61 protein-coding genes and 2 pseudogenes (2 of these 63 running past the window's edge) are annotated in these 54,318 nt (G+C 62.5%); 21 read left to right on the top strand and 42 right to left on the bottom strand.

The features are described from left to right. The 6 genes from ACFTSA_RS13860 to ACFTSA_RS13835 form a co-directional block, all read right to left on the bottom strand. Positions 1–341: the 5' portion of a maleylacetate reductase gene (locus ACFTSA_RS13860; protein ID WP_377951989.1), read on the bottom strand. The gene continues 715 nt to the left of window position 1, outside the view; only the first 341 of its 1,056 coding nucleotides appear in the window; the start codon lies at positions 339–341; the stop codon falls past the left edge of the window. Beyond that, complete coding sequence (locus tag ACFTSA_RS13855) at positions 338–1,285, bottom strand: dioxygenase (protein ID WP_377951987.1); 948 nt, start codon at positions 1,283–1,285, stop codon at positions 338–340. The genes ACFTSA_RS13860 and ACFTSA_RS13855 overlap by 4 nt, the downstream gene beginning before the upstream one ends. A gap of 45 nt (positions 1,286–1,330) precedes the next feature. Then, entirely contained in the window at positions 1,331–2,065 is a 735-nt protein-coding gene (locus ACFTSA_RS13850; protein ID WP_377923018.1) for an SDR family NAD(P)-dependent oxidoreductase, read from the bottom strand. A gap of 35 nt (positions 2,066–2,100) precedes the next feature. Beyond that, on the bottom strand, positions 2,101–3,144 hold the full coding sequence (locus ACFTSA_RS13845; protein ID WP_377951985.1) for an ABC transporter permease: 1,044 nt from the start codon (positions 3,142–3,144) through the stop codon (positions 2,101–2,103). A 62-nt stretch (positions 3,145–3,206) separates the two neighbouring features. Next, positions 3,207–4,736 carry a sugar ABC transporter ATP-binding protein gene (locus ACFTSA_RS13840; protein WP_377951983.1) on the bottom strand — a complete coding sequence of 510 codons (1,530 nt, stop codon included), beginning with the start codon at positions 4,734–4,736 and terminating at the stop codon, positions 3,207–3,209. 57 nt (positions 4,737–4,793) lie between these two features. After that, a complete protein-coding gene (locus ACFTSA_RS13835) occupies positions 4,794–5,852 on the bottom strand; it encodes a sugar ABC transporter substrate-binding protein (protein WP_377951981.1) in 1,059 nt (352 codons plus the stop codon). A 402-nt stretch (positions 5,853–6,254) separates the two neighbouring features. Here ACFTSA_RS13835 and ACFTSA_RS13830 point away from each other — a divergent pair, with 402 nt between their 5' ends. Beyond that, positions 6,255–7,010: a helix-turn-helix domain-containing protein gene (locus ACFTSA_RS13830; protein ID WP_377922888.1), complete on the top strand. Its 756-nt coding sequence runs from the start codon at positions 6,255–6,257 to the stop codon at positions 7,008–7,010. A gap of 191 nt (positions 7,011–7,201) precedes the next feature. Here the strand turns inward: ACFTSA_RS13830 and ACFTSA_RS13825 are convergent, their stop codons facing one another. From ACFTSA_RS13825 to ACFTSA_RS13795, 7 genes are read right to left on the bottom strand one after another with little or no spacing between them, the layout of a single operon-like run. Continuing rightward, the gene (locus tag ACFTSA_RS13825; RefSeq protein ID WP_377951979.1) at positions 7,202–7,639 is read right to left on the bottom strand and encodes a nuclear transport factor 2 family protein; all 438 of its coding nucleotides are present in this window, start codon (positions 7,637–7,639) and stop codon (positions 7,202–7,204) included. A gap of 31 nt (positions 7,640–7,670) precedes the next feature. Then, the gene (locus tag ACFTSA_RS13820; protein ID WP_377951978.1) at positions 7,671–8,471 is read right to left on the bottom strand and encodes an SDR family NAD(P)-dependent oxidoreductase; all 801 of its coding nucleotides are present in this window, start codon (positions 8,469–8,471) and stop codon (positions 7,671–7,673) included. Between the two features lie 38 nt (positions 8,472–8,509). Then, positions 8,510–9,310, bottom strand: a complete 801-nt coding sequence (locus ACFTSA_RS13815; protein ID WP_377922917.1) for an SDR family NAD(P)-dependent oxidoreductase — start codon at positions 9,308–9,310, stop codon at positions 8,510–8,512. Between the two features lie 12 nt (positions 9,311–9,322). Further along, complete coding sequence (locus tag ACFTSA_RS13810) at positions 9,323–10,339, bottom strand: sugar ABC transporter substrate-binding protein (RefSeq protein ID WP_377951977.1); 1,017 nt, start codon at positions 10,337–10,339, stop codon at positions 9,323–9,325. 9 nt (positions 10,340–10,348) lie between these two features. Beyond that, on the bottom strand, positions 10,349–11,341 hold the full coding sequence (locus ACFTSA_RS13805) for an ABC transporter permease (protein ID WP_377951976.1): 993 nt from the start codon (positions 11,339–11,341) through the stop codon (positions 10,349–10,351). A gap of 4 nt (positions 11,342–11,345) precedes the next feature. After that, positions 11,346–12,359, bottom strand: coding sequence for an ABC transporter permease (locus tag ACFTSA_RS13800; RefSeq protein ID WP_377951975.1), 1,014 nt, complete (start codon positions 12,357–12,359; stop codon positions 11,346–11,348). Beyond that, positions 12,356–14,089: a sugar ABC transporter ATP-binding protein gene (locus ACFTSA_RS13795; protein WP_377951974.1), complete on the bottom strand. Its 1,734-nt coding sequence runs from the start codon at positions 14,087–14,089 to the stop codon at positions 12,356–12,358. Before ACFTSA_RS13795 ends, ACFTSA_RS13800 begins: the two co-directional genes overlap by 4 nt. 179 nt (positions 14,090–14,268) lie before the next feature. Between ACFTSA_RS13795 and ACFTSA_RS13790 the strand changes: the two genes are divergently transcribed. From ACFTSA_RS13790 to ACFTSA_RS13770, 5 genes are read left to right on the top strand one after another with little or no spacing between them, the layout of a single operon-like run. Then, positions 14,269–14,682: a nuclear transport factor 2 family protein gene (locus ACFTSA_RS13790; RefSeq protein ID WP_377951971.1), complete on the top strand. Its 414-nt coding sequence runs from the start codon at positions 14,269–14,271 to the stop codon at positions 14,680–14,682. Between the two features lie 15 nt (positions 14,683–14,697). Next, positions 14,698–15,927 (top strand): thiolase family protein, encoded by a 1,230-nt coding sequence (locus tag ACFTSA_RS13785; RefSeq protein WP_377951969.1) that lies wholly within the window; start codon positions 14,698–14,700, stop codon positions 15,925–15,927. Between the two features lie 4 nt (positions 15,928–15,931). Further along, a complete protein-coding gene (locus ACFTSA_RS13780) occupies positions 15,932–16,639 on the top strand; it encodes a 3-oxoacid CoA-transferase subunit A (RefSeq protein ID WP_377951968.1) in 708 nt (235 codons plus the stop codon). A gap of 1 nt (position 16,640) precedes the next feature. After that, positions 16,641–17,324, top strand: a complete 684-nt coding sequence (locus tag ACFTSA_RS13775; RefSeq protein WP_377951967.1) for a 3-oxoacid CoA-transferase subunit B — start codon at positions 16,641–16,643, stop codon at positions 17,322–17,324. 41 nt (positions 17,325–17,365) lie between these two features. Then, positions 17,366–18,178, top strand: coding sequence for an IclR family transcriptional regulator C-terminal domain-containing protein (locus ACFTSA_RS13770; protein WP_377951966.1), 813 nt, complete (start codon positions 17,366–17,368; stop codon positions 18,176–18,178). Positions 18,179–18,321: 143 nt separating this feature from the next. Here ACFTSA_RS13770 and ACFTSA_RS13765 read toward each other — a convergent pair whose 3' ends face one another. From ACFTSA_RS13765 to ACFTSA_RS13710, 12 genes are all read right to left on the bottom strand, one after another. Then, positions 18,322–18,882: a recombinase family protein gene (locus tag ACFTSA_RS13765; protein ID WP_377951964.1), complete on the bottom strand. Its 561-nt coding sequence runs from the start codon at positions 18,880–18,882 to the stop codon at positions 18,322–18,324. A 489-nt stretch (positions 18,883–19,371) separates the two neighbouring features. Then, positions 19,372–21,879 (bottom strand): VWA domain-containing protein, encoded by a 2,508-nt coding sequence (locus ACFTSA_RS13760; RefSeq protein WP_377951963.1) that lies wholly within the window; start codon positions 21,877–21,879, stop codon positions 19,372–19,374. Positions 21,880–21,987: 108 nt separating this feature from the next. Next, the gene (locus tag ACFTSA_RS13755) at positions 21,988–22,224 is read right to left on the bottom strand and encodes a hypothetical protein (protein WP_377923049.1); all 237 of its coding nucleotides are present in this window, start codon (positions 22,222–22,224) and stop codon (positions 21,988–21,990) included. 23 nt (positions 22,225–22,247) lie between these two features. Further along, on the bottom strand, positions 22,248–22,841 hold the full coding sequence (locus ACFTSA_RS13750; RefSeq protein ID WP_377951962.1) for a hypothetical protein: 594 nt from the start codon (positions 22,839–22,841) through the stop codon (positions 22,248–22,250). A 164-nt stretch (positions 22,842–23,005) separates the two neighbouring features. Beyond that, positions 23,006–23,341, bottom strand: coding sequence for a hypothetical protein (locus tag ACFTSA_RS13745; protein ID WP_377951960.1), 336 nt, complete (start codon positions 23,339–23,341; stop codon positions 23,006–23,008). Positions 23,342–23,373: 32 nt separating this feature from the next. After that, a complete protein-coding gene (locus tag ACFTSA_RS13740; protein ID WP_377951958.1) occupies positions 23,374–23,541 on the bottom strand; it encodes a hypothetical protein in 168 nt (55 codons plus the stop codon). Positions 23,542–23,558: 17 nt separating this feature from the next. After that, complete coding sequence (locus tag ACFTSA_RS13735) at positions 23,559–24,308, bottom strand: hypothetical protein (RefSeq protein WP_377951957.1); 750 nt, start codon at positions 24,306–24,308, stop codon at positions 23,559–23,561. A 12-nt stretch (positions 24,309–24,320) separates the two neighbouring features. Beyond that, a complete protein-coding gene (locus ACFTSA_RS13730) occupies positions 24,321–24,587 on the bottom strand; it encodes a hypothetical protein (protein WP_377922880.1) in 267 nt (88 codons plus the stop codon). A gap of 471 nt (positions 24,588–25,058) precedes the next feature. Further along, positions 25,059–26,621 carry a cutinase family protein gene (locus ACFTSA_RS13725; protein ID WP_377951955.1) on the bottom strand — a complete coding sequence of 521 codons (1,563 nt, stop codon included), beginning with the start codon at positions 26,619–26,621 and terminating at the stop codon, positions 25,059–25,061. Positions 26,622–26,772: 151 nt separating this feature from the next. Beyond that, a complete protein-coding gene (locus ACFTSA_RS13720; protein WP_377951954.1) occupies positions 26,773–27,771 on the bottom strand; it encodes a hypothetical protein in 999 nt (332 codons plus the stop codon). Beyond that, the gene (locus tag ACFTSA_RS13715) at positions 27,768–28,964 is read right to left on the bottom strand and encodes a sensor histidine kinase (protein WP_377951953.1); all 1,197 of its coding nucleotides are present in this window, start codon (positions 28,962–28,964) and stop codon (positions 27,768–27,770) included. Before ACFTSA_RS13715 ends, ACFTSA_RS13720 begins: the two co-directional genes overlap by 4 nt. Positions 28,965–28,966: 2 nt before the next feature. After that, entirely contained in the window at positions 28,967–29,704 is a 738-nt protein-coding gene (locus ACFTSA_RS13710) for a LuxR C-terminal-related transcriptional regulator (RefSeq protein ID WP_377951952.1), read from the bottom strand. A 241-nt stretch (positions 29,705–29,945) separates the two neighbouring features. Here ACFTSA_RS13710 and ACFTSA_RS13705 point away from each other — a divergent pair, with 241 nt between their 5' ends. The 6 genes from ACFTSA_RS13705 (at position 29,946) to ACFTSA_RS13680 (ending at position 34,106) form a co-directional block, all read left to right on the top strand. Further along, entirely contained in the window at positions 29,946–30,257 is a 312-nt protein-coding gene (locus ACFTSA_RS13705) for a hypothetical protein (RefSeq protein WP_377951951.1), read from the top strand. Between the two features lie 132 nt (positions 30,258–30,389). After that, complete coding sequence (locus ACFTSA_RS13700) at positions 30,390–30,770, top strand: hypothetical protein (protein ID WP_377922837.1); 381 nt, start codon at positions 30,390–30,392, stop codon at positions 30,768–30,770. A 73-nt stretch (positions 30,771–30,843) separates the two neighbouring features. Next, the gene (locus ACFTSA_RS13695; RefSeq protein WP_377922838.1) at positions 30,844–31,695 is read left to right on the top strand and encodes a hypothetical protein; all 852 of its coding nucleotides are present in this window, start codon (positions 30,844–30,846) and stop codon (positions 31,693–31,695) included. 211 nt (positions 31,696–31,906) lie between these two features. Then, the gene (locus ACFTSA_RS13690) at positions 31,907–32,365 is read left to right on the top strand and encodes a DUF4870 domain-containing protein (RefSeq protein WP_377922839.1); all 459 of its coding nucleotides are present in this window, start codon (positions 31,907–31,909) and stop codon (positions 32,363–32,365) included. Between the two features lie 229 nt (positions 32,366–32,594). Next, a complete protein-coding gene (locus tag ACFTSA_RS13685) occupies positions 32,595–32,921 on the top strand; it encodes a DUF4190 domain-containing protein (RefSeq protein ID WP_377951949.1) in 327 nt (108 codons plus the stop codon). A gap of 3 nt (positions 32,922–32,924) precedes the next feature. Further along, entirely contained in the window at positions 32,925–34,106 is a 1,182-nt protein-coding gene (locus tag ACFTSA_RS13680) for a DUF4190 domain-containing protein (protein WP_377951948.1), read from the top strand. Between the two features lie 348 nt (positions 34,107–34,454). Here the strand turns inward: ACFTSA_RS13680 and ACFTSA_RS13675 are convergent, their stop codons facing one another. Both ACFTSA_RS13675 and ACFTSA_RS13670 read right to left on the bottom strand, forming a co-directional pair. Further along, positions 34,455–35,159, bottom strand: coding sequence for a tectonin domain-containing protein (locus ACFTSA_RS13675; RefSeq protein ID WP_377952052.1), 705 nt, complete (start codon positions 35,157–35,159; stop codon positions 34,455–34,457). Between the two features lie 230 nt (positions 35,160–35,389). Then, a complete protein-coding gene (locus ACFTSA_RS13670) occupies positions 35,390–35,920 on the bottom strand; it encodes a hypothetical protein (protein ID WP_377951946.1) in 531 nt (176 codons plus the stop codon). A gap of 248 nt (positions 35,921–36,168) precedes the next feature. Between ACFTSA_RS13670 and ACFTSA_RS13665 the strand changes: the two are divergent. Continuing rightward, a pseudogene (locus ACFTSA_RS13665) lies at positions 36,169–37,457 on the top strand (IS3 family transposase). A gap of 188 nt (positions 37,458–37,645) precedes the next feature. Here ACFTSA_RS13665 and ACFTSA_RS13660 read toward each other — a convergent pair. Together ACFTSA_RS13660 and ACFTSA_RS13655 are read right to left on the bottom strand one after the other, a co-directional pair. Then, positions 37,646–37,831, bottom strand: a pseudogene (locus ACFTSA_RS13660) (IS5/IS1182 family transposase); the annotation flags it as partial. Positions 37,832–37,932: 101 nt separating this feature from the next. Next, the gene (locus tag ACFTSA_RS13655; RefSeq protein ID WP_377951945.1) at positions 37,933–38,178 is read right to left on the bottom strand and encodes a hypothetical protein; all 246 of its coding nucleotides are present in this window, start codon (positions 38,176–38,178) and stop codon (positions 37,933–37,935) included. A gap of 486 nt (positions 38,179–38,664) precedes the next feature. Here ACFTSA_RS13655 and ACFTSA_RS13650 point away from each other — a divergent pair, with 486 nt between their 5' ends. Beyond that, positions 38,665–39,477 (top strand): LuxR C-terminal-related transcriptional regulator, encoded by an 813-nt coding sequence (locus ACFTSA_RS13650; protein ID WP_377951943.1) that lies wholly within the window; start codon positions 38,665–38,667, stop codon positions 39,475–39,477. A 361-nt stretch (positions 39,478–39,838) separates the two neighbouring features. On the opposite strand, the gene ACFTSA_RS13645 is transcribed toward ACFTSA_RS13650, so the two are convergent. Further along, on the bottom strand, positions 39,839–40,894 hold the full coding sequence (locus ACFTSA_RS13645) for a hypothetical protein (RefSeq protein ID WP_377951940.1): 1,056 nt from the start codon (positions 40,892–40,894) through the stop codon (positions 39,839–39,841). 209 nt (positions 40,895–41,103) lie between these two features. Between ACFTSA_RS13645 and ACFTSA_RS13640 the strand changes: the two genes are divergently transcribed. Beyond that, positions 41,104–41,685: a hypothetical protein gene (locus ACFTSA_RS13640; protein WP_377951939.1), complete on the top strand. Its 582-nt coding sequence runs from the start codon at positions 41,104–41,106 to the stop codon at positions 41,683–41,685. A 63-nt stretch (positions 41,686–41,748) separates the two neighbouring features. Here the strand turns inward: ACFTSA_RS13640 and ACFTSA_RS13635 are convergent, their stop codons facing one another. Continuing rightward, the gene (locus ACFTSA_RS13635) at positions 41,749–42,273 is read right to left on the bottom strand and encodes a hypothetical protein (RefSeq protein ID WP_377951937.1); all 525 of its coding nucleotides are present in this window, start codon (positions 42,271–42,273) and stop codon (positions 41,749–41,751) included. A 124-nt stretch (positions 42,274–42,397) separates the two neighbouring features. Here ACFTSA_RS13635 and ACFTSA_RS13630 point away from each other — a divergent pair, with 124 nt between their 5' ends. After that, a complete protein-coding gene (locus ACFTSA_RS13630) occupies positions 42,398–43,366 on the top strand; it encodes an IS481 family transposase (protein ID WP_377951935.1) in 969 nt (322 codons plus the stop codon). 26 nt (positions 43,367–43,392) lie between these two features. Here ACFTSA_RS13630 and ACFTSA_RS13625 read toward each other — a convergent pair whose 3' ends face one another. The 3 genes from ACFTSA_RS13625 to ACFTSA_RS13615 form a co-directional block, all read right to left on the bottom strand. After that, positions 43,393–43,824, bottom strand: a complete 432-nt coding sequence (locus ACFTSA_RS13625) for a GNAT family N-acetyltransferase (protein ID WP_377951934.1) — start codon at positions 43,822–43,824, stop codon at positions 43,393–43,395. 156 nt (positions 43,825–43,980) lie between these two features. Next, complete coding sequence (locus ACFTSA_RS13620) at positions 43,981–44,604, bottom strand: class I SAM-dependent DNA methyltransferase (protein WP_377952051.1); 624 nt, start codon at positions 44,602–44,604, stop codon at positions 43,981–43,983. Positions 44,605–44,638: 34 nt separating this feature from the next. Beyond that, complete coding sequence (locus ACFTSA_RS13615; RefSeq protein WP_377952050.1) at positions 44,639–45,037, bottom strand: DUF4259 domain-containing protein; 399 nt, start codon at positions 45,035–45,037, stop codon at positions 44,639–44,641. Positions 45,038–45,193: 156 nt separating this feature from the next. Here ACFTSA_RS13615 and ACFTSA_RS13610 point away from each other — a divergent pair, with 156 nt between their 5' ends. Then, complete coding sequence (locus ACFTSA_RS13610) at positions 45,194–45,739, top strand: hypothetical protein (RefSeq protein WP_377951932.1); 546 nt, start codon at positions 45,194–45,196, stop codon at positions 45,737–45,739. 23 nt (positions 45,740–45,762) lie between these two features. Beyond that, complete coding sequence (locus ACFTSA_RS13605) at positions 45,763–46,089, top strand: hypothetical protein (protein WP_377951930.1); 327 nt, start codon at positions 45,763–45,765, stop codon at positions 46,087–46,089. 57 nt (positions 46,090–46,146) lie between these two features. On the opposite strand, the gene ACFTSA_RS13600 is transcribed toward ACFTSA_RS13605, so the two are convergent. The 3 genes from ACFTSA_RS13600 to ACFTSA_RS13590 form a co-directional block, all read right to left on the bottom strand. Further along, entirely contained in the window at positions 46,147–46,692 is a 546-nt protein-coding gene (locus ACFTSA_RS13600) for a hypothetical protein (RefSeq protein ID WP_377951928.1), read from the bottom strand. 96 nt (positions 46,693–46,788) lie between these two features. Further along, complete coding sequence (locus ACFTSA_RS13595) at positions 46,789–47,073, bottom strand: hypothetical protein (protein ID WP_377951926.1); 285 nt, start codon at positions 47,071–47,073, stop codon at positions 46,789–46,791. Between the two features lie 52 nt (positions 47,074–47,125). After that, on the bottom strand, positions 47,126–47,383 hold the full coding sequence (locus ACFTSA_RS13590; protein ID WP_377951924.1) for a helix-turn-helix domain-containing protein: 258 nt from the start codon (positions 47,381–47,383) through the stop codon (positions 47,126–47,128). Between the two features lie 570 nt (positions 47,384–47,953). Between ACFTSA_RS13590 and ACFTSA_RS13585 the strand changes: the two genes are divergently transcribed. Next, complete coding sequence (locus ACFTSA_RS13585) at positions 47,954–48,553, top strand: hypothetical protein (RefSeq protein ID WP_377951922.1); 600 nt, start codon at positions 47,954–47,956, stop codon at positions 48,551–48,553. A 71-nt stretch (positions 48,554–48,624) separates the two neighbouring features. Here ACFTSA_RS13585 and ACFTSA_RS13580 read toward each other — a convergent pair whose 3' ends face one another. The 4 genes from ACFTSA_RS13580 to ACFTSA_RS13565 all read right to left on the bottom strand — a co-directional run bounded on the left by ACFTSA_RS13580 (position 48,625) and on the right by ACFTSA_RS13565 (position 50,629). Next, on the bottom strand, positions 48,625–49,134 hold the full coding sequence (locus ACFTSA_RS13580; RefSeq protein ID WP_377951921.1) for a DUF805 domain-containing protein: 510 nt from the start codon (positions 49,132–49,134) through the stop codon (positions 48,625–48,627). Positions 49,135–49,238: 104 nt separating this feature from the next. Beyond that, positions 49,239–49,646, bottom strand: a complete 408-nt coding sequence (locus ACFTSA_RS13575) for a hypothetical protein (RefSeq protein ID WP_377951919.1) — start codon at positions 49,644–49,646, stop codon at positions 49,239–49,241. A 57-nt stretch (positions 49,647–49,703) separates the two neighbouring features. Continuing rightward, the gene (locus tag ACFTSA_RS13570; RefSeq protein ID WP_377951917.1) at positions 49,704–50,273 is read right to left on the bottom strand and encodes a hypothetical protein; all 570 of its coding nucleotides are present in this window, start codon (positions 50,271–50,273) and stop codon (positions 49,704–49,706) included. 11 nt (positions 50,274–50,284) lie between these two features. Continuing rightward, a complete protein-coding gene (locus ACFTSA_RS13565) occupies positions 50,285–50,629 on the bottom strand; it encodes a hypothetical protein (protein WP_377951915.1) in 345 nt (114 codons plus the stop codon). A gap of 425 nt (positions 50,630–51,054) precedes the next feature. Between ACFTSA_RS13565 and ACFTSA_RS13560 the strand changes: the two genes are divergently transcribed. Then, positions 51,055–51,642, top strand: coding sequence for an HdeD family acid-resistance protein (locus ACFTSA_RS13560; protein ID WP_377951913.1), 588 nt, complete (start codon positions 51,055–51,057; stop codon positions 51,640–51,642). A gap of 182 nt (positions 51,643–51,824) precedes the next feature. Here ACFTSA_RS13560 and ACFTSA_RS13555 read toward each other — a convergent pair whose 3' ends face one another. Next, positions 51,825–53,381: a CoA transferase gene (locus tag ACFTSA_RS13555; protein ID WP_377951911.1), complete on the bottom strand. Its 1,557-nt coding sequence runs from the start codon at positions 53,379–53,381 to the stop codon at positions 51,825–51,827. 809 nt (positions 53,382–54,190) lie between these two features. Here ACFTSA_RS13555 and ACFTSA_RS13550 point away from each other — a divergent pair. After that, on the top strand, positions 54,191–54,318 hold the 5' portion of the coding sequence (locus ACFTSA_RS13550; protein WP_377923001.1) for a helicase associated domain-containing protein. Its footprint extends 547 nt past the window's final position; only the first 128 of its 675 coding nucleotides appear in the window; it begins with the start codon at positions 54,191–54,193; its stop codon lies beyond the right edge, outside the window.

The raw sequence follows: 54,318 nt of genomic DNA, 5'->3' as shown, positions 1-54,318 counted from the left end.
GCGATAATGGGCTGGCCGAACTCAAGAGCGATGGCTTTGCCCAATCCCGTCGTCGAACCGCCGCCGACAGCGACGTACCCGTCGGCCTGGGCGGCTGCGGCTACTTCACGCGCCTTGTGGGCAGATTCGATGGGCACGTGCATTTCAGCTTCTGCATGCACGCCGGCGCTGAGTTCGCCCAACTGGGCGGAAACCTTTTCGGCGAGGTCTGCCTGGAACGGGGTGGCCAGGACCAGGACGCGCTTGAGGCCAAGTTTGACGACCTCATCGTTGAGGGAGGCAAGGGAGCCCGCTCCGAATCGGACGCGCATCGGCAGTGCCTGGTACTGAAAATCCTTCATCTGGTGTTCTCCTGTGCTTCGATAATTCGTGCAGTGGACGGGGACATCACGGCGGTGTTGATGATGTCGGGGTCGACGAGGTCGGGGTGGATCACGATGTCGATAACTGCCTCCATGAACGGGGAGGTGAGCCCGTAGCGGGCTGCGTCCGCTTCCGAGGTGTTGGGGACGAATTCGGCGATCAGGCTCTGCTTCACGGCGAAGACGGCGTCCGAGTCGATGTAGTCACTCCCGCCCACGAAAATGTGGGTTGTCAGTTCCCGGAACCCCGGGGCGCTGACGATGAAGTGGATGTGTGCCGGCCTGTTCGGGTGTCGGTTCGTGGCGTGCAGCAGGTCCCCGACCGGTCCGTCCGTAGGGATCGGGTAGTAGCTCGGGATGACGCTGCGGAAGTAGAACTCTCCGGCTTCGTTGGACGTGAACAGGCCGCGGCCGTTGCCGATGCTTTGGATACCTGGTTGCTGGACGTCGTAGAAGCCCTTGGTATTGGCCTGCCAAATGTCGATGGAAGCATTCGGGACGGGCTCACCGGTGACGGACAGGATGCGGCCCCTCACCAGGCAGATGTCCCCTTCGCTCTCCGGCGAGGCGTTCTCGCCCAGCTCCCGTTTCGGTGATTCGACCATGTGGAAAGGTCCCAGGACAGTTGAGTCGGTCGCGTCCGGGGTTTCGGCGTCGTTGATCGTTTCCACCATCATGGATACGCCCAACACGTCGGACAGAAGGATGAACTCCTGACGGACGGAGTCGCACTTCTGGCCCGTGGCGGTGAGGAAATCGATGGCCGCTTCCCATTCTTCGATCGTCGGTTCAATGTCCCGGACGAAGTTGTGAAGGTGGGTGGTGAGGCTGGTCAGGATGGTCCGCAGCCGGTCGTCGGGGGTGTTGCGGAAGCTGTCGATCACCGCGGCAGTGAGTGTCGCGGGGCCGAGGTCGGTGCTCATGGTGTTGTCCTTCCTTGGAAACTGGAGCGTGAAGCTGATGCCGGCTCAGATGCTGGTGAATCCGCCGTCGACAACCAGTTGGGCGCCGGTGATGTATGAGGCCCGGTCGGAGGCGAGGTAGACGATGGCATCTGAGACTTCGCTGGCCTGCCCTGCCCTGTGCATGGGGGTCTTGGCGATGAGGTCATCGGAGATGGCCTGATCCTGGTTTTCCGTCAGCGGCGTCGTGATAAGCCCGGGGTGAACGGAGTTCACCCTGATCCCCTGCGCTGCCCAGGTGGCGGAGGCGTTTTTCGTCATCACGGTCACCGCCCCCTTGGAGGCCTGATAGGCAGCGACGCCGGCAGCGCCGACGAGCCCCCAGATCGAGGAGACGTTCACGATGGCGCCGGACTCCTGGGCCAGCATGGCCGGTGCGACCGAGCGCATGCCCAGGAAGACCCCGGTCTGGTTGATCGAGATGATCCGGTGCCAGTCCTGGATGTCGATGTCCGTGATGGAGTCGTAGGACCCGACCAGCCCTGCGTTGTTGACCAGCACGTCGATCCGCCCGTGCGCCTGGAGCACGTCTTCCGTGAGCGCCTTCCACCCGTCTTCTTCGGCAACGTCGAGGCGTCGCCACTGGATGGCTCCGTCTGCTTTCTCACCGGTGGGGACTATTATGTCGGCTCCGTAGACGACTGCCCCCTCCGCGGCCAGCGCCGTGGCGGTGGCGTAGCCGATGCCGCTGGCCGCGCCGGTGACGATGGCGACTTTGCCGTCAAAGGATGGTGAACTCACTGGATGCTCCTCGTTTAAGCGGTGGGCGGGAATGGTCAGACGACGCGGCGGGTACTCCGGGAACCGGCAAAGTAGTTGAAGATCAGTGCGCTGAGGATGATCAGGCCGTAGATGGCCTTGATCCAGAAGGAGGGCACCTGGGACAGGACCAGGATGTTCTGGATGATGCCCAGCAGCAGCACGCCGCTCAGCGCGCCGATCATGGATCCCTTGCCGCCGTTGAGGCTGATGCCACCGATGACTGCCGCAGCGAACACGGTGAAGATGAGGCCATCGCCCTGGTTGGCGGTCACCGATGCGATGCGGCCGGTGAGCATGAGGCCGGCGAATGCGGCGATGACCGAACCGGCAACGAACACTCCGATGGTCAGGCGCAGCGTCTTGATGCCTGCTGCGGCTGCGGCCGCGTTGTTGCCGCCCATGGCGTAGAGCTTACGGCCGACCGGGTGGCTGCGCATGAAGATGGCAGCAGCAACCAGGAAGATCACGAAGAGCCAGATCTGGATGGAAATCCCGAACCACTTGGTGTTGCCGAGGGCCAGGAACTCCGCGGGCAGGCCGGAGAGGGTCTTGCCGCCGGACAGGCCCATGGTCAGGCCCCGGAGAAGGGTGAGCATGGCGAGGGTGACCATGAAGGCATTGAGCTTCAGTTTCCCGACAAGGAACCCGTTGGTGAAGCCGATGACAATGCTGAGGACAAACATGACGGCGATGGCGGCCCAGGGCGACCATCCAAAACCGGAGCCGCCGACAGCGGCGGGCAGGACCAGCCAGACGGCCAGCATCGGGGCCAGGCCGACGACGGATTCGAGGGAGAGATCGAAGTACCCGGAGATCAGGATGATGCTTTCAGCGATCACGACGATCCCAAGCACGGCAGAGGTGACGAGAACGTTGTTCAGGAGGTTGTTCGCGGTCAGGAACTGCGGGGAAAGGAAGGCCCCGACCACCATCGCCAGGATAATGGCGGGCAACAGCGCGAGCTCACGGGCCCATCCGGACGTGCGGACTTGACCGATGAGATTGAGGGGCCGGCGGCTGGTCGGCGTACCCGCAACGGTCGGGGTATGCGTGGACATGGGAGGTTCTCCTTGGTTTTTTGGCTCTGTGGGGGTTGGCTGCAGGGACGGGGCGGGTGTTTTCATGCCGCTTCCTCCGCTCCCTGGATGGCGCCTACGAGTTCCCACTCTTCGTAGCCGGCGTTGAGTTCGGCGTGGATTTCGCCCTTGTACATGACGATCACCCGGTCGCAGATTTCCAGGTCGGTGTCGTCGGTGGAGACGATCAGTAGGGACCTTCCGCTGTCCCGCAGTGCCCGGAGTGATTCGTAGATGGACTCCTTGGCTGTGACGTCCACACCAGCCGTGGGGTGGACGAGAACGAGCGTGTCCGGGTTCGAGGCCAGGGCCCGTGCGAGGACGACCTTTTGCTGGTTGCCGCCCGAGAGTTCTTCGACGGCCTGGGTGGGTCCGTCACACTTGATGGCCCAGGCACCCGAAAGTTCGGTGAAGCGGTTGCGGCGACGGCCGGCGTTGATGAGTCCCCCGCCGCCGCGGAGACGGTCAACGATGGTCAGGGTGGCGTTCTCCTCGACCGACATCTCCGGGACGTAGCCGTCGACGTGGCGGTCTTCGGGAACGAAACCCACACCGGCGTTGATGGTCTTGATGACGTTTCCCTGGCCGAGGGTGTGGCCGTTGTGTTCGACGGTTCCCTTGTCCAGTGCGATTTGGCCGGCGATGGCCTGTGCGAGCTGGACGTGGCCGGCCCCGTCGAGGCCTGTGAGCCCAACGCATTCCCCTTCACGGACTGTCAGGCTGGCTCCCAGAACACGGGAGCCGACAGCGGCGCCGGTAACGGTGAGCCGGGTCTCGCCCAGCTCGCCGTGGCGGCGGTGTTCGGTGGCAGTCTCTTTCTTTGCCGCGGCAGCTTCTTCCTCGCTCACCCCGGCCATGACGTTGACAATGCGGTTGACCGTAAGGTCCGCTGTCTGGGCTGTCATGACGTCGCGCCCGTCTCGCAGGATGGTGACGGAGTCGCAGACCTTGAAGATTTCCTCCAGGTGGTGGGACACGTAGATGACGGTGACTCCGCGCTGGCGGAGGCTGTCGATCTGGGCGAAGAGTTCATGGGATGCCCCTTCATCCAGTCCGGCGGTCGGTTCATCCAGAAGGAGGATCCGCGGTCCCCGGGACAGCGCCCGGCAAACTTCGACGATCTTCTTTTCAAGCGGCTCCAGGTCAGCGACGGTCTTGTCGGCGATACGCTCGTAGCCCCAGTCCTTGAGCTGGTCGGTGGCTGTCCTGCGGATGGCGGGCCAGTCCACACTTCCCCAGCGTTTGCGCGGGTAGGCGCCGAGGCTGATGTTTTCCGCCACCGTCAGTTCGGGTACGAGCGTGCTCTTCTGGTACACACAGGCGATGGCATCGGATCCGGGGCCTTCGGTGATTTCACCGTTAGCGCCTTGGATGCGGATGGTACCGGCATCCGGAGTTACCAGGCCGGTCAGCATGGCAATCAAGGTGGATTTTCCGGCCCCGTTCCGGCCGAGTAGGGCCCGGGATTCGCCTGAACGGACGATGAGGTTGGCATCCGTCAGCGCCTTCGTCGAGCCGAACGACTTCTGCAGTCCGCGGATCTCGATGGCGTTCTGCGTATTGGCTGTGACCACGATGTCACCCTTTCTAAATTTCAGTCTTCATCCTGGCCCTGCTCGGCCGGGAGCGGGCTATTTCTTGTTGCCCCACAGGTTCTGGTCATCAACGTTCGCCTTGGTGATGACCGGGGAGGGAAGCATGTCTGCCAGGTTGCCCTTGTATTCGACAATCTGGCTGCCATGGTCGGACGGGCCGACCTTGTATTCCTTGCCAGCGATGGCATCCTTGAGGTACTGGACCCCGTACTTGCCATAGAGGTCCACCGGCTGGGATACGACAGCGTCAACGTGGCCGGACCGGACGGCGTCCAGCGAGCCCTTCGAACCGTCAATCGTGACCAGCGGAACGTGGCCGGGCTGTCCGACGGGAGCCCACTTGTTCTGGCCTTCCATCACGGTCTGCACGCCCGAGAGCATTACCGAGTCGCTGGCGAGGAAGACCGCGTCAATCTTGGAGGTGCTCAGAACCGTCTGGGCGTTCTCAACAGCCTTCGCGGATTCCCAGTTGGTGTCCTTCTTGATGATCTGCATGTTGGGGAACTTGTCTTTCATGCAGTCGCTGAAGCCTTTGTCCCGGTCGAAGCCGGACGTGGTCGACAGCGCGCCGTGCAGTTCCAGCACAGTGCCCTTGCCACCGGTGAGCTTGCCGATCTGCTCACAGACGCTGGTGCCCATGGCTACATTGTCCGCCCTGATGTTCATGTAGATCTTGCCGCCGTTTGCTGCGGTGTCCACGGTCACGACCGGGATGTTCGCATTGTTGGCGGCCTGAATGGCCGGGACGATCGCATCACTGTCCCGGGGGATGGTCACAAGCCCCTTAACCCCTTGGGAAATCAGGGTGTTGATGTCGGTCACCTGCTTGGCGGGATCACCTTCGGCATTTGACGCCGGGAGCATGTTCAGGCCGCTCGAGTTCGCCTCGGTGACAACCGAGTCGACCAGGCCGGCCGTGAACGGGTTATCAAGGACACCGGCTGAGAAGCCAACGGTGGGCTTGGCGTCGCCGCTTCCCGATGAGGCACCACCGCAAGCGGATAGCGCTAACATGGCCCCACCCAGCACGGCGGCACCAACGTGGCGGCGGCCCAGTTTGAATGCGGAGGCGCCTTTGCGATCCTGCATCATCATTTTGCTCCTAGTCAGAAGGTAGATATACACAGTGGAACTCTTTTCGCTTCAGTGCGGTCCGTTCTCGGCTTCGAGTCCGGCGCTGCCAGAAGCTTTGGCGAACGAGGGCCGGTGGGGAGATTCTCCATCGCGGCCAGCCGTCGCTGCTATCACTCTTCAAATGTAAAGTGACACACCGCACAGTGTCAAGTAATACAGCACATGAAGCTTTACAGTGAACCGTCAGGCCACAGCACACGCCCTCTGCGACAGACAAATCCATAGGGAGTGGGCACAGAGCGCCCGAAGGGCTAAACTGGTGTGAGTGCACACTGTACATCGACCGGCCGGCACATGGCCTGTGTGGTGACAGACATATCAGCGGTCAGCCTGTGCCGGGTTGGACCACCGGAAGGGCCCAGAATGAGTATTCAAGACACGGTACCGGTTACCGAAGAGGGTCGTGCCCAGCTTGGCAGTCAGCTCCGGGCCGCCAGGACGAAGTCGAAGATCTCCCTCAGGGAACTTGCCCGCAGGGTCGGGATTTCCGCGAGCTTTATGTCACAGGTCGAGCTGGGTCGTGCCGTGCCGTCCATCGGGACCTTGTACACCATCGTTTCCGAGCTGGGGCTGTCGCTGGACTCACTGATGAGCGGTGAGCATCCGGGGCCCGTCCCTCAGTCCAATGACACTGCCGTCGGTGCGTTAGCCACCCCGCTGTCCGGTATCTCCGCGTTCATTCCTCCTGCAGGCACCTCGCTCCCGGGAATCCAGCGTGCCGGTGACCGTCCCGAGATCAACATGGGAGGCGTCCGTTGGGAGCGGCTCACGGAACGGGCCGACCCGCTAGTGGAGTTTTTGCGCGTGACGTACACGCCGGGCAGCGAGTCCTGCCCCGCCGGTGAACTGATGCGCCACCCCGGATGGGAGTACATCCACATTCTGTCCGGCCAGCTGAACGTCCAGGTGTCTTTCGACAGCGATGTTCTCGGTCCGGGGGACAGCATGAACTTTGATTCCACGGTGCCGCACCGTCTCAGCAACACCTCCCCGGAAGACTGTATTGCCGTCTGGGCCGTGGTGGGCCGCCAGGGTTTCGCTCATCCCTTGGACCTGGCCGGGGCTGGACACACATCGAACGCTGATAATTCCCCGGCTATCGGCCACTCTCACTCCTGATTCCTTCCCACTCGCGCCAGCCATCCATCCGTGGCGAGGGAACGCCGACGTATAGGTGGGTGTCAGGCGGCGATTGCGGTGGGATTCGCGCTTTTGGCTGGGGCTGTCCGCCGGTTCCCTGCAGGCAGGGGCCACTACGTGCAAAGGGTGCCGGCGACGTCTGTCGCCGGCACCCTTTTGGCAGCGGTTGGCTAGGCAGCTGAGCCGGCGGGGGCAGCTTTGCTTTGCTGTCCGAGGGCCGCCGGTCCGGGCTTTGGAGTTGGCTGGTAGGCCAGCAGCTTCCACGAGGACCCTGAGCGGACCCACACGGCCAGGGCGGTGTTGTCCAGCGAAGTCTGCGTTCCCCTGATAGTCAGGTCGGCATGCATTTCGCCCATCACGAGGGCCACGTCACCGATGATCTTGACCTGTTCCACCGGATGATCGATGCGGTGATAGACGTACACACCCTGCCGGCACTTTTCCATGTAGCTGCCCAGGTCATCGCGGTCCCCGTTTGAGTGCGCATAGACAAGGTCCTTGTGGCAGAGGTCCGCGAAGGCTTCGAAGTCTGCCCTGAGGACCGCTTCGTAGCGGCTGTCCTCGAGCGACAGGATGTCCTGTTCATCTGACGAATGCTGTGCAGGCACGTGAAATTCCTCCCTATCAGGGTGCTGAAAACTAGATGAGTCCGCGGATGCTGCCGCCGTCCACGCCCCAGACGGAGCCGGTGACGAAGCTGGTTACGGGGCTGCAGAGCAGTGCGATGATGCGTGCTACTTCCTCCGGAGTGCCCAGCCGTTCCAGCGGCAATTGACGGAGCTTCATTTCGTGCTCGACCGCTGCCTGAGGATCCATGCCGTGAACAGTGGCTAGCGTGTCCGCAAATCCGCCCGGCTTGGTCCAGAAGGGGGTCCAGATGGGCCCAGGTGCCACAGCGTTGACCCGGATCTTCGGGCCCTCCGCCCTTGCAATGGACTTCGTAAGGGCCAGTACGGCTGCCTTGCTGGCCGCATAATCGACAGGCTGCGCTTCGGGTTGGCGGGCCAGATCGGAGGCGTTGTTAACAATGCACGGAGCGGCTGCTTCGCGAAGGGCCGGCAGTGCCGCACGGATGGTACGGACATAGCTCATAAAGTTCAGCTCGATGGTGCGTGACCAGTCCTCATCGGTGAGTTCGTCGAAGGTTCGGACTGCTCCGGAACCGACGTTGTTGATGAGGAGATCAAGGCCCCCGAGCTGGTCGATGATTGCAGTCACGGCTTCGGTGGTGGCTGTGGCCTGGGTGAAATCGACGACGGAGGGCACGATGCGGCCCGGGTTGTCGGCCGCCAGTTCTTCCAGCTCGGACAGTGCAGACTTGTCGATGTCCAGAGCTGCTACGGTGGCGCCCTCTGCGGTCAGCAGCAGGGCGGTAGCCCGGCCAATGCCCGTTGCAGCGCCAGTGATAATGGCCTTCTTACCGGTCAGTTCCAGTTCCATGAGGTATGCCTTTCAGTGGTGCGGTGTTCGTGGCTGCTTCAGTTCCCCGAAGCAGACGATCCTTCGGAGCCTGTCCGAAAATCAAATCCTGTGGTGAGTCCCCCATCGGCCACGAGAGTGGTGCCGAAGACTGCGGACGATTCCTTGGAGAGCAGGAACAGCGCCGCGTTTGCGACTTCATCAGCTCCCGTGATCCGTCCGAGTGGCTGGCGTGCCTGGCGGGTGGCGAGGAACTTCTCCGGGTCGGCGGCCGAGGCCAGGTGCCGTTCGAACAGGCCTGCCCTCATGGGTCCCGGTGCCAGGAGGTTGAACTGAATGCCGGTGCGGGCGTAGTCCAGGGCAATGGTGCGCACTGCGCCGGTGAGGGCGGCCTTCGATGAGGCGTAGGAGCCAAGCTGTTGCTCGGCGAAGTGCGCGTCCACGCTCGTGACGACGACGACAGCGGCGTGATCGGCTGCCTTCAGGTGGGGCATCAACGTCTTCAGAGCAATGACGTTGCCGAGTACGTTAACTTCCCACGTCCGTTTCCAGGACTCCAGGGTCTCTTCCTCCAGCGTGCCCACGCCAAGGATCGCGGCCGCGGCGATCAGGCCCAGGGAGCCATTGGACTCCACAGTCGCCGTTTTGGCGGCTTCCTGCCAGGTGGCCTCCTCGGCGACGTTGCCCACGATGTGGCGGTAGTTCGGGAAGGCCTGCAGCACTTCTGGTTTGTCGCCGAGGTCGACGCCGTAGACGTGGCTGCCCGCTTCCAGTAGCGCCTTCGCGCACTCCAGGCCCAGTCCGCTCGATGTGCCCGTCACGATGACGTGGTCGGGAAGCGTGAGTGTCCAGTTGGTCATGAAATTCCTCCGTTACTTGCCAACTGCTGCGGCGCAGTCGGCGAGGTTGGCCTTGGTGATCGTCTTCGGGGTCAGGTAGTTGTTCTTTTCGACGCCCTTGCCCTCCAGCACGTCGATGACGGCCTTGGCGGCGAACTCGCCGTCCTCGATGGGGCTCTGCAGCACGGAGGCGTACTGGTCGCCCTTTTGGATGGCTGTGTAACCCTCGATGGAGCAGTTGGACCCAACCATGGCCAGGCCAGAAGATTTCAGTCCTGCCCTGTCTGCGGCAACAATGGCACCGGCCAGCATGTTATCTGCCTGGGCGTAGATGCCGCGAAGGTTCTTGTTACCGAACTGGGTGATCAGGCTGGCAGCCGCGGAGGTGGCCTGGGTCTGGTCCCAGTTTCCGGGCTGTGAACCGGAAACAGTGATACCGGGAGCGTCCTTCGCCAACTCGTCCTTGAAACCCTTGGTGCGGTTGATGGCCGGTGGCGTGCCGGGTACGCCTTCCACGATGGCGACCGACCCGGAGTCGCCGAACCCCTTGGCTTTGAAGCCGGCGATCATGGCTTTGGCTGCCTCTCGTCCATTGGCGTAGTCGTCGGGGCCGGTGAAGGTGGTCCAGAGGCTCTCGTCGTCGGTCTGGGGGTGTGAGTTGGTCACGACGACCGGAATCTTGGACTGCTTAAGGCGCTGCAGGGACGGCGTGATGGCAGTGGCGTCCGCAGGCCACAGTACGACGGCGTCGGGGCGGGTGCTGATGGCTTGGGTGACTTGCTGTGCCTGTTCGGCGGCGTTGAAGTCGTTGACGACGACGGTGACCTGGATCCCGGCGGCTTCCGCGACCTTCTTGAATTCCTCGGTGTGCTTGGCGCAATAGTCACAGCTCTGGGCGACGGTCAGGAGGGTGACTTTCTTGCCTTTGGCGTCCCCTCCCCCGCCACCTGCGCTTGGTGCGGCTGCTGGTGTGGAACCGCAGGCTGACAGGAACAGCGCCGAAGTGAGGGAAAGTGCGACAGCCAGTCTCTTCATTGAGGTGGTTTTCATGGTGATCCTTCAGTGGTTGGTTGCTACGCGGGGGTGGGGAGTGGACATGCTGGTCTCGACCGCTTTGTTGACGATGCGGTTCAGGGGCCGGTCGATGACGACGATGAGGAGGAGGATTCCGCCGTTGATGAGCTGGATGACGGCAGTTGAGGTTCCTTGCAGGCTGAGTCCGTTGCCGACAACGGACAGCAGCATGGCGCCGGCAGCAACCCCGGGTATGGAGCCTTTGCCGCCGGTGAGGGCGACGCCGCCGATGATCGCTGCGGTGACAGCCTGCAGAAGGCTGGCTTCGTCTGAGCCAGGGGCACCGGAGGCCAGGGTGATGCCCTGAAGTGCCCCTGCCACGCCGGCAAACAGGCCGGAGATAACGAAGGCCAGGATCAGAACGCGTGTGACCGGCAGTCCGGAGGCCGATGAGCGCTGGCGGTCGCTGCCGACGGCACGGATTTTCATGCCTGACCAGGTTTTGGCCATCAGCCAGGCGGCGGCGACGACGAGAACGATGTGGATCAGGGCGCGTGGAGAAACGATGTCGCCCAAGGCCTGGTCCAGCCACAGGCCGGGTTCAAAGTCGGCCAGGGTGACGATCTTTCCGCCGGCAACGGCAAAGCCAATGCCGATGGTGAGAACGAGGGTTCCTACGGTGACGGCGAGGGACGGGACCGAGAAGTGGGCGGTCAGCCAACCGTTGAGGACGCCGACTGCCACGGCGACTGCAACGGCAGCTGCCACGCCGAGAGGTACCCCTGCGCTGTCGCCCACTTTGACGGCGATCAGGCCGGCCAGCGGGATCGTCCCGGCGATGGAGAGGTCGAATTCGCCGGCGATCATGACCAGGGCAAGGCCGGTGGCGACCAGGGCCAGGATGGCGAAGGACTGCAGGAGGGAGTAGAAGTTTCCGGCGTTGAGGAATGCCGGGTTGGTCACTGCGAAGGCAATGAAGGCGAGGACTGCCAGCGACCACGCCAGCAAGGTCCGGAAGTGCCAATAGAGTCTAACCACGGGATCAGCGCTTTCTTCCTGATTGACGGTTTGATGCGATGCCTGTTGCCACGACGGCGAGCAGGACGAGGACGCCCTTGAAGATGAGCTGAACTTCGTAGCTCAATCCCAGCAGGACCAGTGCGTTGCCGAGCAAACCGACGAGGATGGCTCCGATTGCGGCGCCGACCGGGTTCCCGGTCCCGCCTTTGACGCTGACGCCGCCAACGACAACGGCTGTGATGGCGTCAAAGCCGAACGTGCCACCGAGCTGGAGGTTTCCCTGCCCTGATTCGGAGGACAGCAAGCCGCCGGCCAGACCGGCCAGGGCGCCGGACACGATGAAGGCGAACAGCACCACGGGCCAGGCACGGGTCCCTGACACCAGGGCTGCCTTTTCGTTCAGGCCGACGAGCGTTACACGCCGGCCCAGGACGGTGTAGCGGTGAGTCCACCAGGCGAGGACGGTGAGGACGAAGAAGGCGAGCACCTGGAGGGGAAGGACACCGAATATGGTCAGGCCAAAGACGCTGGCATCGCCTGTTCCCTGGACGTTGCGTCCACCGGTCACGATCTGCGCGAAGCCGATAAGGATCGCTGCAGCCGCGATGGTGGTGACGATGGGGTCGGTGCCAAGGCGTCCTACGAAGAATCCTTGAACCGCGCCGGCAAATGCGCCGAAGAGGACCGCGGCCGCCATCGCTGTCCAAGGTCCTGTATGGAGCAGGGAAGCGAACACAATGGTTGACACCGCGACCATGGCGCTGACAGAGAGAGCGAAAAGCCTGCCGACGATGGTGATGATGCTCAGACCGACGGCGGCGATGCCGACCAGGGCGACCGAGAGGAACAGTGCCCGCAGGTTGGTGACCGTGGCGAACCCGTTCACGAAGATGCACGCCAGGACAAACAGCAGGACCGTAGTTGCTGCAATGATTGCGGAGCTGTCCGTGCCGATGCGTTTGATGGACTCGGCTACGGGTTTGGGTGGAGCGGCCGGTTTCTGCACAGTGGACCGTGCCGCGATCTTGGTGTTCATGCTTTGGCTCCGTGGAGGATTTCGGTGAGGATCTGGGAGTCGGTGACATCGGTTGTCCGATTGCTGCTCACCGGGCTGCCGCGGAACATCGTGATAACACGGTCGGCCAGCTCACGAAGTTCGACAATGTCACTCGAGTACACGATGACGATGACGTTGTTCGCGGACAGCTGCCGAAGGGCCCGGTAGATCTCGGCACGGGCACCCACATCCACACCCCGGGTCGGTTCGTTCAAAACCAGGACGTCGGGCTGGGTGGCCAAGGCCCTGCCGATGGCGATTTTCTGTTGGTTACCGCCGCTCAGGGAGCCGACCGGAACCCGGATGCGGGCTGGATCGAAGGCCACCTGAGTTGCGATCGAACGGGCCAGGTCTGTTTCGAGTTCGGCCCTGAGGGTGCCTAACTTGCTCACTGCTGCCAGCGCACCGGAGCTCACGTTCTGGGCGACGCTGCCGCTGAGGAAGACGCCCTCACGGACACGGTCCGCTGAAACGTAGGCGACGCCGTATTTCTGGGACTTGGGACGGGTCAGGGCCGACAGGGAGACATCGTTTAGCTGGATCTCGCCGTCGGTGACAGGGACGAGCCCCACCAGGGCGCGGACGAAGTCGTCAGCACCGGAGCCTATCTGGCCGAAGAGTGCGGTGACTTCTCCGGCCTGGGCGGTAAAGGAGACATCCGAGAAACGGTGCCCGGACGATAGTCCGCGGATGGTCATTTTCCGGCGGTTTTCCGGGGCAAAGTTCTCCTTGACCTGGATTGCCTCTCCAGAAACGTGCTCTTCGCCCAGCATATGCGTAACGACCGAGTCCATCGTGAAATCGCTGGTAGGGCCGCTAGCCACGACGCGTCCGGAGCGCATAATGGTGATCCGGTCGGACAGCTTGAACACTTCACCCATCCGGTGGGTGATGTACACGATCGAATGTCCGGCCGCTACGAGTGACCGCACAACTTTATGGACACGGGCGATTTCCACGTCGGACAAGGTGGCGGTCGGTTCATCCAGGATCAAGGTCCGGGCCTCTGCGACGAGTCCCCGGGCGATCTCCAGCAACTGGCGTTTGGCCAGAGGCAGCGCCTCCACTGGCATGTCGAGATCCAGGTCCCCAAGGCCGGCCGAAGCCAAAGCGGACTCCATCCGTTCCTGGAGTTTCTCCCTCTTGACCAGCAGGCCCGAAGACCTTCGCATGCTCAGGGCCATGTTGTCCCTGACCGACAGCTCGGGAATTACCGACAGCTCCTGGAAGACCATTGCAACATCCGCGGTCTTGGAATCACCCGAGAACTTCACCTCGCCAGCGTCTGCGCTGATGACGCCGGCAATCACTTTGACCAAGGTACTCTTTCCGGCACCATTTTCTCCCAGCAGGGCATGCACTTCGCCCGCCCGGAAGTCCATCGAGACATCGTTGAGCGCCTTCGCCCCGCCGAAGCTCTTACTGATCCTGCTCACTGAAAGCAGAACCTCGGTATCAAGGACCACGTTGACCTCACTCCGTTGATTGACTGGGTCCGACGTTAAGTGAGCCAACACACAGCTGTCAAGTATTTCAATACAAAGGCCGATCAAAGTGTAAACCTCGATAGCTGGCCGCCGCAGTGGAAAAGAGCGCGAAACGCGCCGCGTAACGCCTGAAATCCGCAAATCGTAGAGAATCCAGCCTTCACCCCGCGAATCTTTTCGTGCAGTCTGGAGCCAGTCCGGAGCGGACTGGTTGTAAACCATCAATTGACGCGACTCGCTGTGTCAACTACTTTGGATAAACAAGCTGGGGCTAAGACTCAGCAGTTCACTCTGGCTTTTGCATCTGCAGCCGCCGTAACCGTCGTGAAGATGCGACGGAACGCATGAGCGGCCGGACTTGCGGCCTGGATAGCCCACACTTTGAGCAAGGAGAACGGTCAGTGGATAACGCCACCGCAGCCGATAAGACCGAAATCGAAATTTTGGAAGCCAAGCGCTACAAAGCCGTAGTGGACGGTGACTACGACGCCTTCGAAAGCCTCTGCCACCAGCGGCTGATCTACACCCACTCGCTGGGTGACCGCGATACGTTGAGCAGCTACCTGGAAAAGCTTCGTAAAGGCTATTACAGGTACCACCGCATCGAGCACCCCATCGAAGACATCGTATTGATTGGGGACACTGCCCTCGTCCTGGGTCAAATGAACGCCGACCTGACTGTCAACGGAACCGACAAGACCCTGGCAAACAGTGCGTTGTCGGTGTGGGTTAGGGAAGCCGAGACGTGGAAGTTCCTCGCGTACCAGCCCACCCCTCGCAAGCCTGCGGTTGCCCAAGCGCCTAGCAACCCCTAGAACAGAGGAAACTTCATGAACCAGGCTTTTGTTTACGATGCCGTACGCACGCCGTTCGGGAAGTTCGGCTCCGGACTTGCCGGGGTCCGTCCGGATGACCTTGCCGCGCATGTCATTAAGGAATCCGTGAAGCGTGCACCTTCGCTTGATCCTGAGCGGATCGACGAGGTGGTGTTCGGCAACGCGAACGGCGCCGGCGAGGAGAACCGCAACATCGCCCGGATGGGCACGCTGCTGGCCGGGCTGCCGGTCTCGATCCCGGGCACCACGGTGAACCGGCTCTGTGGCTCGTCGCTGGACGCGGCGATCATCGCCTCCCGCCAGATCAACGCCGGGGATGCGGATGTGGTTTTGGTGGGCGGTGCGGAGTCGATGTCGCGGGCGCCGTGGGTGCTGCCGAAGACGGAGAAGCCGTATCCGGCCGGGGACATGACGCTGGCGTCGACCACGCTGGGCTGGCGCCTGGTGAACAAGGCCATGCCGAAGGAGTGGACCATCTCCCTGGGTGAGGCCACCGAGCGGTTGCGGGAGAAGTACGGGGTGACGCGGGCGCAGCAGGACGAGTTCGCCGCTGCCTCGCACAACCTCTCGGCCGCCGCGTGGGACGAGGGGTTCTACGACAACCTGGTGGCCCCGGTCCCGGGCACGGACCTGGTCCGCGACGAAGGGATCCGCCCGGGGTCCTCGGCTGAGAAGCTGGCCGGTTTGAAGACCGTGTTCCGTGCCGAGGCCGACGATGCTGCCTCCGGTGCGACGAAGGGCGGCACGGTCACCGCCGGCAACGCCTCGCCGCTGTCCGATGGTGCGTCGGCGGCGTGGATTGGGTCCGAGAACGCCGCCTCGATTCTGGGGCTGGAGCCGCTGGCGCGCATCGCCGGGCGGGGCGCGCACGGCAACGACCCGCAGTTCTTTGGTTTCGCGCCGGTGGAGGCGGCGAACAAGGCCCTCGCGAAGGCGGGCATCGGCTGGGACCAGGTGGGCGCTGTCGAACTTAACGAAGCGTTCGCCGCGCAGTCCCTGGCGTGCATCAACGCGTGGGGCGTCGACCCGTCCATCGTGAACCGGCACGGCGGGGCGATCGCGATGGGTCACCCCCTCGGCGCCTCCGGCACCCGGATCCTGGGTACCCTGGCCCGGTCCCTGCAGGCCTCCGGCCAGCGCTGGGGTGTCGCGGCGATCTGCATCGGCGTCGGCCAGGGCCTGGCCGTCGTCCTCGAAAATGTAACTCCCGGAGTGAAGGGTTAGTCCGATGCTGAATTTCATTGACACGGTCGGCGAGGCCGTCGCGGCCGTCAAGGACGGCTCCACCGTGATGATCGGCGGGTTCGGCAACGCCGGGCAGCCGTTCGAACTGATCGACGCGCTGCTGGAGTCCGGCGCCACGGACCTGACCGTGGTGAACAACAACGCCGGCCAGGGCGACCAGGGCCTGGCGCTGCTGATCAAGGAAGGCCGGGTCCGCAAGATGATCTGTTCCTTCCCGCGGCAGTCCGACTCCTGGCACTTCGACGCCAAATACAAGGCCGGGCAGATCGAACTCGAACTCGTGCCGCAGGGCAACCTGGCCGAACGGATCCGCGCCGCGGGTGCCGGCATCGGCGGATTCTTCACCCCCACCGGCTACGGCACCATGCTCGCCGAGGGCAAGGAAACCCGCATCATCGACGGCCGCGGCCAGGTGTTCGAAACCCCGATCCACGCCGACGTCGCCCTGATCAAGGCGCTGAAGGCCGACGGCGTCGGGAACCTCATCTACCGCAAGACCGCCAGGAACTTCGGCCCGATCATGGCAGCCGCCGCGAAACACACGATCGTGCAGGTCTCCGAGATCGTGCCCACCGGTTCCCTGAACCCGGAAAGCATCGTGACCCCCGGCATTTACGTCAACAGCATCGTCCGTATTGCTTCCAGCGGTGCGTCAGCCGCCGGCAGCGATTTGAAAGAACAGGTGGCCTGAGATGAGCCTTGTAGAAACGTCCATCCAGACGTCAGAAACACCGCTGGGCCGTGACGACCTCGCCCGGCTCGTGGCCCGCGACATCAAGCCGGGATCGTTCGTGAACCTGGGCATCGGCCAGCCCACCCTGGTCTCGAACTACCTCAAACCCGAGCAGAACATCACGCTGCACACCGAGAACGGCATGCTCGGCATGGGCCCGGTGGCCACCGGCGACCAGATCGATGAGGACCTCATCAACGCCGGCAAGATCCCCGTCACCGAACTGCCCGGCGCCTCCTACTTCCACCACGCCGACTCGTTCGCGATCATGCGCGGCGGGCACCTGGACATCTGCGTCCTCGGCGCGTTCCAGGTCTCCGCGACCGGCGACCTCGCCAACTGGCACACCGGCGCACCCGACGCCATCCCCGCCGTCGGCGGTGCGATGGACCTCGCCACCGGCGCCAAGGACGTGTTCGTCATGATGACCCTCCTGACCAGGGAAGGTGCGTCGAAGATCGTCGAAGCCTGCACCTACCCGCTCACCGGCGTCGGCTGCGTCACCCGCGTGTACACCGACAAAGCCGTCTTCCTCACCGGCCCCGACGGCGTCCGCGTCCGCGAAACCTTCGGCTGCACCCTCGAAGAACTCCAGGCCCTGGTGCCCGTTCCCCTCACAGCAGCCCCCGCTGACCGGGCTTAGTTACAGACAGCGCGGCATACAATCTCACGGATTCTGACCCAATGACCGACACACTCCATCGAGTTGGCCATTCGTCCCCGCGGGCAAGCGACCAATACGTTCAGTCACTTGCCCGCGGCCTGGACGTGATCCGGGCATTTGATGCAGAGCACACCCTGATGACCCTCACGGAGGTCGCAACCCGCGCTGAGCTCACCCGTGCCTCCGCACGCCGCTTCCTGCATACCCTTGTGGAGCTCGGCTACGTCCGCACCGACCGCAAGACCTTCGCGCTCACCGCACAGGTCCTGCAACTCGGCTACGCATACCTTTCCGGCCTCGTCCTCCCTCAGCTTGCCCAGCCGCACCTTGAAGAGCTGTCCCTAAAGCTGGGCGAATCCACGTCGGCGGCCGTGCTCGACGGGACGGACGTCGCCTACATCGCTCGGGTGAGGACACCCCGGATCATGACCTTCGGCATTACCTTGGGGACCAGATTCCCCGCCTACGCCACGTGCATCGGCCGGATCCTCCTCGCCGGCCTCCCACCAGCTGAGCTTAAGGCATACCTGGTCGCAGCCGAGATCAAACCGCTGACACCCCACTCACTGGGAACAGTCAAAGAGCTACTAGCCGAGCTCGAAACCATACGCGAACAAGGCTGGTGCGTGGTCGATCAGGAGCTCGAACTCGGCCTGATGTCCGTTGCGGCCCCGGTGCACAACGGACCCAACATGGTGGCGGCGATAAACGTTTCTCTGCAGACACCGTCCATCGCTGCCATGCCGGACTCGGAGGCCTACCTCGCCACCGTAGTTCAAGAGACAGTGGCTACCGCCAAACTCATCTCCGCGGATCTCTTGGCACGGAGATAATCAAAGCTGACACTTTCACCAAGTCCGCTTGAGTTGCTCGGGGTTCTGGTTCTGGCAAGGGCGTCGCGCGGGCCAGTCTTCTGCAGCCTGAAATGGTCGCAGCGACGGACGCCTCGCTGTGGATGACTCACCACGTCAGACTCTCAGGACCGAGCGGGAATCCAGCGGTAGAGAGTGGGCACGGAGACCCCCAAGTCTCTGGCAACGTCCTTAGGGGCCATTCCTTCACGCAGCAGGTTCTTTGCGGAACGGATCTTGGACTCCGTCATGACCCTTTTACGACCACCCACCCGGCCCTGTTCCCTGGCGGCAAGCAAGCCGGCCTGAGTTCGCTCGACCAGGAGATCCCGCTCCATCTGAGAGAGGCTGGCCATGACATTGAAGAAAAAACGACCAGAGGCTGTCGTTGTGTCAATTGCGTCCGTCAGGCTGATGAATCCAACCTGCCGCTCGCTGAGCCTACCGGCGAATTCCAATAGGTCCTTCGCGCTTCGGCCCAGCCGGTCAAGCTTCCACACAACGAGTGTGTCGCCCTCACGCAGAACATCGAGTGCCCGATCTAGACCTGGTCGATGCGATTTCGTTCCGCTAATCACGTCGTCGAAAATCCTGTGACATCCGGCCGCATTGAGTGCATCAAGTTGGAGGGACATATTTTGGTCACGTGTGGAGACCCTTGCATATCCGATGCGATGCCTTGTCATGAATCAAAAACTTCCGTTCTCGAAACCCATCCCTTGGGACTGGTTGAAGTCTATCGTTTTGAGAATGGTTTATAAGAATGACGGACCAGCAAGTTCAATGGAACGCCATTCTCAATTTGCACGTTCTTGAAATCCTTCGTTTTTGAGCATGCCGAAAACGAGTCGCCCTTCCCTTCTCTTGCTTCAGGAAACGCGACCCCGCGGAAAATTTGGGGGAACCGCAAGGCAACTCCCACGGTAAGAGTGTTTTAGAAGGATGCATGGCTGCCGATCCACGGCCAATCGAACGTCTGGTCACTCAGCACCGTCATCATGAGCGTCGTGGCCGATCCTTCCGTCTGTCTCGTGTCTCCTTAAGGGTTTATGAGACATTGCGGTGAGACAGACTTTGTGAGACAGGATTGGCAGTGGCAAATTACGCAGTTACAGCCGAGACGGACCTTCCCTTATAACTAGAGTTCATGAGACTCCCCTGCTCGCCCATGCCACCTATTGGGCTCCCAGTGCCCTCCTCCTGGCGATTCGCCGTCCGAGCCAGACTAGAGTTGCCACAACACCGAGAGTGAGGAACCCAATCGGCCCCCATAGGATCCAGAACGCCCATGGTGACTCGACCGTTATCTCCACGGAGGCGTGCCGTCCTTCCGTTGTCATGATGAGAACGCGGTAGAGACCTGGTTGAACGGAATCAGGGACCGGCAACCCAAAGTTGCCGCCCACCGGACCCACAGACGCAAGCGGAGGATCTTGAGAGTACGGGTCCCTACTCTGCGGCGCGACGAGCCAGGCTACAACCTGCTCTCCCTCTCTGAGGCCGTCGATCGCGATCGTTCGTTCCGCTCCTTGGGCTGCCGTTGCGGGAGAGAGATGAACAGCCGGCAGCGCATCAGCGGCGGCAGTAAATCGCGGGGCCGCGGACTCCCGGGGCAGGACGTGTACCGGTTGGGATGCGACTGAGCTGCGCCCTTGTTCCCCCGTCACGCGTACAGCGACTTTGATGTCGCCTTCCTTGTCGAAGACCCCGGTTGCACTTGGAGTGTTGCTCGGCGTCTCGAACACGCCATCACCGTTCAGGTCGAATTCATACTTTAGTTTGCCCTTTTCTACTCTGCTTCCTGCTGCAGAAATTATGCTCTTAGACCCGACCACGGCTGTCGGCAATGTAGCAACGGCTGCTTCCGGCGCGGCTGCTGCATCGTCCATCGCCGCGATAATCTTGTCACCGACTGTGGCCGCGTTCTTGGTTTCCAGTATTTGTCCACCGCTCTCCTCTGCAAGCTGCTCCAGCCCGGAGGCAAAATCATCTGCACCGGAGAGGCCGTACAGAGACACCGGATCCCCTATGACGGGGTCGGATGGGGCTACGGCAGGGGTAGCCGTCTCTGTCGGTGACGGGGACACCTCGGAAGGCTCCGAAGAACTGGACTCCGATGGAGACGGTCCGAAAGTGGACGATCCATATGACCGAGATGCTGTGGATTCAGGCGAGGCCGAGGGAAACGTTTCCGAAGGGCCAGCCGAATCTGTTTCGGATGGGACCGGTTCGGGTTCCGACAAGCTGTAGGTGTCTGAGGGCGTAGGCTCAGGCGAGGGCGCCGGTGACGCTGAAGCACATGGTTGTGAAGATTCCTCCGCTGCTCTCGTGTTGGGGGAAGGGACACTCGACACCAATGAGACACCCGCCAAAAGACGCGTCACCTGCTCCCCGGTGTAGCACGTATCCGATTCCGGATCATGAGGGGGTGCGTCACCGATCACGACTATGGATCGGGCTGCCACCGGGTTCCAGTCCGCACTTAAGGCGGTGACAATAGCACTGTAGACATCTTCAGGGTCGTCGCCTCCGCCAGTGGGCTCCAGCGACTCAAGCCCCTTCTTCAACCCCTGGATGTCACCGGTGAGCGGAACGACTACTCTCGCACCGAATGAATCGACCGAGTGGTCCTTGTACTCGACAAGTCCGACCCGGGCATGCTGAGCTGCCGAGAGGCTCTTCCTGGCGATTGCCTCAGCCGAGGCTACGGCGGCCTTGAGGTAAGGACCCATTGATCCAGTGGTGTCGATGGCAATCATCGTGTCCAGTCCTACCCGCGAGCTAGGCGGCACGGCCGGTTCAGTAGTGGGCGGCACATAGTACTTATGAGCCATCTGCGCCAACTTCTTGCCGTATGTTGCCGCTTCGTCAGTATCGAGAAGGTAGTTGACGTGCTGTTTTGGGTCGAGGAGTCGGTTCGCGTGTTCCAACTGGAAGTCACAGATGGGGTCGTCCTTGTGGCAGAGCGCGATTTTATCTTCAACGGAATTGTTGTCGTAACTGTCGAAGACGGACTTCAGTCCTGGATATTTGAACCTGATGACTCCCTCCCCTTTAGCCCCGGTACCTTCGTTTCCGGCGGCGAATCGGCTCTGCTCTGGATCTCCTAGGTTGAGCACGCCGACAACATCTGGGTAGCCAGCAAGGGCACGGGCCGCCATAGCACCTTGGGAATATCCAATGACGATGAACTTTGGTAAGGGGCACCCATTGCCCTTCGCTTCGGCCCTCAGCGTGTCGGTCAGCTTGACCGCCGTATCCACTCCATCCAATGAGGAATCCAGGACTTTGAACCCGATTTCAGTCCATGCAGCGACGGCACCGTACCCGAGGACGTTTTCGTTTGTGGGCCCGACTCCGTAGATGGGAAAGCTGTCAGGCTTAAAACCGTCGGAATAGTTCGACTTGATGTCCTTGATGTATGACGTGATCAGTCGCGAAAGTGTGCCGCCTTCCCAGCCATTGGTCACGACGCCATCGCCGTAGTTATGAGAGTCGCCTGCGGGGTCCTTCACAGCATCATTTAGGTTGCCCTCACCGCTGCCGCGAAATGCCAGTATGTGGACGGGGTGGCAAACGACCCCGGGAACGGGTGCCGCTATTGCCGCGGTTGGCGCGAGCAGCCCAAAAGCCGTCGCCGCTACGACCAGAGCGGCGCAGATCGCCCCGCGAAATCTTTTCATTAGCCCTCTCATTCTTAATGCGCCGATGCGCCCAATTTGTTTTCTCAAGCGTTTTTACAGGAGTCGGGGCTGTTGCTTCGTATGTTTCGAGGGCGTCCCGGCTTCAGGCTAGAAGATGAAGAAGCCCCAGCGGCCTCCCCGGTAAAGGTAGACGGCGTAGGCGATGAGCAGCGGGCCTGCCCACAGGCCGTTCAGATGCCCTGAGGCCGATGACGTAAAGGCGAAGATGAGACTGGCCGAGCCGATCAGCAGCCAGAAGGTCCCCAGGACGTAACGGGGTTTGCGGCGGACACGGGGAACCGAGGAGTTGACGGTCTGGTTCAGGGTTGGTGGCTGTTCTGGCATGATGTGCTCTTTTCCTTGATGGTTTACGGGCCCGCGGCCAGCAGTTTTTTCGCGATGTTCTCCAGCGCCTCGCGCCTGGTTTCCAGGACGGGCGGGTTATTGACGGTGAACGTGTAGACGGTGATCAGGGACGTCCCGTGCAGGACACTGAGCTGCCCGCCGCGGTCCGAGTTCCACCAGTACGCTTCGTCGCCCAAGGCGACCTTCTCGCCGCCGCCTCGTTGTTTCACGACGGCGGCGAAATCCTTGCTGCCTTGGTAGTTCACGGAGACACTGAGGAAATCCCTGGAGATGTAGTCTTCTTTGCCTTCGGCTGCGGCAGGTCCGATAGAAAACATGCACACCGTGATTGGCGATGTGTCAGGGTGGGTGAGGGGGCTGTCAGTGAGGGTGGACTTCCCGATGGCGGTCTGCACCACCTCCCCGATGTCCAAGTACGCGCATCTTTGCACGGTGGCCGGGTGCACCCCCAAGGCGACGTCGTAAAAGGCTGACTGGTCCCTGGGCGGCGGAACGTTCACCGGGGCCTCTGCATGGGTCAGGTCGGTTGCCTCGTTGAGTGTCGGCGCGGCCGCCGGGGTCGAAGGTGCGGCCGGTAAGGCAGCGGCCGTGGGCATCGGTGACGCGGTGGGAGGAGCAGACGGTACTTGTATCGAGGATGACGCTGCCGTGGCAGGGGCCGGCCCTGGCCCCGCCGGTTGCGAGGCGCAGCCGGCGGTGACGAGAGCCAACGACAGAAGACCAGCTGACATTCCTAGCCGCCCTGAAGGCGACGTTCTAGTCACCATCTCTTTGCCGACCAGTTGACGGCGTTTTCCAGTGGGCTGCTGCCGTTCTGTTTGGCGGCTTCTTTATCCTGGATGCCGAGCATTCCGCAGTACGAGTGGATGGCCTGCGAAATGCCGAGGGCATTGCCCATGGCGTTGGGTTCCAAGTCATGTGCTTCGAGCAGCGCCTCCTGCGTCTTGTTTCGTTCGCTTCGGGACTGCGCGGCGTATTCATCGCAGGTTGTCGCGCCGGGATTGGAACACGCAGCGAGACCGCTGGCCGTCAGGATAATCAGGGCAGAGACACCCAGCGTGCGGCTGCGGCGGCATGTTGATGGGGAAAAGAACACGGGGACTCCTTGGGTACGAGTGTGTGAGCGCCCTACTTGGAGGGGAGCTTTTGGGCGGCGAAGGTGCAGATCGCGCCGACCACGAGCATGCCGATGAAGACAGGCGCTTCACGCGGGTAGTAGCCCAGGATGGAGACCTTGAAGATGCCGATGACGATCAGGATGAGGCCGACGGCGGTGAGTACTCGTTTGGCGTTCATGGGAGACCTTTCGAGAGTTATTGGAGCGGTTCGGGTTCTGCGGCCGGCTCGGGTGGCGGAGTGGTCGGCAGGGGTGGTGCGTATTGGGCGGCGCCTGCAGGCCAGCTGTTGGGTAACTTGTAGGCCGCCATCGTGCCTTTCTCTGGCAATGGTGCGGGGCCTGCCTGGAGCAAAGCGTTGAAGGCGTCCACTTCCTCGTCGTCGAGGGGGTGAGTGTCGGCCTGTCGGTAGGCGACGGTGCGTTTCATGAGGTCGTGGGCGAGGGCGGCGGTGTCGGTGCTCTTGTCCAGGGTTAGCTGCAGGTACATGGCGGCGCCTTCGGAGTTGAAGGCGAGCCGGAGGGTCTCGGCCGTGAGTACGCCGTAGCGTGGCTGGAACAGGATGGAGTCCAGCCACGGGTAGCGCAGGTGTCCGGCCAGTGCCTTGCCACGGCTTCGGCCGGCGGCGAGGAGCTTGCTGCCGGCGTTCAGGACTAAGGCTGCGCCTCCCCCGACCCAGCCGCCGCCTTTGTCGTAGTTCGCGCAGACCATGGCGAAACGGGAATCCGTGACGTAGCAGTCGATCCGCACGTCGTCCACGCCGGCTGCCTTGCGGAACCGTCCGCTGCCGGGTTCGTAGATGTGCACCTCGGCGGAGGAGGCGTGGATTGGCCCGATGATGTCCCCGTCAAGGTCGTCCCAGGCCAGACGGAGGTTTCGGTTGATGCTGGGGTACGCGAACGATTCGGGTTCCCCGGGTTCGGTCACGGCCAGCGGGTTGTAAACCACGGTGTGCTCCGTTCAGTTCTTCACGAAAGGGTTGGGCCGGACCCGCGGGTCCTCGGGGATCGCCGTGCCTCCACTGCCGAGTAGCCGCGGCAACACGGCGAGGAGGAAAGCGATGTCCGCGGCCAGACCGGCCACGCCGAGGACGCCGCAGATGGCCAATGTCGTAATCCAGAAACCGCGGTTCCGGTCGGCGGCCAGCCAAATGCCAGATGGTCGTGTCAGCGCATAGACGAAGACGGCCGCGTTGGCGATGTAGCAGATGGTGATGAAGGTGTTCATGCAGGCCCTCCGGCAGTGACGGACTGTGTGGCGGTTTGCCCCCAGTCCCGTGGGCTCAGCGCCCTGAATTCATGCTGGATCCTAGGCACGGATTGGCACCTTCGTGGAGAGATTTGCGGGCACGGAAGTGAAGTGTCCCCGGAAAGGCGTACATCCGTCAGACATGTGACGGGCATCGTGCCTTAGGTGTCCCGTATAGCGTCAAATCTAGGCGGCTTCCCACGTCGAGCGGACGGAAGTTTCGATTCGTCAGACTGAGGCGTCCGGAGAAACCCAGAGCCGTCCGAAACAAGACCGGCCGGTTCCCGGCATTGCGGATGCGCCCCGCCGGGCGTGGGGCTAGCCGTTCCGCGCACAGGCGGTCGCAACCTGCAAGGCCTGCTCGGGGCCACAACGACGAGATGCTGCAGAAAGCGACGTCTGAAATCGATACTCACCATGGACCCCCGACGCACCAGGAATCCTCTTACCTCAGCGGGTCAGGGTGATCGGGAAGGCCAGGTCAGTCCAGGCGCCTGCACCCGTGGAATCATTTGCGGCGACGAGAATCGTCCGGGAACGGGAGGTAGATGCATCCCAAGGGCCCCAGTCAATAACCGCCTTGTACGACCATTTTTCTCCGACATCAAGAACCTTGTTCCCGTTCGTGTCGCCACCGACAAACGAGTAAAAGTCGCTGGCCGGGTCTTCGCGGTCCGTTAGGCCGGTGAGCGGCGTCGCGGGCGAGGGAGCGTTCTTGACGACATCGAAAGTCACCACCGAGTAGGGATAGGACCGGTCGGGAGTGGTCAAATACGACGTCTGGAGATTCACCAGGGACAAGGATGGCGACGGAACCGCGAAGGCCTGCAGCGAGCCTGACACGACTTTGCTCGTGCCATCATTGAAGACCACCTTGACCGAGTAATTTGCGACCCCGACGGACGTTGCTGACCATGTCAGAGTCGCCGGGATTGTTGGCTCCCCGGCAGAAAGAGTTGCGCCCGGAATCGGAGTTGAAATCCATTGGACAGAGGCCACGTGCAGTCCGTCCGGAGCCAAAACGGCGCTACATGTTTGCCCAACCCGAACGGGCAGCGCAGGCGTCGTCGGTACAGGTTTGGGTTTGAGGGTCTTGGACGTCTTGGCAATGTTTGTCGCAGCGGATTTGACGTACACGTCGTTGGCGCCGCCAGGCCCATAGGTGCCATGAATTTTCTCGGCTGCCTTGAAGGCACGGACGTTGCTGGCTGTGGCAAGGATGGCGCCGGCGCCAAAACCGATGCTGAGCTTGATGGAACTGAAATCGCAAACGAGATCGCCGGAGTGGCACACGGAATGGAACCTCGCGGCTTGCCAGTTGGAAAGGCTGGGGATGGCCGCAGCAACGGGCCGATAAGTTGCGGTGGTCGCTCCGATCCTTGCACCCGCCCACCAGATGCCGCTGCCCGAAGCGCGTGCCGTGTCGTAGGACACCCCTCCCTGGTTGGCGACTCTGTCACCGTCGGCGATTGCAAGGACGCCATCCAGACGCGGCAATATCTGGCGCGCCAGTGCCGCGTACTTAGCGTTGGGCCGGGCAAGCTGCCACAGGACCCGATGCATGACCATCGCGCCCTGCGAATATCCCATGAACACGTAATGCTCCCCGTGAGCGCGGCACGCCGGCTCACGCTTCGAGAGGAAGTTCAACGTATCGAGGACACCCTCATCTATCGATTTAAAGAAGACTGGCCGCGTCTTTGCAGTCAGGAGGGTCTCGACACCCGCCGACGGATAAGGCACCGTGAAGTAGCCGATCTTGTAGCCAGTCATTTTGCTGGCATACGTTTGCAGCCCCAACCAGGCTTCGGGGCCAAAGCCCTTATTTTGAGCATATGTTTGGCCAGATCCCTCGGCGCCCAGCACGACAACATCCTGGCAGGTGCTCGTCGAACCCACGGGTGTGAGATTCGAGGTTGCCGCATTTGCCGGCGACACCCCCATCAATGCAAGGCCCGCGACAGCGACCATGGCCGCAACCAGCTTCCCGAAACGCCCCGAATTTAAGCTCAATGGTCCCCTCCATCTGCGTGGCATCGTGCACCCGATGCGTCCGTGCCGAAACCTACCCCAACTGCCAAATTCCCGCGATTGTCCCGGGCGGCAGAATTCCGAGATGTCCCCGGAAGTGCGTACACACATCACGTCGGTGTGGGAAGTCGACTTACGCATCCGGGGAACGGTCTGCGAACTCGACGAAGGTCGGCTCGTCGGGGTTGTCCGGGGTCGAGGCGAAAATTGTCACGGCCAGCTTGCCGCCCTGTGGCCTGGCACGGGCGGTGACGGTGCCGGTTCGGGCCTGGTTGAGGATGTTGACGACGCGCTCGGAGACGGCGGCCAGCATGCGCGGGGTCAGGTCCTGGCGGCGGTCATCCAGGAGCTGGACGGTCACACCGCGTTCGCGGGCTTTCCGGGCTGCTTCGACGACTTCAGCGGTGGCGAGGACGCGGCCGCGGATTTCGTCGCGGAACTGGGCTTCAGCGAGCTGGAGTTCCTGCCGTTCTGCGTCTGTGATCGCGTGCCCGGGGTCGGCGATGCGGGCCAGCGCCGGCGCGGCGACTTCGCTGACGTGCTGCAGCCACTGCGTCCGGGCGACGTGCAGGGCCTGTTCGGCGGCGTACCAGTCAGCAGCGGCCTCGGCGTCGGCACGGTACTGTCCTACTTTGCGGTCATTGGTTCGCAGCAGGTGGCCGATGCCGGTACTGACCAGGACCCAGCCCACGGTGGCGATGTTCAGCATGAACCCGCCGACCACACCCATGGATGCCCCTGACGCCCACACGGTGGTGAGGATGACGGAGAGCAGTACCCCGATCCAGGACAGCAGGACCCGTCCGCGGATGTTGACGGCAACCAGCAGCGTGTAAGTCGCGGCCAGGTGCCAGGACGCGTAGCCGGGCCATTCGTCCGTGGGCAGGACGCTGTCGACGAGGACGATGACCGCGACGGTGGCCGCCAGGGCGGTGATGCCTGAAGTCAGGGGCAGCTGGCCGGGGCTCGGTTTGAGGACGACGGCAATCCCCGCAAGGTAGATGGCCATCGCCAGGTAGACCGGCCCCGGGGATGAGACCATATCGAGGGCGAGTAGGCCCAGGGTGATGTGCACGGCGACGAAGACGATGCACAAGACGGTCATCACTTTGGTGGAGATGGCGCGGATCATGCCTCCGCTCCTTCCCAGCTGAGGCGGACTTCGGTTCCGGCGAGATGCGGGGTGATAATGCTCGCCGAACCGCCGACGGCTTCCATGCGTCCGATGATGGACACCCGGATGCCGAGCCGGCGGTCCGACACGAGGCCCGGGTCGAAGCCGCTGCCGTTGTCTTTGACGGAGACGGTGATCTTCGCCGCCCCGGCCGCCCGGTGGCCGGTCAGGCTGACTTCACAACGGGTCGCCCCCGAGTGGCGGACCGCGTTATTGATCGCCTCTGTGGTTGCTTCGAAGACAGCCCGGACCACATCGCCCGGCAGGAGCAGGTGATCGGGAGACTCGCACACGACGTTGACAATAGGTTCACTGGTACCGGTGCCGGCAGTGAAACGGATGCGGGCGGCCACCTCGGCAAGGGTTGCCGGTCCCGCCTCCGATGCCGCCGTCCCTTGTTGTTCCAGCCTTTGCAGGGCACTTTGGGCCAGTCGGGCGCTGGCGTCCCGTTCCTCCGCTGACCCGGCCTGTGACGCGGTCAGCAACGCCGTCATGACGGAGTCGTGAAGCAGCCCGTCGAGCCGGAGCCGCTCGTTGCTGAGTGCCATCGCTGACGCTGCCTCCCGGTATTGTTCAATGGCCTGGTCCGCGGCGGAATCGGCGCGCGCGGCTGCACGACGGAGGATACCGATGGTCACACAGATGATGAGCCCCAGCACCGTGGCAAACAGGGCGTCTTCCAGAGCCACCTGCAGGCTGGCTGAGCCGCCTTCCGGGGTCGTCCTGACCATTGTGAACACGGTCCCGATCACGATGGTGTAGATGCAGCCGGTTCGGGGGCCGAAGCTAAAGGCGCACCAGGCCGCACCGACATTGATCATGGCCCACAGCCAGGGAGTTCCGAAGCTTTCCGGGACGGTCGTGGGAACCGCCAGCGGCCACAACGCCAGGCCTGCCAGGACAAGGAATGCCAGCGCGCCGGCAGTCGCGGTCAGGCCGCGTCCGCGGATGGAGGCGGCCGTGAACGCCGCGACGACGGCCAGGAACAGCCAGAGGAAGATCGCGTTCCACCAGGTGGCCGCGTAGGCGGACTCACTCATGATGGAGCCGGAGGCCTGGAGCAACAGGAGGAGGGCGAACGCTGCAATGCCTCGACCCATGAGGCGGTGGGTGTCCAGCGCCGAGATACCGGCCAGCGAAGAGGTCAGCACGATCAGCGCTTCCGCAGCGGGAGCACCGGCGGCAGGATGCCGTCTTCAACCGCCCGAATGTAGAGGTCGATTTTGGTGTTGGCCGGGCGGCCTGCCGCCTCGTACTTTTCCCGGATACGGTCTATGTTTTTCTTCACGGTGCTCTCGGCAATGTTCATTCGCCTGGACACCTGATACTGGCCGAGCCCGGCCGCATACAGGGCAATGCATTCGCGTTCACGCTCCGACAGGTTCGCTTCGACGAAATCAGAGTCCACCTCGATCGCCGCGGCCAGCTCCTGACTGTCGATCGTCTCCCCGGCAGCGATGCGTCGCAGCTTGGCGAACGTCTCAGCGATGGGCTCAGACTTCAACGAGACGCCCATGGCCCCGTTCGCGAGGGCATCCTGGATCTGCCACACGTTGTCACCAATGGTGAACACGAGCACCCTGTACCCCGCGGCGGTCAATTTGGCGACATTTCCACCAGGCTGGGAGCCGTCGGCCAGTGACAGGTCCAGGGCAACGACATCGCTGGGCCCGGAAGCATTCCCGAGTGCCCTCAAGAAGGCATCAACGGTGGGTGCAGCCCCCAACACCGTCACTCGCGGTGTCTTGTGCGGCGCTTCCCTGCCGGCGGACAGGGCAAAGCCGACCCGCACCGCCTCGTGATCGTCAATGATTCCAGCGCGTACTTTTTCCAACCCCATTGCCCCCTTCTGCGATCGGACAGCTCCGACGAAGATCAGTTTGAAGTTCAAGCGAAAATGTTCCAAGTGTGACGCGCCACATGTTCTCTGCGTGTCATGAAACCGGCCGCTGTCCACAGTTCCGGTGACAACTGGCCCCCCATCAGATCAAGAACAACCGCCATCACTCTGCCCCGATCTAGTCTCGGGGCAGTACCCCGGCCCAGGGGATCCACGAATTGAAAGGCAGGCCATGGTGTCAGGGAAAACTGTTCGCGCGCTGTCCGCAGCCGCTGTCCTTCTCGGAGCCGGAATGACGCTGACCGGATGCAGCGGGGCGCCGGAGCTGACAGGGCACTGGTCAGCGGACGACGGCACGGGGACGAAGGTCATCAACGATGCGGGCGCCTGCCGCGGGATGTTCTATTCGGGCGGCAAACCACTGGACATCGGCGGAGGAATGTCCTGTTCCCTGTCCGACAAGAAGGGCTCAAACGGCCACTACTCGCTCGTCGTAACCCAGCCGCCTAACGAGGCTTCCTACCAGGTCGAATTCAACGGCAACGACTCGGCCACCGTCTACGACGGATCCGGAGCACGCCTGTACTCGATGAAGCGGCTCTAGCCGCTTTCAACACCACACCAGAACCGGGAATCCAGCGGCAAGATATGGGGGGCCGCTGGATTCCCCACCCTGTTGTGGAGTCTCAAATCCGCCTGCCCAACAGCGCCCCTTCACCACAGACAGGAAACGACAATGGCAGCCATTGACGACAAGATCGAAGCAACGAAGCTCATCCTGCACACGCCCAAGTCCTTCGACCGGATCCGGGCACTGGGGCTTCAAGCCGCCTCAGCGGCTTCCGGAACTCTCACCAAGGTCCACGAAGGCGAAGTCGACGCCAACAAATCGATCACTTACACCGTGAAGCGGGCTGGCTTTCTGGACGTTATGACCTTTGGGATTGTCTACAACCAGTCCGGAAACGCCGGCGACAACACCGTGCTGCTCGTCCCGGGAACATATCTGACCAGTCAGCCCAAGCTGCTGGTGTTCATCCCGATTGGCCCCAAGGATGCCGCCGGCTACCCGCCGCTGAAGAAATTCTCCGACCACATCAGGGCTGCGCTGTCCTGAAGGGCCCGTGACTACGCCGCAATCTGTCCCTTCCAGCCTGACCCAAACATCCACCTCAGACAGGACCCTGACCATGGCAACCATCGACAGGAAGACCGCGTCTTCAAAATTCGTTCTGCGTGCTGGTTGCGCCTTAGCCGTGACGGTGATGACAGCCTTATCCGGATGCGGGAGCCCCAGTTCGACGGGCAGTCCCGCAACCGCCGTTGCACCGGCCAGCAGCTCCGCTCCTGACCCGGCCGCCATGTCCGTCACCCCGACTCCGACCGAAACCCCTGCACCTCCGGTGCTGGGACCGGCCAAAAAGTACATCGTCACAGTCAAAAGCAGCCAAGGCTACGCCCAGGAAGCCACCCTCACGCTCTACCCGGGATACAAGGGCAGTGACCGTGCGGCATTGAGCCAAGGCTGGGCGGCCGTCGGCGGTACAGGCGAGAACCCGTGCAACGATGTCAATCCCGCTAATGACATGATCACCAACTACACCCTTAAAACTGATACCTCCTATTTCGTCTTCGGCACCCTGACCATCCAAAACAAATCCAACGGATTCCGTCCCGAGCCGACCACTTGGCAGTGGGTAGGAAACACAGGAGGCCGAAGTGGCGTCTGGTCCGATCCCGACCCCTCCATTGACACGGACTTCGCGGTCATGGGGGTCGGCTACAGCAGTGGTGGGGATTGCGATGGCCTGATGTCGGGCGGATTCATGATTAATCCAAAGTGGAGCGACGCAGGCGACCAGTGGGGGCCCGTTCCCGTTGCGGTCGCAATCAGCGGTGTTTACACCCCGAACCACCCGGCGGGCAACATGAAGAACATCACCGCCTTCCGCCTCAACCAGGGACCCTTCGGCGGCTCGGTCACCGACGCCTCAGGGAAGAAGATCCAGGGCATACCCCTGCCCATGCCCGCCAACCCCTAGGCTGTTCTCCTGCCCTCGGCGGATCAGCCTGCCGGGCGTGCGGCCGGTACCGGCAAGACAATAGCGAAGCAATCGAACGACACAATCCAGAATCGTGATGTGATCCTGAGCAACGGCTCCTAATCTCAGTCTTACCTGAGGGGGAGGGTATCGACCTGTTTCAGGTAGCAGGCAACACTGAACCGCAAGTACGACCTGAACAGGACCTACGATGAGCAACCACGCACCCGAGTCATACCCCGAGCAGCCGCCGGTACCGCCTTACCCGCCGGCACCGTCAGGAGTTGCCTGGAGCGGCTCCCTTTACCGGCCCCCGGTAGCCCCGCCCTCGCACCAGCTGAACCCCTATGAGGACAAACAGTGGGCTACCTTCGCTCACCTCGGAGGGGTCACCGGCTTCATTCCGGCACTGGTGATCTACCTGGTTTTCAAGGACAGGGGCCGGTTCGCCAAGCAGGAGTCAGCCGAGGCGCTCAACTTCCAAATCACCATCGCGGCGGCCAACCTGGTCTGTATCATTTTCTCCCTGATTCCGTTCATCGGCCTGCTGTTCAGCCTGGCAATTTTCGGGCTTTGGGTGGCCTTGATCGTGTTCTCGATCCTCGCGGGCTTGGCCGCGAACAGGGGCGAGCCATACCGCTACCCGCTGCCATTCCGCATCATCACTTGATCCGCATGGTTCCGGTAGATGCCGCCTCCGTGCATTCTCATCGCAGCTCAACTCGCGCAGGAGCTTCGGCCCGCCAGGACGCCAAACGTGGGGGAACCATATGAAATGCCCGAACTGTCACACGCCCAGCGCCTCCTCGGCGAGTTCCTGCAGTACCTGCGGAACAACCATCAAGGCGTCTCCAGTCGATAACGTCGCCCCGGTTAAGACCTCAAGGCGGGACGGCCGCATGACCATTGCGGAGCGCCGTGCTGCGGGCATCGAAACCAGCGCATCGCCCGTCATTACCGCTCAGTACAGGGAGCCGGTGTACGGACCGCCTGGCCACACTGGCACGAACGGGTTCGCCATCACGTCTCTGATCCTTGGTGTACTTGGCGGGTCGCTCCTGGCTGTCATCTTCGGCCACCTCGCCAAGGCGCAGATCAGGCGCACCGGGGAACAAGGGAACGGCCTGGCAACTGCAGGGCTCATCCTTGGCTACATTGGGACCGCGCTGGTCGCCATCGTCCTCATCGGCGCCATTGTCGCAGCCGTTTCCTACAGGGGGTACTGAACCATGCACAACGACCACTTAGAACGCGGCCGTCCCGGTTTCCATGACACGGACAGGTACCCGTCACTCCCGGACCGGGCGCCCACCGGCTACGCCCCACAGTCATATGCGGCCCCGCCCAGGACCAACCCCTTCGCGATTGCGTCGCTGGTGCTCTCGTTCTTCATGACACTCTTGTCGATCATCTTCGGGCACGTAGCGCTGAGCCAGATCAAACGGACGGGAGAGCGTGGACGCGGCCTGGCCCTCGCAGGTCTCTGGATTTCCTACCTCTCAATTGTGGTCGCCTTGGCGGCCGTCGGAGTGTTGTGGGTGATGGCCTTGAACGCCCAGAACGCTGTGAGCGCTTACGGGAACGCTGGCGGGGGCTATTCCGCGCCTACCCCGTACTACAACAGCACCCCGCAGCCGTACAATTCGGCACCGGCGGATACGTCCCAGCCTATTTACAGCTCCGACACCACGTTTTCAACCCCGCAAGAGAGCACTCCAGCCGCGGACGGGCCAGGTGCCGTTCCGCAGCCGGCTTCGTCCACGCCTGTCAGCGACGCGGATCGGGCCTTCTGCCAGAATCGCGGAGTGCTCCTCTGGCTGGCCGGTTCTGCGACTTACCGCGGGGCATTGTGCTCCATTGACGGCTCCCCGAGACTCATCAGCATGGCCAAGGACGTCGGCGGCAATGTCACCTTGCCGGCGCGGTCCGACGCCAGCTCGTTCAGCGCCACCGCGCCCGATGGTACTGAATATTCGTACGGACAGGGCACCGTCACCATCACCACGGCGTCCAAGACCTTCAACGAACCGACCACCCAGTGGGAGGCTGGCACCTCATCGTCGCTCGAATCCCCGGGCGACCTGGGCATCAGCACACCGATTTCCTATCCAACCTGCGACGACAGCGTCATGATCGTCTACGGCACCTCGTGGAACAGTGCAACGGATGCCGCCGAGGTTGAAAAGCTTCTGCAGGCCCACCCCGGGTCTTCCTACATGCGCACCGACCTCAGCTGCCGGGCATTCACCGGCCCATCAACTGCCAACAGCGAAGGCGCATATGTGTATGTGGTCTACTCCGTAGAGTCGACCCCGGATGCCGCCTGCAAGGCAATCTCGGGCACCTCCTACTACGGTCGGATCCTGAGTAACTCCCGGGAGTCAGGGGACAACAAGCTCCAATGCGGCTGACCCGGCGGCCCCACAGCACCCCCTTCCAAACGCATCCTTGAGCGAACTACCGCTCAGGGCTTGTACCTAAAGCCGAAACGGAACGAGTCAAGGGACGACGCGTAGTCGGCGCTGGTCTGACTCTCGGCCAAAGAGGATTGCGGGCGAATAACAGATAGCACGTACCGCTCATTGTGCTCATGGTCTTCCAGAATCGCTTTCGTGCGTCCGCTTACCCGACATCCTCAAACAGGTCGCATCAACCTAGAGTTCATGAGACGAGAGAGGGCACCATGAACATGGCGCCCACTCCGTGACGTTGTTCTTGTTCTATAGTGCGGTAACATCGCTGAACGGATGGCGCCCCTGTCAAACGAAACGGTAGATTCTGTTCTCTGGTGTTACGCCCCATACTCGGGTGGCGCTGCCGACCGAGATTTGCTTCAAGCGACCATCAATCCGCACCCAGTGGCCCTGTCGCTGATTTCGGCGGTAGATCCTGTTGAAGGCGTCGACCCCCCACACTGTTCCGTCCGGGGCAACAGCCACTTGCGCCAGCGTTCCCGCGACAAGCTCCCATGCGTTCCCCCTGCGACGGTATATCCGGCCGAGGGCACCGACGCCCCAGATTTGAGAGGCACTGCCAACGGAGATCTGCCTCAGAGTCCCTGGGACCTGAGACCAGCCAGTCCCAACGAATCTGTAGATCAGGGACGCTGCACTGATACCCCATACCGTGCCGTCGGCACCCACCGACACCTGAGCCAAGGACCGCCCGAGTATTTGCTCCCAGGCGTTGTTCCTGCGATGGTAGACGGCATTGTTCGCGTTGACCCCCCAGATTAGGGAACCGCTGCCAACCGAAACTTGCTTCAAGTGCCCGGCCTCGCGAATCCAGACGTTTCCGCTCCGACGATAGATTTCGTCCGATTGGTTGACTCCCCAAACGGACCCGTTCGAGGCCACGGAAACGTGCTTGAGTGACCCAGGAACGCGCTGCCATGTAGCCGCGGCTGCCGGTTCGGCAGTGAAGCCGGCCAGGGCAGTACCCAGCAATCCGGCACCACTTATCATCGTCTGCCTTCTGCTCATGACCAGTCGTCCAGGATCTGGAACAGAAGCATTCGTGGTGACCAATTCCTCTTGGAATTCTCGTGTCATCGTTTTCTTCCTTCAATCAAAACAATAGGGACCCAGGGCCCGATAAGCATTGTTGGGGGACGTCGAGAAACCAGACAGCCTGGCTCCCAGACAAAGGTTCAGTAGGATCCCAGCGCCTAGGGATCGCGCTGTCCATGGCACCGCTAGGGGGCAGCGAGGGCGGGGCACAGGTTTTGCTGCTTGCCGGACAGGCTCTGGAATGTCGATTTGCCGGACGGGTCGTTAGCGATGACTGCGTTGCCGGTGTAAAGAACCGTGCGGGCGCCACCGGTGTCCGTACCGAAGAAGATGAAAACGTTCTGGCCGGTCAGTTTGAATGTCGTTGACCCGTCAGGCGCCACCGTCGCAGTTGTTACAGACCCGTTCGTCGGAACTTGGATCGACTTGCCTGTCGACTCGTTTTTGAAGGTCAGGATGAAACCGTCACCGCCGGTCACAGAACGCGTGAATCCGTTCTTGGTTTTGATGACTCGGGTGACCTGATTACCACCTGTCCCGCTGACCGAGATTGTAAAGTCCGGACACCCCTGCAGGCCTGTGACCGGCCCGAAGTCTGCCGCCCACGACGGTTGGGAGGCAGCTAGCAGCAGTGCCGTCAGCATTCCCGCGGGCGCCAGGCGCCGCATTCTTGTGCTCATGGCGATCTCCAGTGCTGTGAAGCTGTACAGCTTCATTGGTGACGTGCCCAGCGAAGGAGACCGCACGCCGGAATGGTTACGGGCCAGGCCCTGACTGCGGTCCCGTTCAGGACTGCGGATAACCCAGGGTTCCCGGACCCTGCTCTCACCCAGAATATTTACGCAGCTCGGCTGGTCCCATACGCATTCTTACGTACCCCCGAAAGCTCCAATGCCAGCGGGCGCAGGCAGTTTGAACCGTCCCGGGTTTGATGCCGCTATCTTCTGTGAGAAAGATAGTGATTGTGCCCAAGCAGTTCCCGCCCGAAGTCCGTGACCGTGCAGTGCGCATGACCATGGATCGGTTGTCCGAATACCCGTCTGTCTATGCTGCTTGCAAGGCACTGGCGCCGAAGCTCGGGGTCGGCGCTGAATCGTTGCGCCGGTGGGTTGTCCAGGCCCAGATCGATGCCGGTGAGAAGACCGGGCCCAGCCGTGATGAGCTGGAGGAGATCAAGCGGCTCCGGGCTGAGGTGCGGGACTTGAAAGAGTCCAACGAGATCCTCAAACAGGCTTCGATTTTCTTCGCGAGGGAACTCGACCCTCGCCGCCGCTGATTTGTCGATTTATCGACGAAATGCGCGCTGTTGGTTATGCGGTCGAGTCGATCTGTGCCGTCCTGCGGGAGCAGGGCGTTCAGGTCGCCGCACGAACCTACCGGGCGTGGAAGAAACGCCTGCCAGCCCTGCGCACCATCGAAGACGCCCGCATCACCGATGCGCTCCGGGCCTTGAAAGTCCCCGACGCGAAGGGACGACCCCGGCCCGAGATCATCTACGGACGGCGGAAAATGACACAGTGGCTGCGCCGTAACGGCTTCCCGGAAGCCTCCAAACACGCCGTGGACCGGCTCATGCGCGAAGAGGGAATGAACGGCCTCATCAGAGGACGCAAGACCCGCACCACAATCCCCGGCAAAGACGGCCGCCGAGCCGGCGATCTGCTAAATCGGGACTTCACCGCCCCGTCCCCGAACCAGATCTGGGTCACTGATTTCACCTACGTCCCGGTCTACTCCGGATTCGTCTACGTCGCCCTGGTCATCGACCTCTACTCCCGGGCGATCGTCGGCTGGGAAACCTCAACCGTCAAGGACTCCGCGTTCGTCGAGCACTGCCTGCGGATGGCCCTGTGACGGCGCGAACACACCGGCCGCCCGGCACCGGCGGGACTGATCCACCACTCAGATGCGGGAAGCCAGTACACCTCGATCCGTTACACGGACACCCTGGCCCTGGAGGGCCTGGAACCGTCCATTGGCAGCGTGGGTGATGCTTATGACAATGCAGCCGCCGAGACGGTGATGGGGTTGTTCAAGAACGAGGCCGTCGCGAAGGACTCACCGTTCCGCAGCGGGGCGTTGAAGACCGAAACCGACGTGATGGAAATCGTCTTCGAGTGGGTCCACTGGTACAACAATGAACGCCTGCATTCCGCCCTGGATCACCAGACGCCAGAGGAATATGAGCAGACATATTATGATCTACAAACCGGCCCGTTACCCGACGACGCCGCCAACAAACAGGCGGAATGATTCCCGGGACGGTTCACTCTGTGGCTTACCTGGCACAGCGCCGGCAGCTATCGCAAGTACACGGCTTGTAAGACCGAATGGGCACAAGACCTCAGCATTGAACCCGAGCAGGTAGAACAGCTGATCTTCAGGGGCAACTGACCGCGGTGCGGATTTAGCCCCCGTCCTTACACAGCGTTCGTTTGGGAGGACGTATCGGCGATCTTCTCGTGCATGATCCCGAGCACGAGGACCTGGACAAGCTTGTCGAACACGACCCGGTCCGACACCCGGGGCCGGTGGCACCCCAAAGGATGGGTGTCGATCACGGGCGGAAGCAGGGCCTCGAATTGGGCCCAGAGGGGATTCATGACGGGTAATGGGACGACAGGCACAAGCTTCCCGAGGCAACACTGGTTCTAGACAAACACGTGTTTATCAAAGCTTGTGCCTGCGCCGTTAAATCCAGCACGACCCCACCTACCGGCGGAACCTCTTAGGGCTTGACGCCGGAGTTTAGGTGGTTCTCATAGTCTTGACCGGCCGCGCGCATGTCTTCTTCGGTCACAAACCCCCAGTCGGCGAGAAGGATGGGGCGATATGATTTTGCTCCGCTAGTGCAGCGCACGTCGTCGTGCCAATTCTCGTTCATGGTCGGGTCGTAGAAACATGACCACCGCTTACCGAAGACTTTCTCCCACGACTCTTGTTGCGCCTCTTCGATCTCCTGGTCGGTGGGCACGTAGCCTTCAGCATAATGTTGGACGGGCGGACGAGAGGCTTGAACGGACGGACGAGAGGCTTGGACGGACGGACGAGAGGCGCTAGTCGGTCGATCTCCGTTAGACCCCCAAGACACGCCTAGTTGACTGGAGATGAACATAGCGCCAATGCCGAGCACCACTATGCCGACGATCCAAGCGAGGACGCGGATGCTGGGGTCGGCCAACGCCCCGCTACGGTCCTTAGGCTTCGTCGTCATTTCCCCCCTTTGGATTAGCTTAGCGCTCGGCGCGGACTGGTTGGCAAGAGGCGTGCACGTCCCGAAGATCCGTTACGCCTGCATTCCGCCCTGGATCACCAGACGCCAGAGGAATATGAGCAGACATATTATGATCTACAAACCGGCCCGTTACCCGACGACGCCGCCAACAAACAGGCGGCATGATTCCCGGGACGGTTCAATTTCCTGTGTCGTCCAAGATGCATGCGGGTCTAAAATGCGCGGGTGGAGTGTAACGAGGCACAGTACCGCACATGGCTGGAGCTCGTTGGAGACATCCTTCAACAGCCGGCTGGCGTATCCATGCGGCACGAGGAGCAGCTCCTCGATCTCCTCATGCGGTCTTTCAACGGCGTATGCGCCACGCGAAACCAGGTTCGGCATAAGTGGGCAAACCAAATCCTCGAGTGCTGGCCCCGGAACTACATCCCCAATGAGCCGCCAGGAGATTATGACCACAGACACCAACCGCTGCTGCGTTGGCACTCGTTCACCGGGCAGAGAGGGCCGCAGTCGCTGTGGCGCGTCCCTGACACTCTGGCCAGCAACAGCCTCAAGCGGACCTGGGATGAATTAGCCGGGCCTTGGAATATCAACCATCAGCTATCCATACCGCTACAAGGCGGCGGGGCTGACCTCAATTCCTTCCTCGTGCAGCGATCCGATCGTGACTTCACCGATCAGGAACTCGACCTGGCCTCGTTGCTGCAACCCATCCTGACCGGAGTGGCCCGCCATCTTGAATTGGCGTCAAACGGTGACAGGACATTCGTGCCGGCTTCTGCTTGCAGGCTGACCGTCCGTGAGATGGCCATAATGTCCCTGCTCAGCAACGGCCTGACGGCACAGAGCCTGGCGAGGCGGCTGAGCATTTCGCCCCGCACCGCTGAAAAGCACCTGGAAAACATCTACCGCAAACTCGACGTCGGTGATCGGCTGATGGCAGTACGACGGGCTTATGAACTGGGCTTACTGACGCCACCCGCCGCCAGCATCCAGATAGTCCATTCTGACCACCCACCGGGCCGCTTCAGATAAGAGTCCGGGTAACTGACCTTCGGCGGCCGAGCAGGAGGATCTCGAAGCAGCCTGGGCTGAATTGACAGAGGCTGCAAAAGACTCGAAAGTCCTCAGATTCAGCGCCTGTACACGGACCGGGCGGCCTTGGACAACCGATCCCAACGCTGTTCGAGCCATAGCCTCCGTGCTCCGAGACTTCCCGGCCACGGGCGCACAAGCGAGCCCGCAACTGCCCCCCACGAAGCCCTGAACGGGCCAATAGCTTGTTCTGATTTTGGACGTGAAATCCCTTGAACTTCCGGGCCGGCCACCTTGGGGCCAGCCCCCGGTCTGGCAGTTCGCCCCGTTAGTCGGCCGGGGGTCTCTTCAGCGGGGCGGGTCAGCCGCCAACCTTGCTGATGGCGTTCTTCACGTGCGCCACCACTTCTTCGATCCGATAGCCAGGATGCACCTCAATGAGCTGGCAACCGAACGCGTCGCAGAGGCCTGACTTCCGGGCGTCACGTTCCTGCTGCAGCTCGAACGCCTTGGCACCGCCGAAGTACTCCACCGGCCCTGCGTGCTGGGCGCCTTGGTATTCGATTCCGATGTTGCGCTTAGGGAGATAAATGTCGAGACTCTGGGGCGCCAGCCAACCAGGGCGGCCCTGGTGGACTACCCGTTCGTCCGGAAAGGCTGCTTGGATTTCGCGCAGGAGCGCCATCTCCGAGACCCACCCCTCCCCTACGCGGGGTATTTTGGCTGCGTCGCGGGCGGCATTTTCAGCGTCCCGGACGAGGATCCGAAACTTGGCATGAAGGAGGATAAAGTGCAGACTCCAGGCAACCCAAGGCCGCGGCCACTGGATTGGCTCCTCATATCCTTGGAACCCTTCGAATGCACGGAGCGGCTCCGCCGACGAGGTGGCTTCCAGCGCGTCCGCGAGGATAGACCGCACGGACTCTCCTGTAACGCGCGGCGCCACGTCACCTTCGATGGTGGCCGCAATGTCGTCCACAGGTCCGTCGGCAGTTATCCGCGTCCAGAACTCCTGGACAAGACTCACGCCATGAGAAGAATGAAAGTCATCGAGCCGGACTTGAAGCGCGTCCAGTAAGACGTCAACGTGCTCGAAACCCTTCTTGGTGATTCCATACTCCGCCCATTTGAACACCTGCCACGCTGTCAACGGGGGATGGTTGAGATGCTCCGCCAGGGTCAGATAGAGCGACGGGGTAGCCTGCTCTCCCAGCAGCGCGTAGCCGGAGGCGAAGTCGCCCTCAAGGAAGTAGAAGTCAGCCAAAACCTCCTGGGCATCGTATGGGGCAGGTGTTCCATCAAAGGAACGCACGAAACGCTCCAGCCTGCGCTTGGCTTCGACTGGATGCGTGCGGCGCTCATCCAGCACCTGAGCAAGCAATCCTTGGTCCAGCGGCGCTTCGTCATGTAGACCCACGATGGCCTATCCTTTCTGTCGGTGTCGGTTCTCGCCGGTGTGGACAAAGAGGTTGCTCTCCTCCCCGGTAATGCAATGCCAGCACAACACCCAGAAGGGCAGCCCCTCGCCGTTCACCTTACCGGCCTGCGCAATGAGGCCGTCGGGGCCGCCGCGCGAACACATAGACTTCGGGGAGGACTCCCGGCCCCGACCCGAAAGTTCCGCCCATGCCTGCCCTTGACCCCGAGTACCTGACCTTCCACTACAACTGTGAGTACCGTGGCGTTCCCGGACCGGACCACGACCCGAGCGACTTTCCGATGGACTGGACCGTGTCCGTTACCGGGACTGACTGGAGCGATGACGAGGACGGCGACGGCGAGGATGTCCACGTGGGCGGGGCGTTCGTCAGGATCGTTCCCGGCGCCGGCGACATCGACCTGCTGTACACGATGGACGCGGTCGACTCGGAAATGATGGGCGTCGCCGAGATGCTCGTCAACGACAAACCCCTGCTGCTGGAGTCCAGCATGAGGCTTGGCGGTGACCTGCTCGTGCTGTCCTCCATGACCGTCGAGCCCAGGTTCCGGGGCAGCCGCACCGGCCACGCCATGCTGCGGGCCATCCTGGATACCGTCGGCCGCAACACCGCACTGGTCATCCTGGAAGCCGCTCCCCTGCTGGACGATGACGCCCCGTTGGAAGGCTCCCCCGAGCATGCGGCCGCCAGGAAGAAGCTGCGCCGGTACTGGATGGACTTCGGCTTCCGTGAGGCGGCCGGCGACTACCTCTACTTCGAGGCCGCCTGATGGCCGCCTGATTATGAAAGCAACGGGGCGGCAGCTTGCCAGCGTATGGGAGCAATCCGCCAACTAGGCGAACGTGCCTTGCCCATGGGCCTGCATGGCTTCGATCACCGGAGCCGACCCTTCGAGGCGGTAAACGTCGATAGGTCGAGCGCCGAGCTGGGCATTGTGGCCCTCAAGCCAGAGGCGGCCCTGTTCTGCGGTGAAGGCCGTCAGCAGGTGGCCCATGAGGGAATTCAGGTCCGTTAGTTGGAGCCGGTTCTCTTCATTCGGTGTGTCTTCCCCTTTGATCCACCGTCCCGGGCGGTCTTTGTTGACGCCGAGGAGGGCTGCCACAGCATTGTTTCCGAGAGCATTAACCAGTCGTTCCGTCACGGCTTGAGGGCCATAATCGCTACTGGCGTTGAATCCCGCTAGGCGTACGATCGCGGTCTTGGTGGCAGCCTTCCGTCGGATCGGACGACGCGCTGGTACCGGCTGGAATCGCTTGGGCAGGATGGCCTCACCGTTGCGAACCTTGACGGTAAAGGCCATACCGCCTGATTTCAGGACGACTGTCTGCCCTGGCTCCTTCGCAGCGCGCTCTTCCACAGGCTAAACACTAGTTGTATTGACCACGGACGTTAGTGACGCTCGGCGTGGTTCGGTGACATGAAGAAGACCTCCGGGTGGAGTGGGGCTTGTCTAGAGTCCAATTCCACGCACGGAGGTCTTCATGTCCCACCCTAACGCTCTTCTGACGCCCCGTGGCCGGCTGCAGCTCACGCAGTGTGTCGTTGACCAGTGTTGGAGTCTGCGCCGGGCCGCGGAACGGTTCCAGGTCTCGGTCCCGACCGCTGCGCGCTGGGCTGAGCGCTACCGCGAGCATGGACCGGAAGCAATGGAGGACCGCTCCAGCCGCCCGCACTCTTCGCCCCGGCGGACTGCCACGCGTACCGAGCGGCGGATCATCGCCCTGCGTGTGAACCGCCGGTGGGGCCCTGCCAGGATCGGTTATCTGCTGGGCATCCACCCCTCCACTGTCCATCGTGTGCTGTCCCGCTACCGGCTCGCGAAACTGGCCTGGCTCGATCGCGGCACCGGAAGGGTGATCCGCCGCTACGAACACGACAAGCCCGGGGACCTGGTCCACGTCGACATCAAAAAGCTCGGCCGTATCCCCAACGGCGGCGGACACCGGGTCCTGGGCAGGACCGCCGGGTGGAAGAACAAGACCGGCACCACGGCCAACCGCCGGCCCGGCTATCACTACCTCCACAACGCCGTCGATGACCACTCACGCCTTGCCTACAGCGAGATCCTCACCGACGAGAAAAAGGAAACAGCAGCAGCCTTCTGGTCCCGGGCCAACGCCTGGTTCAACGCCCACGGAATCACCGTCCAGCGCGTCTTGACCGATAACGGGAACTGCTACCGGTCCCGCGCTTTCGCTGAAGCCCTGGGCCCGGACATCAAGCACAAACGCACCCGCCCCTACCGGCCACAAACCAACGGCAAGGTCGAACGCTTCAACCGGACCATGCTCGAGGAATGGGCCTACATCCGCCCGTACCGCTCAGAGGCCGAGCGTGTCGCCGCTTTCCCCGACTGGCTACATGCCTACAATCACCACCGAGCCCACACCGCCCTCAAAGGTCAGACACCGGCCAGCCGCGTCACCAACCTCTCAGGTCAATACAACTAGTTGCGGGGCGGACCGTGCCAGAAGGCCTACTCCACCGCCGGCAGGACCCGCCGCATGACAACACGGGGCCATGCGCCAAGACCTTGAAGCGCCTCCGTCTCGACGAGGCGGCGCATTGCTTCAGACCACGATGACTCCGGCAACTCTACGAAACCAATCCGGGCGTAATACGGGCCATTCCATGGGACATCGCGGAAGGTCGTCAGGGTCAGCTCCCTGAACCGGTGGCTTGCAGCCCACCGTCCTGCTTCTTCGATCAGGTCCTTGCCGATTCCCTGTCGTGCGTGTTGGGGATGCACCGTGACCTGGGCGATGTGCGCAGCCCCATCCATCTCATCAATGAGGATGTAAGCAATCGGGTGGTCCATTGCATCGGCGGCGATCCAAGCCCGGCCAGCGTCGGCGTAACGCCTCAGCTCATCCAGGGCCGGCGGATCATCGTCCGCGATGGCGTCCATCCCCAAGGCCCTAAAGGCCTCGCCAGCGAGAATCTCAACGGTCTGCAACGACTCCAGGTCTGATGTTCGCGCTCGTCGGATCACTCATCAAGTCAAGCATGCTGGGGTTCATTTGAAGTGCCAAGGCTGCAGCCCGGCCCAGAGGAGTCTTCGCCTTCACTTCGTGTTGTCCGGCTCTTCGGGCCCAATACGGCACGCGATTATTCCAGCTTGTGAACGCGCCCCGGGGTCGGACCGCCGGCAGACTTCCCTAACTTGGAAGCCGGCTCTTGCCAGCCTGTCCGCCATCACTTCTGGGGATAAGAAGTAGGCCGTTGCGACGGCATGCGCAAACGGCGCACCGTCAGGTCCCTCGAAGAATCCCAAAAGGAGACTTCCTCCGGGCGCGATGCTCCGTCCGAACTCGTCGAGAGCGGCCTCGAGGTCGTGGGGCGAAAGGTGAATCAGGGAGTACCAGGCGAGGACGCCTCCAAGGTGACCATCCGGAACTCCAAGGTCAGCGAACGAGGCGACCCGGAATGGAACATCCGGGAATCGGCTCCTGGCGTGCTCGACAAACACCTGCACCAGATCGATACCTTGGACGTCAGCCCCCAGGCCCTTGAGGAAATCAGTCCAGTGCCCGGGACCACAGCCGGCATCTATCACAGGGCCGCGCACAGCCTGCGCCCAGCGCCCAATTAGCTCCCGGTCCTGCTCATGCGCCCGCTCGACCTCCCCGAACAAGGCGACGTACTCCGCCGCCCGGTTGGAATAGGCCGCACCAACGTCAGATTTCATCACCCTGTTGAGCCTATATGAGCCTACGCGGCCGCTATCGCAGGGCTGCTTGCAGTCTCTCGGAGAGCTCCGTGAGGGATTCCCGCCATTCCGGTTCGTCAGCGTCGTCCCACAGTTCAGCGAGCTCGGAGTCTTCCCCTGCCACCCGGGCAACAGCCTGCAGCGCGAGCTCCACGTCCGCCGGGCCGAGATCCTCCCCGTGGGCGGAGAGCCACGCCTCAGCATCCTCCGGTAGATCACTTCCGGGGCTTCCCTGGGAGGCCGACGTGATCTCCGCAGCGGCAATCGCGACACTGCCCTCCGGCGCCTCCAGGTACCCTTCCCCGGGGCTGGTCAGCGCAGCCCGGACAACCTCCGCACCGCCGCCGTTGAGGCCGTCGAGCCAGTCCAGTGCGTCGTCATTCTCGAAAGGCAAAAAGCCCCACGCGCCCATCTGTCTTCCCCTCTGGTAGTCATTCAACTGTGGAGCATAATAGGGCGGCAGCTACTGCGGAAGAGTGAAGAAGCTCTTCGGGCCGTCTGCGCCCAGCAGATATGAGCGGGCCGTTTAGCCGTCGCTCACGCGCCCGGATGCCGGTAGGCTTCGGGCATGGGGTTCCTTGGGGGGAAACGGGTCCGTGGCATGGTGCTATTGCTGGTCGTTGCCAGCTCGGCAGGCTTGAGCGCGTGTTCATACACGGACGATGAGGCGGGACTTGCCACCGCCCCGCCGGCATCAACTTCCCGTCCGGCCCCGCCTCCCCCACCGAAGGCCGATCCCGCCCTCGCCGAGAAGCAGGCAGCTAACCAATCGCAACTGGACCGGATCCTTGGCCCCCGGCCCGCTGCTCTCGTTTTTGGCGGCTCGGGCGGGCTGGGAGGCGACGGGCACCGCACCTCGCTGTCTGGCATACCAGGCGGACGCTACAAGGTGACCTCGGCATGTGTCGGCATCACAGATGCAACCCTCCTCATCGCGCAGCCGGACAGCAGAGGAGGAACAACCCACGAACTCGCACTCAAGTGCGGAACAGCCAGCACCATGACCGTGAATCTCGACGTAGGCAAGGTCTTCGCCCATCTGGTGCCCATGACCACCGAGCGGAGTAACGCGGCCGTCGCCGGTTTCTGGATGGTCCCGGCCCCGTCACCATGAATACCGTCCACCAGGAAGAGCGCATGAACCACGAGATGTTCCGGTACCTGCCTTGGCCGTTCGAGGGCGACACCTTCCCGCCAGCCCTTGGCGCCGCCATCATGCGGACCGTCCTGGAAGGAGCCCGTCCGGCACTTCAGGTTTTGCACGAACCCGAGGGCGGCTGGGCCATCTCCGACGGCGAAGCAGATCCGAACGCTCCGGGAGCGTTGATTGCCACACACATCTGGCACGTCGTCTCGGCAGACCCTTCCCTCGCGCAGCTGGCAGCCATGCCACCCGGCACGCAGGCGGATCGCCTAACCCGTGACGACCCGTGGGAGTTCCGAGCATTCAGCTGGGACGAGTGACGGCTGTGGTCGCGGCTCCCGGTGTGAGAGCCGACACCGAAAACGCGGCAGGCTGCGTCAGGCAACCGGTGGCTGCAGAACAGTCTCGCGGATTTGCTGGAGGCACTCCGGACTGGCGGCAATTTCGACGGTGCCACCGCTGGTTTTGTAGGTCATGACCATGAACATCCGCTGGGTGACGTGCTTGGCGTCCTGTCGGTTCAGCCGGCGCGGCACGGACACGCCTTCGAGCCCTTCCAGAACCGATGGGCGACCGGAAGGTTCGAGAGTGTCATAGACGGCCGGCTGAAAATCAATGCGACCTGGTGACAGGGTGGCGACACCCATATTCCAGATGCCGCTAAGAGACCCCGGCCGGGCCTCCGGATACCTCAGATAGACCAGGCGTTGCCCATGCTCGGTGAGTCTGTCGGAGGTCCGCCTCAGCCGCCTTACAGTGAAGTACCAGATCAGTGCGGTGCTGATCGACCCCATCGTTGCACTGAAGAGAGCATCATCCAGCCGACCTCCGATGACAAGACTAACGGCCAGCCCAGTACCCCAACACAGGACAAGAGCCATCACAAGCACTAAAACGGGGTGTCTGCTGCCCCACTTCTTCATGGGCCAATACTAGGCGCGACAGCAGCCATGCTGCCTACGCTGACGGCTGTCCGCCAGCCCGTAGAAAGACCTGGCGCCCAAGGGGCCTTCTATCCTCTATTGCGTGAGGGTAAAGAAGCTCTTCGGGTCGTCAGCGCCGAGCAGGTCGTGGTGGAACGGGATGGCGTCCACCGGGCGGGTGTCGGCGAACAGGACCGCCACGGTCCGGGAGTGGACGACGGTGTAGCGGGTGAGGCCGTCCAGCCAGGAATGGATCCCGGTGTACTCCTCGACGTCCAACCCGTCACCGAGCAGGCCCCGCTCCGAGAGTAGGTTGTAGACAACATTCCAGGCGCGATCCATCAGATCGTTGATCGCCGCTTCCACAGTTGGAGCCGTCATGGATTCATGGTCTCTCCGGGGACTGACATAGCCGGTGAAATTGGCGGGCGTGTCACTCCTCCGGGACGCCAGAATCCTTCTCATCCTTGAGCTCACCGGCGGCGATCCGCTCAGCGGTGCGGCGGTACGCCTCGGCGATGTAGTCCTCGACGTCGTTGACCCCGATGCGCCAGAGACCCCGGCCCCCGACCTGAATTCCGCGAAGCTCTCCCGTGCTGAGCAGGGCCCGTATCTGGCTCGGTGTCACGTTCAGCTCTTCGGCCGCCTGCGAGATGGTCAGAAAGCGGCGGGAGCGGGGTTCGTCGGTCACGCGTTCATCCTATGCACGGCAACCGCCCGCCCCCCTGCCAGTCGTGACGGCGGGGGCTCGGCGGTAGTGGTTGCAAAAGGTTGGAGCCCAGGCGTAGTAGTCTGACCCTCGACGGGTTTTCGAGTGACCGTTGGCTACGCCCTCCGACTGGGGCGACAGCGAAGAAGGAGCGCGGCTCTTGCTCGAGCAAGAGCACTGCATCCAATTTCCAGACACGCATCCTGTTTTCTGAGTCGGCAGGAAATACGGAGGATCCCCGTGCCTGCATCAGCCACATCCCGACTCGCCCGACTGCGTTCCCACGCCACCGGCGAAAGTCACCAAAAGGCCCATCAAGCGGTCGACCAGGTTCCACCCGGACACCCGGTCCTAACGGAGCCGACCCCTTCGCAGGAGCAGTTGGAGGGGGCCATCTTTGACAAGATGCATGCCCTTCGATTCATCCCGCGTCATCAGCGTGATGCTTGGGGTTTCAGACCATTCGGCATCCGCTCAGTAGTACCGTCGCCAGACAGGCTGGTGATAGAACTGGAGGCAGGCTCGGCTTATGAAGAATTCGTCAGGAACATAATGCCTGTCATCGAGCACGTTGAAGATGACCCGGTTCCCGAGATCTACGGTGTTCCGGGCCTCCGTCGGCGCCCCCACGAACTCGGATTGAGTCTATTTCGCCCTGGCCTGACAGGGGAAGTGGTCGTCACCGGGATGTCCGTCGGAGAATGGGAAGGCACTCATGCCGCAGAGTTCTGCGGGCCGCATGCCGCCGTTTGTCCGGCCACGTCGCATCCAGGGGAATGGACCGAGGCGGAGGAGAACCATGCGCGGTCAATGAAAGCCCGGTTCGGCGCTCTGGCCTTACGGCACCAGCATGACGACTACATCCTCCAGAGCGCCATGTTCCGGCGAATTGGGCTCCTGAACCGGCTCGGTTCGCGCTCAACGACAACATGGAGAAAGGCCCGGCATCCCGGCATTGTCGTGGAACTCTACCAAGATGAATACAACTTCGATTCCCACGAGAGCTTCATCAGGGAAATGACGTCCCCGCATATGTCGCCCAAACTTACTTGCGTAGACCGGCGGATTTGGCCAGATCGAAACTACCGATTCATTGAATTCGCGACACCGAGAAGTGAAGGGTCTATTCAGGTCCGACTGGCACCGGCCTGAAAAGCCACACAAGCAGAAGGTCCCGCCGTCGAGGAGGCCGGGACCTTCTGCTTGTGACCAACGTCTTGCCGCTAGTAGCCGCTCGGCTGGTCGAAACGCTGACCGGCCGGGTCGGGGCCCAACACGGCGAACACGAACAGGATGATCGCGCCGGCGAACGGGATCAGGCCGAGCAGGACCAGCCAGCCGCTCTTGTTGCTGTCGTGAAGCCGGCGGACGGTCAGCGCCAGGGACGGGACGATCGTGCCCAGACCCCAGATGACGAGCAGAATCGTGCCAATTCCCGCGCCGGGGCCGGGGATGGTTCCGTTGACCGTGGTCGTGCTGCCGGCATTGATGAGGATGTTCAGGATGATGCCGACGACGACGGACACGAGTGCCCACCACCAGTATTCGCTGCGGCTGGCCCGGCCGGAGAACGTGGCGTACTTCTTGAAGAAACGCTTCACGGCGGCCGGGAACGGCGCGCCGTAGTAGGGCGCCCAGAGCGGCGGCTCGCCCTGCCAGGACTGCTGCTGCGGCTGCTGGGACGGGTAGGGCTGCTGGGACGGGTACTGCGGATAGCTCAAGGTTTCCCCCATGAGTCAGAGTGATGAGACGAGCTCATCGTACGGTCGGCGGCAGACGAAAAGCCTGATCAGCCCGTAAATTTACGCCGAATTTCCCTGCGGGACGATGAGAGATCTCATCGACCGGCGCGGCGGTATCCCCGGTCCGCCAGACCGCCAATAGCTCCGGCCAACGCGGCCGGGAGCGCGACGAAAGCGGCCAGATGCCGTGCCAGGCTGTACGGCATGAACAGGGCGATCCCGCCGACCAGGATGGCAAGTGCAGCCACGCAGGCCGTCACCCAGTGCGGGTGCCCCCGCAGGAACGACCAGACAGCGGCCGCCAGCGACGCCGCAGAGCCGCACAGCAGGTACAGGCTGCCCACCCGCGCGTCCTCCACAAGACCGGGTTCGGGGATGAAGCCGAAGAACATTGACCTCAGCAGGCCACTGACCATCAGGACGATGGACGCCAGCACAAGAAGCGTCCAGAGGAGGGTGCCGGGCCATCCGCTGCGGCGGGCTTCAGCAGGCGACTGGCTCACTGTCGCCCCTCAAGCCGATGGAGCGTTCGTTTCCCGGCGCCCAAGGAGTTGCGGGGATCAGCCATCGTTGGGCTTCCCCACGCGGCTCCTGATGTCGTCGAGAACTGCCAGGTCCTCAGCACTCGGTTCCGTGCGTGCGACGGCCAGTATCTGCACCATGTAGTGCAGGTCGACACTGCTGATCGTGTACGTGTCGGTGTCGACCGTGAGGGTGCCCGTATAGCTAGGGTCCTCCAGGTTCGTCAGTGCCACCGTCAGCGTGCCGGACTCCTCCAGGATCTGCCGGCTCGCATCCATCTGCCAGTCATCATGTTCCCGGCCCAGGAACGTCGAGTGCCGCGGCAGCACCAAGGACCAGGGGGGACGCCGCGGCAAGGTACGGCCCCTGCCAGGAGCCTCCTCGACCGCGCCGGATTCCAGTTCGAAGCGTATGCCCCACGGCGCCGAGAGGACCCGGGGGCCGCCGTCGAAGGTGACGTCCCAGAAACCCTCCGGGAAGTACCGGAACGATCCGGTCTCGCCTTCCAGCCCTGCCGCCTTATCGAACCGGGTGGCAAAGTCACCGGCGATAAATCCTGGTTCTGCGTGGGCCAGGAGGCCGATCAACTGCTGTTGGTTAGGGATCATCGATTGATGGATCAGGGCCGGGAGGTGCGCTCATCGATCATCCGGTCGACGGTCTCATCGTCCGGGCAGGGCTGGTCATCGAAGGGGCATTTTCCGGAGCCCAGCACTCCCCCGCGGGCCTGGACGACCTCCACGCACATCGTGCAGAACGTCGTCGGGTTCTCCAGGATCACAGCCTCCGGTTCCTCGTAGCCGCAGACCGCTTTGCGCCAGTCCAGGTCCCGGCAGCAGACAAAATGCGCCAGCTCATCCGGGTTGCTGTCGAGTCTGTACTTCACTTCCCACGCCGGAACGCGAACCAGTTCCATGGCTCCGCCGTCCTGGATCTCAGCGGGATTCTCAGTGGATGCCCCCATGACCACCTCTTTCTTTGCCGCCATGCTATCCGCGAGCCTGCTCCCGGAACAGGGTTTACTGGCTTTCCCCAAGGTCCGGTCGTGAAGCTTGGTCCGGCCGGAAGGTGCTCACTCTTACCGCCCCGGCCGCCGTGGCAGCGGCTAAGCTGCCTGTTCCTGAAGCTGCAGCCGCACCCAGCGCCGTGCACACAGCTTCAGTGGCGGCACACCGTGAACACAGCGCAAACCTCTACTGTTTCTGCGCCCCAAGGTAAATACTGGAGGTGGGAGAACCCCATCCCTTCAGGTTGCCCAAAGCAGTTTGTCAGTGGCTGAGAGCGTCCCCAGCCGTCGGAACTCGGCGAGAAGGCTCCGGCCGCCGCCGCCCACGCTGACAGGCGTGGACCGTTCACATAAAAGGTTCAGTAGCACCGTGAGGTGAAATTATGTCCGACTTTGCGGGCCAGAGACCGTTCGAGGGAGCAGGAACCGCGCTGTTCGTCCGCGGCGGCCTCGCCATCCTCTTCGCCATTGCTGTGATGATCTGGCCTGGTGCCACCGTCCTGGCCCTGATTTACCTGTTCGGCTTCTACGCCGGGATGGATGGAATCACGAACATCGTCCATTACTTCTCCGACCGCCCCCGCCGGTCTGCCTGGGCGCTCGTCGGAGGGATCGTGTCCGTGCTTGCAGGCATCGTCGCCTTCGCGTGGCCAGCGGCCACAGCTGTGTCGCTGGCGGTGGTGATCGGCGCCTGGGCCCTCGTCCTGGGCGTGACCCAGATCGCACTCTCCCTGGAGGCGAAGAAGATGTTGAAATCCTGGTGGACCTGGCTGGCCAGCGGTATTGTGACCGCACTGTTCGGCCTCTACGTCCTCATCCTTCCGGGCGCCGGCATCCTCAGCCTCCTTGGACTGCTGGCAGCGTTTGCCTTCCTGTTTGGCATTCTGCTCCTGACAGCCGGCTTCCAGCTCCGGGGCTTCGCGGCCGGAGCGGCGTCAGGGCATCGCGGGGCCACGCCCTCGACCCCCTAGCGCCCAGCCACCACAACTTAAACGCCGGTGGGCAGAACCCGTTCTCGGGGTTCTGCCCACCTCCCAGTCTGACGATGCTGCTCCCGACCAGTGGTCTGGGATTTGGGATTAGTGGCGATCGCAGCATGGTTTGACCCAGCCCGCCTGTGTGTCTTCCCTCAGATCACGGTGCCCCCTGCGGTTCAGGCCGGTTGTGCCACTGCGAGTGGCAACCACTCCGGCCTGTCGGCGCCCATGGGCTGAAGCACTGTAGTGGTGAAGCCCTGCGGCAGTGAGGTGAATTCGATCTGATCGGTCATTCCTTGGTACGTCCCCAGTGGGGTCTGTGCGGTGAACAGTTCGGGCGGGATGGCCGCGTGTTCTGCACTGCTCCCTGCTGTGGCGGCAGCGAACTCCTTGTCGAAGATCCCCAAGGAAATCAGCCACAGACAGATGCGGGTGAGTGAGACGCGGACGCGGTAGGAGCCGCCTTCGACGGCTCGGCGGCGGAGCGCTTCCAGTATCCCGACCGTTCCGAACCAGCCGACGATGTTGTCGACAATCGGCAGCATCGGTGGCATCTTCGGGTCTTCGAGGGTGCCACCGAGGGCGAAGATCCCGCTGACGCAGGCGCCGATCTCGTCGAATCCGGGGCGTGTGGCCCATGGCCCTTCGGCGCCGTGCAGCAGCACCTGAGCGTGGATCAGGCCCCGGTGGCCGGCTGCGACCTTCTCCGCGGTCAGGTTGACCTGTTCAAGGTGTCCGGGGTGGCGGTTGGAGAAGAAGACATCTGCTTCGCGCAGCAGCTCGTCCATCTTGGCGCGGTCGTCGCCGCTATCGGACAGGTACGTCGATCGCATGCCGACCTGCGTGTCCCAGTAAAACATTTCAACTTCACTGTCGTCGGGGCGCCACACGTTCAGAACGTCCGCCCCGAAGGATGCCAGGTCGCGGCCCATCCCGGAGCCGGCAATCACATGCCCCATTCCCAGAGCCCGGATGCCTTCCAGCGGCGTAGACGCACCGGGCGCCAGCGGCTGCGGGTCGCCGTTGGCGATCTTCTCGACGGAGATGAGTGGCATGTGCTGCAGCACCTGCTGGTACTGCAGCTCCTGGAGGAATTCCTCGGTCGAGCGCACCTTGGCGATGATGATGCCGGCAGCAGCGGCCGCTTCCTCGAGTTCATCGGCGTCCCGGTTGGCGATGGCCTCGTTGACGGCCTTGCCGTTGTCCGCGCAGTCGAGGAGCGTCAGGGCCTTTTGGTGGAGCCCCGGGTAGACGTTGAGCGCAACCACGTGCCGCCCGTCCCGGGTGGCACGGAAGAACGGCAGTTCACCGAACGGGTTGTACTTATTCCCTTTAACGGATGGCGGCCGGCCGTTGATCTTTTCCCAGCGCCCGTCCGCGAACCCGGAGAACCGTTGGAACGCCTTCCGAACGTCGATGGCGATGTCCTGGTCGCCGCCGCCGCGGTCGCGCCAGACCGCTGAAGCGGCAACACCTTTGGCACCGAGCGCTACCGCGGCCGCAGCCCCGAATTGGAACGGGCTGGCGATCAGCGGGTCGGCGCCGCCGTAGAAGCGCACGTTCCCACCGGCGTCCTTGACGCTGAGACCGACAGTAGCCAGTACATCGTCGAGGACTGCGGCGAAGTCGAAGTCTGTTGATGTGAGGGGGTTGTTGATGCTGTGCCTGAGCCGGTCCGTGAGGCCTGACACTGCTTGCCCCTTGCCGTTGCCGTTCATTGCTGCTCCTTTCATGGGATTAGTCCGCAGTCCCTAAGACACGTAAGACGCCTTTGGTCCAACGGCCTCCGCGCACCGCCAATGGAAACCACCGGTCGATCCGTGGGGACTGCTGGTTCTTGTGTGAGGATGAGTACCGCCTTGCGGAGGTCGCGGTCCCGGATCACGGTTCATCGCGGCATCTCAACGCATCGGTCCTCAAGATTCATGCTAGATTTGCCGACCCTGTTTGGGAACCACGATTTTGACGAGTTGACCCCTCGCCCGGCCAGCACCGTCCGGAGGTGCGGCCCGTTGCCGCTTCTACCACCTCCCCGGCGGGGCCGAGTGGGCCCAGCCCTCATTCCATCAGCCCTCCCCGTCGACTCGCCGGCATTCCGGGACGCGATCCGGAGGAACAGCGCCTGGCCTCAACGCCACGGGAACAGCGACCGAATGACCCGTGGGCCGGGCTTCACGGCCTAATGGTCGCCCTGCTGCTTGTTTTCGCTGCCGGGACGGCCAATTCTGGGACCAGGAAGAAGCTCGTCGCGCCTGCCTGCTTTACGTCTGGGGTCAGGCCACCAATAGGCTGGGCCTATGGCGACCAGGTAGCGGAAATCCTTGTCTGATTTCGAGCGGGACCTGAAGTCCGCAGATGGCGCCCGCGTTGAAGTGATGCGGCAATGGGCAAGTGATCGTGAGGATTCCGCCGATGTTCCGGGACGGTCGGGCGCCCAAGGCCAGACGACATTTCAGGTTGGTGCGGGTCTCAACCGAACAGGAACGCGGCGGCGACCCGCTGTGAGTGGAGGCACCTGAACGGTAACTGGCAGGATTGGCCCGTGGACAGGAAACGCTGGGAGGCAGCTCCAAACCCGGAGTGGGTACTGATGTACCGGGGCGGCCTCGCGCGCGCCCAGATCGTGAAACTGGTCGGCGCCGTGTCATCCACGGTCGGCTACCACCTGGA

The organism is Arthrobacter sp. NPDC057013 (assembly GCF_042674585.1).
In the GTDB taxonomy this organism is placed as follows: domain Bacteria; phylum Actinomycetota; class Actinomycetes; order Actinomycetales; family Micrococcaceae; genus Arthrobacter.
This window is presented reverse-complemented; position numbering and strand designations above follow the sequence as displayed.

What these genes read in the sequence shown, in the direction of transcription:
- ACFTSA_RS13755 (WP_377923049.1), bottom strand. Translation starts at nt 22,224, where the DNA reads ATGCCAGAACAGCCACCAACCCTGAACCAGACCGTCAACTCCTCGGTT.
- ACFTSA_RS13555 (WP_377951911.1), bottom strand. Translation starts at nt 53,381, where the DNA reads ATGAAAGGAGCAGCAATGAACGGCAACGGCAAGGGGCAAGCAGTGTCA.
- ACFTSA_RS13820 (WP_377951978.1), bottom strand. Translation starts at nt 8,471, where the DNA reads ATGGAACTGGAACTGACCGGTAAGAAGGCCATTATCACTGGCGCTGCA.
- ACFTSA_RS13615 (WP_377952050.1), bottom strand. Translation starts at nt 45,037, where the DNA reads ATGGGCGCGTGGGGCTTTTTGCCTTTCGAGAATGACGACGCACTGGAC.
- ACFTSA_RS13740 (WP_377951958.1), bottom strand. Translation starts at nt 23,541, where the DNA reads ATGAACGCCAAACGAGTACTCACCGCCGTCGGCCTCATCCTGATCGTC.
- ACFTSA_RS13625 (WP_377951934.1), bottom strand. Translation starts at nt 43,824, where the DNA reads ATGGACGCCATCGCGGACGATGATCCGCCGGCCCTGGATGAGCTGAGG.
- ACFTSA_RS13565 (WP_377951915.1), bottom strand. Translation starts at nt 50,629, where the DNA reads ATGGGGGCATCCACTGAGAATCCCGCTGAGATCCAGGACGGCGGAGCC.
- ACFTSA_RS13815 (WP_377922917.1), bottom strand. Translation starts at nt 9,310, where the DNA reads ATGACCAACTGGACACTCACGCTTCCCGACCACGTCATCGTGACGGGC.
- ACFTSA_RS13760 (WP_377951963.1), bottom strand. Translation starts at nt 21,879, where the DNA reads ATGAAAAGATTTCGCGGGGCGATCTGCGCCGCTCTGGTCGTAGCGGCG.
- ACFTSA_RS13680 (WP_377951948.1), top strand. Translation starts at nt 32,925, where the DNA reads ATGCACAACGACCACTTAGAACGCGGCCGTCCCGGTTTCCATGACACG.
- ACFTSA_RS13600 (WP_377951928.1), bottom strand. Translation starts at nt 46,692, where the DNA reads ATGAAGAAGTGGGGCAGCAGACACCCCGTTTTAGTGCTTGTGATGGCT.
- ACFTSA_RS13685 (WP_377951949.1), top strand. Translation starts at nt 32,595, where the DNA reads ATGACCATTGCGGAGCGCCGTGCTGCGGGCATCGAAACCAGCGCATCG.
- ACFTSA_RS13770 (WP_377951966.1), top strand. Translation starts at nt 17,366, where the DNA reads ATGACCGACACACTCCATCGAGTTGGCCATTCGTCCCCGCGGGCAAGC.
- ACFTSA_RS13810 (WP_377951977.1), bottom strand. Translation starts at nt 10,339, where the DNA reads ATGAAAACCACCTCAATGAAGAGACTGGCTGTCGCACTTTCCCTCACT.
- ACFTSA_RS13705 (WP_377951951.1), top strand. Translation starts at nt 29,946, where the DNA reads ATGACGCTGACCGGATGCAGCGGGGCGCCGGAGCTGACAGGGCACTGG.
- ACFTSA_RS13845 (WP_377951985.1), bottom strand. Translation starts at nt 3,144, where the DNA reads ATGTCCACGCATACCCCGACCGTTGCGGGTACGCCGACCAGCCGCCGG.
- ACFTSA_RS13605 (WP_377951930.1), top strand. Translation starts at nt 45,763, where the DNA reads ATGAACCACGAGATGTTCCGGTACCTGCCTTGGCCGTTCGAGGGCGAC.
- ACFTSA_RS13835 (WP_377951981.1), bottom strand. Translation starts at nt 5,852, where the DNA reads ATGATGATGCAGGATCGCAAAGGCGCCTCCGCATTCAAACTGGGCCGC.
- ACFTSA_RS13700 (WP_377922837.1), top strand. Translation starts at nt 30,390, where the DNA reads ATGGCAGCCATTGACGACAAGATCGAAGCAACGAAGCTCATCCTGCAC.
- ACFTSA_RS13560 (WP_377951913.1), top strand. Translation starts at nt 51,055, where the DNA reads ATGTCCGACTTTGCGGGCCAGAGACCGTTCGAGGGAGCAGGAACCGCG.
- ACFTSA_RS13695 (WP_377922838.1), top strand. Translation starts at nt 30,844, where the DNA reads ATGGCAACCATCGACAGGAAGACCGCGTCTTCAAAATTCGTTCTGCGT.
- ACFTSA_RS13765 (WP_377951964.1), bottom strand. Translation starts at nt 18,882, where the DNA reads ATGACAAGGCATCGCATCGGATATGCAAGGGTCTCCACACGTGACCAA.
- ACFTSA_RS13855 (WP_377951987.1), bottom strand. Translation starts at nt 1,285, where the DNA reads ATGAGCACCGACCTCGGCCCCGCGACACTCACTGCCGCGGTGATCGAC.
- ACFTSA_RS13610 (WP_377951932.1), top strand. Translation starts at nt 45,194, where the DNA reads ATGGGGTTCCTTGGGGGGAAACGGGTCCGTGGCATGGTGCTATTGCTG.
- ACFTSA_RS13580 (WP_377951921.1), bottom strand. Translation starts at nt 49,134, where the DNA reads ATGGGGGAAACCTTGAGCTATCCGCAGTACCCGTCCCAGCAGCCCTAC.
- ACFTSA_RS13630 (WP_377951935.1), top strand. Translation starts at nt 42,398, where the DNA reads ATGTCCCACCCTAACGCTCTTCTGACGCCCCGTGGCCGGCTGCAGCTC.
- ACFTSA_RS13730 (WP_377922880.1), bottom strand. Translation starts at nt 24,587, where the DNA reads ATGAACACCTTCATCACCATCTGCTACATCGCCAACGCGGCCGTCTTC.
- ACFTSA_RS13830 (WP_377922888.1), top strand. Translation starts at nt 6,255, where the DNA reads ATGAGTATTCAAGACACGGTACCGGTTACCGAAGAGGGTCGTGCCCAG.
- ACFTSA_RS13800 (WP_377951975.1), bottom strand. Translation starts at nt 12,359, where the DNA reads ATGAACACCAAGATCGCGGCACGGTCCACTGTGCAGAAACCGGCCGCT.
- ACFTSA_RS13640 (WP_377951939.1), top strand. Translation starts at nt 41,104, where the DNA reads ATGCCTGCCCTTGACCCCGAGTACCTGACCTTCCACTACAACTGTGAG.
- ACFTSA_RS13585 (WP_377951922.1), top strand. Translation starts at nt 47,954, where the DNA reads ATGCCTGTCATCGAGCACGTTGAAGATGACCCGGTTCCCGAGATCTAC.
- ACFTSA_RS13570 (WP_377951917.1), bottom strand. Translation starts at nt 50,273, where the DNA reads ATGATCCCTAACCAACAGCAGTTGATCGGCCTCCTGGCCCACGCAGAA.
- ACFTSA_RS13775 (WP_377951967.1), top strand. Translation starts at nt 16,641, where the DNA reads ATGAGCCTTGTAGAAACGTCCATCCAGACGTCAGAAACACCGCTGGGC.
- ACFTSA_RS13785 (WP_377951969.1), top strand. Translation starts at nt 14,698, where the DNA reads ATGAACCAGGCTTTTGTTTACGATGCCGTACGCACGCCGTTCGGGAAG.
- ACFTSA_RS13675 (WP_377952052.1), bottom strand. Translation starts at nt 35,159, where the DNA reads ATGATAAGTGGTGCCGGATTGCTGGGTACTGCCCTGGCCGGCTTCACT.
- ACFTSA_RS13595 (WP_377951926.1), bottom strand. Translation starts at nt 47,073, where the DNA reads ATGACGGCTCCAACTGTGGAAGCGGCGATCAACGATCTGATGGATCGC.
- ACFTSA_RS13750 (WP_377951962.1), bottom strand. Translation starts at nt 22,841, where the DNA reads ATGCCCACGGCCGCTGCCTTACCGGCCGCACCTTCGACCCCGGCGGCC.
- ACFTSA_RS13670 (WP_377951946.1), bottom strand. Translation starts at nt 35,920, where the DNA reads ATGAAGCTGTACAGCTTCACAGCACTGGAGATCGCCATGAGCACAAGA.
- ACFTSA_RS13690 (WP_377922839.1), top strand. Translation starts at nt 31,907, where the DNA reads ATGAGCAACCACGCACCCGAGTCATACCCCGAGCAGCCGCCGGTACCG.
- ACFTSA_RS13795 (WP_377951974.1), bottom strand. Translation starts at nt 14,089, where the DNA reads ATGGTTTACAACCAGTCCGCTCCGGACTGGCTCCAGACTGCACGAAAA.
- ACFTSA_RS13620 (WP_377952051.1), bottom strand. Translation starts at nt 44,604, where the DNA reads ATGAAATCTGACGTTGGTGCGGCCTATTCCAACCGGGCGGCGGAGTAC.
- ACFTSA_RS13780 (WP_377951968.1), top strand. Translation starts at nt 15,932, where the DNA reads ATGCTGAATTTCATTGACACGGTCGGCGAGGCCGTCGCGGCCGTCAAG.
- ACFTSA_RS13720 (WP_377951954.1), bottom strand. Translation starts at nt 27,771, where the DNA reads ATGATCCGCGCCATCTCCACCAAAGTGATGACCGTCTTGTGCATCGTC.